47 protein-coding genes and 4 tRNA genes (1 of these 51 cut by a window edge) are annotated in these 57,671 nt (G+C 41.4%); 28 read left to right on the forward strand and 23 right to left on the reverse strand.

Translation table 11 applies throughout. From position 1 onward, the window contains the following. The 4 genes in view from pgaA to pgaD are tightly spaced (at most 4 nt apart) and all read left to right on the forward strand, a layout consistent with a single transcriptional unit that may run on beyond the window. On the forward strand, positions 1-1,925 hold the 3' portion of the coding sequence (pgaA, locus tag FTT78_RS03460) for a poly-beta-1,6 N-acetyl-D-glucosamine export porin PgaA (RefSeq protein WP_180043608.1). The gene continues 478 nt to the left of window position 1, outside the view; 1,925 of the gene's 2,403 nt are visible here — the last part of the coding sequence; the start codon falls outside the window, past its left edge; the stop codon is at positions 1,923-1,925. Continuing rightward, the gene (gene pgaB, locus FTT78_RS03465; protein ID WP_180043615.1) at positions 1,925-3,787 is read left to right on the forward strand and encodes a poly-beta-1,6-N-acetyl-D-glucosamine N-deacetylase PgaB; all 1,863 of its coding nucleotides are present in this window, start codon (positions 1,925-1,927) and stop codon (positions 3,785-3,787) included. The genes pgaA and pgaB (FTT78_RS03465) overlap by 1 nt, the downstream gene beginning before the upstream one ends. 4 nt (positions 3,788-3,791) lie before the next feature. Continuing rightward, on the forward strand, positions 3,792-5,060 hold the full coding sequence (pgaC, locus tag FTT78_RS03470; protein ID WP_180043617.1) for a poly-beta-1,6-N-acetyl-D-glucosamine synthase: 1,269 nt from the start codon (positions 3,792-3,794) through the stop codon (positions 5,058-5,060). After that, positions 5,053-5,586: a poly-beta-1,6-N-acetyl-D-glucosamine biosynthesis protein PgaD gene (gene pgaD, locus FTT78_RS03475; RefSeq protein ID WP_180043619.1), complete on the forward strand. Its 534-nt coding sequence runs from the start codon at positions 5,053-5,055 to the stop codon at positions 5,584-5,586. Before pgaC ends, pgaD begins: the two co-directional genes overlap by 8 nt. Here the strand turns inward: pgaD and pgaB (FTT78_RS03480) are convergent. Beyond that, positions 5,546-6,802 (reverse strand): poly-beta-1,6-N-acetyl-D-glucosamine N-deacetylase PgaB, encoded by a 1,257-nt coding sequence (gene pgaB / locus FTT78_RS03480; protein ID WP_180043621.1) that lies wholly within the window; start codon positions 6,800-6,802, stop codon positions 5,546-5,548. The genes pgaD and pgaB (FTT78_RS03480) overlap by 41 nt on opposite strands. Before the next feature lie 416 nt (positions 6,803-7,218). After that, positions 7,219-8,232 carry a tryptophan--tRNA ligase gene (trpS, locus tag FTT78_RS03485; RefSeq protein ID WP_180043623.1) on the reverse strand — a complete coding sequence of 338 codons (1,014 nt, stop codon included), beginning with the start codon at positions 8,230-8,232 and terminating at the stop codon, positions 7,219-7,221. Positions 8,233-8,438: 206 nt separating this feature from the next. On the opposite strand from trpS, the gene FTT78_RS03490 reads away from it, so the two are divergent. From FTT78_RS03490 to FTT78_RS03500, 3 genes are all read left to right on the forward strand, one after another. Further along, positions 8,439-9,365 (forward strand): DUF808 domain-containing protein, encoded by a 927-nt coding sequence (locus FTT78_RS03490; protein WP_004972181.1) that lies wholly within the window; start codon positions 8,439-8,441, stop codon positions 9,363-9,365. Positions 9,366-9,399: 34 nt separating this feature from the next. Further along, positions 9,400-10,305 carry a neutral zinc metallopeptidase gene (locus tag FTT78_RS03495; protein WP_180043625.1) on the forward strand — a complete coding sequence of 302 codons (906 nt, stop codon included), beginning with the start codon at positions 9,400-9,402 and terminating at the stop codon, positions 10,303-10,305. Positions 10,306-10,389: 84 nt separating this feature from the next. After that, positions 10,390-10,725, forward strand: coding sequence for an MGMT family protein (locus tag FTT78_RS03500; RefSeq protein ID WP_004972177.1), 336 nt, complete (start codon positions 10,390-10,392; stop codon positions 10,723-10,725). A gap of 155 nt (positions 10,726-10,880) precedes the next feature. On the opposite strand, the gene FTT78_RS03505 is transcribed toward FTT78_RS03500, so the two are convergent. The 6 genes from FTT78_RS03505 to carA form a co-directional block, all read right to left on the reverse strand. Then, positions 10,881-11,321, reverse strand: a complete 441-nt coding sequence (locus FTT78_RS03505; protein WP_004972175.1) for a universal stress protein — start codon at positions 11,319-11,321, stop codon at positions 10,881-10,883. 189 nt (positions 11,322-11,510) lie between these two features. Next, the gene (locus FTT78_RS03510; RefSeq protein ID WP_096901002.1) at positions 11,511-12,149 is read right to left on the reverse strand and encodes a CatB-related O-acetyltransferase; all 639 of its coding nucleotides are present in this window, start codon (positions 12,147-12,149) and stop codon (positions 11,511-11,513) included. 135 nt (positions 12,150-12,284) lie between these two features. Further along, positions 12,285-12,560 carry a hypothetical protein gene (locus FTT78_RS03515; RefSeq protein WP_225532530.1) on the reverse strand — a complete coding sequence of 92 codons (276 nt, stop codon included), beginning with the start codon at positions 12,558-12,560 and terminating at the stop codon, positions 12,285-12,287. A 50-nt stretch (positions 12,561-12,610) separates the two neighbouring features. Continuing rightward, on the reverse strand, positions 12,611-13,087 hold the full coding sequence (gene greA / locus FTT78_RS03520; RefSeq protein ID WP_004972169.1) for a transcription elongation factor GreA: 477 nt from the start codon (positions 13,085-13,087) through the stop codon (positions 12,611-12,613). 82 nt (positions 13,088-13,169) lie between these two features. Beyond that, positions 13,170-16,400, reverse strand: coding sequence for a carbamoyl-phosphate synthase large subunit (carB, locus tag FTT78_RS03525; RefSeq protein ID WP_004972166.1), 3,231 nt, complete (start codon positions 16,398-16,400; stop codon positions 13,170-13,172). A gap of 15 nt (positions 16,401-16,415) precedes the next feature. Then, positions 16,416-17,555 carry a glutamine-hydrolyzing carbamoyl-phosphate synthase small subunit gene (carA, locus tag FTT78_RS03530; protein WP_154320968.1) on the reverse strand — a complete coding sequence of 380 codons (1,140 nt, stop codon included), beginning with the start codon at positions 17,553-17,555 and terminating at the stop codon, positions 16,416-16,418. A gap of 323 nt (positions 17,556-17,878) precedes the next feature. On the opposite strand from carA, the gene FTT78_RS03535 reads away from it, so the two are divergent. After that, positions 17,879-18,361 carry a hypothetical protein gene (locus FTT78_RS03535; protein ID WP_004972162.1) on the forward strand — a complete coding sequence of 161 codons (483 nt, stop codon included), beginning with the start codon at positions 17,879-17,881 and terminating at the stop codon, positions 18,359-18,361. A gap of 125 nt (positions 18,362-18,486) precedes the next feature. On the opposite strand, the gene FTT78_RS03540 is transcribed toward FTT78_RS03535, so the two are convergent. Next, entirely contained in the window at positions 18,487-19,026 is a 540-nt protein-coding gene (locus FTT78_RS03540) for a DOMON-like domain-containing protein (RefSeq protein WP_154320967.1), read from the reverse strand. 6 nt (positions 19,027-19,032) lie between these two features. Then, positions 19,033-19,356, reverse strand: a complete 324-nt coding sequence (yhbY, locus tag FTT78_RS03545) for a ribosome assembly RNA-binding protein YhbY (protein WP_004972158.1) — start codon at positions 19,354-19,356, stop codon at positions 19,033-19,035. 297 nt (positions 19,357-19,653) lie between these two features. Between yhbY and rlmE the strand changes: the two genes are divergently transcribed. The 4 genes from rlmE to FTT78_RS03565 all read left to right on the forward strand — a co-directional run bounded on the left by rlmE (position 19,654) and on the right by FTT78_RS03565 (position 23,764). Then, complete coding sequence (rlmE, locus tag FTT78_RS03550; RefSeq protein WP_004972157.1) at positions 19,654-20,304, forward strand: 23S rRNA (uridine(2552)-2'-O)-methyltransferase RlmE; 651 nt, start codon at positions 19,654-19,656, stop codon at positions 20,302-20,304. Between the two features lie 136 nt (positions 20,305-20,440). Continuing rightward, positions 20,441-22,330: an ATP-dependent zinc metalloprotease FtsH gene (gene ftsH / locus FTT78_RS03555; protein WP_004972155.1), complete on the forward strand. Its 1,890-nt coding sequence runs from the start codon at positions 20,441-20,443 to the stop codon at positions 22,328-22,330. A gap of 174 nt (positions 22,331-22,504) precedes the next feature. Continuing rightward, entirely contained in the window at positions 22,505-23,359 is an 855-nt protein-coding gene (gene folP / locus FTT78_RS03560; RefSeq protein WP_218946016.1) for a dihydropteroate synthase, read from the forward strand. 90 nt (positions 23,360-23,449) lie between these two features. Continuing rightward, positions 23,450-23,764, forward strand: a complete 315-nt coding sequence (locus tag FTT78_RS03565) for a DUF5713 family protein (protein WP_131260668.1) — start codon at positions 23,450-23,452, stop codon at positions 23,762-23,764. Between the two features lie 25 nt (positions 23,765-23,789). Here FTT78_RS03565 and FTT78_RS03570 read toward each other — a convergent pair whose 3' ends face one another. Next, positions 23,790-24,215: a hypothetical protein gene (locus tag FTT78_RS03570; RefSeq protein ID WP_167845853.1), complete on the reverse strand. Its 426-nt coding sequence runs from the start codon at positions 24,213-24,215 to the stop codon at positions 23,790-23,792. A gap of 119 nt (positions 24,216-24,334) precedes the next feature. Next, positions 24,335-24,420, reverse strand: a tRNA-Leu gene (locus tag FTT78_RS03575). 209 nt (positions 24,421-24,629) lie between these two features. Here FTT78_RS03575 and FTT78_RS03580 point away from each other — a divergent pair. Beyond that, a complete protein-coding gene (locus FTT78_RS03580) occupies positions 24,630-26,402 on the forward strand; it encodes an alkaline phosphatase (RefSeq protein WP_180043626.1) in 1,773 nt (590 codons plus the stop codon). A gap of 70 nt (positions 26,403-26,472) precedes the next feature. Here FTT78_RS03580 and FTT78_RS03585 read toward each other — a convergent pair whose 3' ends face one another. The 3 genes from FTT78_RS03585 to FTT78_RS03595 all read right to left on the reverse strand — a co-directional run bounded on the left by FTT78_RS03585 (position 26,473) and on the right by FTT78_RS03595 (position 27,488). Beyond that, the gene (locus tag FTT78_RS03585) at positions 26,473-27,204 is read right to left on the reverse strand and encodes a hypothetical protein (protein WP_180043627.1); all 732 of its coding nucleotides are present in this window, start codon (positions 27,202-27,204) and stop codon (positions 26,473-26,475) included. A 109-nt stretch (positions 27,205-27,313) separates the two neighbouring features. After that, positions 27,314-27,399, reverse strand: a tRNA-Leu gene (locus FTT78_RS03590). A 15-nt stretch (positions 27,400-27,414) separates the two neighbouring features. Continuing rightward, positions 27,415-27,488 (reverse strand) — tRNA-Cys (locus FTT78_RS03595). A 152-nt stretch (positions 27,489-27,640) separates the two neighbouring features. Here FTT78_RS03595 and folD point away from each other — a divergent pair. Next, positions 27,641-28,489: a bifunctional methylenetetrahydrofolate dehydrogenase/methenyltetrahydrofolate cyclohydrolase FolD gene (gene folD, locus FTT78_RS03600; RefSeq protein ID WP_004972142.1), complete on the forward strand. Its 849-nt coding sequence runs from the start codon at positions 27,641-27,643 to the stop codon at positions 28,487-28,489. Positions 28,490-28,759: 270 nt separating this feature from the next. Beyond that, positions 28,760-29,428, forward strand: coding sequence for a methyltransferase (locus FTT78_RS03605; protein ID WP_004972140.1), 669 nt, complete (start codon positions 28,760-28,762; stop codon positions 29,426-29,428). A gap of 39 nt (positions 29,429-29,467) precedes the next feature. Here the strand turns inward: FTT78_RS03605 and FTT78_RS03610 are convergent, their stop codons facing one another. Both FTT78_RS03610 and FTT78_RS03615 read right to left on the reverse strand, forming a co-directional pair. Then, positions 29,468-29,902, reverse strand: a complete 435-nt coding sequence (locus FTT78_RS03610) for a hypothetical protein (protein ID WP_131260784.1) — start codon at positions 29,900-29,902, stop codon at positions 29,468-29,470. Positions 29,903-30,195: 293 nt separating this feature from the next. Next, a complete protein-coding gene (locus tag FTT78_RS03615; RefSeq protein WP_004972137.1) occupies positions 30,196-32,025 on the reverse strand; it encodes a phosphoenolpyruvate carboxykinase (GTP) in 1,830 nt (609 codons plus the stop codon). 417 nt (positions 32,026-32,442) lie between these two features. On the opposite strand from FTT78_RS03615, the gene FTT78_RS03620 reads away from it, so the two are divergent. The 5 genes from FTT78_RS03620 to FTT78_RS03640 all read left to right on the forward strand — a co-directional run bounded on the left by FTT78_RS03620 (position 32,443) and on the right by FTT78_RS03640 (position 37,720). Continuing rightward, positions 32,443-33,381 carry a diacylglycerol kinase family protein gene (locus tag FTT78_RS03620; RefSeq protein WP_180043628.1) on the forward strand — a complete coding sequence of 313 codons (939 nt, stop codon included), beginning with the start codon at positions 32,443-32,445 and terminating at the stop codon, positions 33,379-33,381. Then, complete coding sequence (locus tag FTT78_RS03625) at positions 33,362-34,135, forward strand: metallophosphoesterase (protein ID WP_180043629.1); 774 nt, start codon at positions 33,362-33,364, stop codon at positions 34,133-34,135. The genes FTT78_RS03620 and FTT78_RS03625 overlap by 20 nt, the downstream gene beginning before the upstream one ends. 185 nt (positions 34,136-34,320) lie before the next feature. Beyond that, a complete protein-coding gene (groES, locus tag FTT78_RS03630) occupies positions 34,321-34,611 on the forward strand; it encodes a co-chaperone GroES (RefSeq protein ID WP_004972131.1) in 291 nt (96 codons plus the stop codon). Between the two features lie 59 nt (positions 34,612-34,670). Continuing rightward, positions 34,671-36,305, forward strand: coding sequence for a chaperonin GroEL (gene groL / locus FTT78_RS03635; protein ID WP_180008937.1), 1,635 nt, complete (start codon positions 34,671-34,673; stop codon positions 36,303-36,305). A gap of 263 nt (positions 36,306-36,568) precedes the next feature. After that, positions 36,569-37,720 (forward strand): LuxR C-terminal-related transcriptional regulator, encoded by a 1,152-nt coding sequence (locus FTT78_RS03640; protein ID WP_154320957.1) that lies wholly within the window; start codon positions 36,569-36,571, stop codon positions 37,718-37,720. Positions 37,721-37,758: 38 nt separating this feature from the next. Here FTT78_RS03640 and FTT78_RS13435 read toward each other — a convergent pair whose 3' ends face one another. Next, positions 37,759-39,627: a hypothetical protein gene (locus tag FTT78_RS13435; protein WP_257221874.1), complete on the reverse strand. Its 1,869-nt coding sequence runs from the start codon at positions 39,625-39,627 to the stop codon at positions 37,759-37,761. Positions 39,628-39,909: 282 nt separating this feature from the next. Here FTT78_RS13435 and FTT78_RS03650 point away from each other — a divergent pair, with 282 nt between their 5' ends. From FTT78_RS03650 to FTT78_RS03660, 3 genes are all read left to right on the forward strand, one after another. Continuing rightward, positions 39,910-43,014 (forward strand): multidrug efflux RND transporter permease subunit, encoded by a 3,105-nt coding sequence (locus FTT78_RS03650; protein WP_154320956.1) that lies wholly within the window; start codon positions 39,910-39,912, stop codon positions 43,012-43,014. A 163-nt stretch (positions 43,015-43,177) separates the two neighbouring features. Further along, positions 43,178-44,512 carry a magnesium transporter gene (gene mgtE, locus FTT78_RS03655; protein ID WP_154320955.1) on the forward strand — a complete coding sequence of 445 codons (1,335 nt, stop codon included), beginning with the start codon at positions 43,178-43,180 and terminating at the stop codon, positions 44,510-44,512. A 145-nt stretch (positions 44,513-44,657) separates the two neighbouring features. Beyond that, complete coding sequence (locus tag FTT78_RS03660) at positions 44,658-45,248, forward strand: DUF4112 domain-containing protein (protein ID WP_004972119.1); 591 nt, start codon at positions 44,658-44,660, stop codon at positions 45,246-45,248. Positions 45,249-45,359: 111 nt separating this feature from the next. Here FTT78_RS03660 and htpX read toward each other — a convergent pair whose 3' ends face one another. Together htpX and FTT78_RS03670 are read right to left on the reverse strand one after the other, a co-directional pair. Next, positions 45,360-46,265, reverse strand: coding sequence for a protease HtpX (gene htpX, locus FTT78_RS03665; RefSeq protein ID WP_004972117.1), 906 nt, complete (start codon positions 46,263-46,265; stop codon positions 45,360-45,362). Between the two features lie 189 nt (positions 46,266-46,454). Then, positions 46,455-47,342, reverse strand: a complete 888-nt coding sequence (locus FTT78_RS03670; RefSeq protein ID WP_004972115.1) for a lytic transglycosylase domain-containing protein — start codon at positions 47,340-47,342, stop codon at positions 46,455-46,457. Positions 47,343-47,899: 557 nt separating this feature from the next. Between FTT78_RS03670 and ttcA the strand changes: the two genes are divergently transcribed. Together ttcA and FTT78_RS03680 are read left to right on the forward strand one after the other, a co-directional pair. Beyond that, complete coding sequence (gene ttcA / locus FTT78_RS03675) at positions 47,900-48,820, forward strand: tRNA 2-thiocytidine(32) synthetase TtcA (RefSeq protein WP_104853169.1); 921 nt, start codon at positions 47,900-47,902, stop codon at positions 48,818-48,820. A 248-nt stretch (positions 48,821-49,068) separates the two neighbouring features. After that, positions 49,069-49,452, forward strand: a complete 384-nt coding sequence (locus FTT78_RS03680; protein WP_004972111.1) for an SCP2 sterol-binding domain-containing protein — start codon at positions 49,069-49,071, stop codon at positions 49,450-49,452. Between the two features lie 163 nt (positions 49,453-49,615). Here the strand turns inward: FTT78_RS03680 and FTT78_RS03685 are convergent, their stop codons facing one another. Continuing rightward, positions 49,616-50,731 carry a transglycosylase SLT domain-containing protein gene (locus FTT78_RS03685; RefSeq protein WP_004972108.1) on the reverse strand — a complete coding sequence of 372 codons (1,116 nt, stop codon included), beginning with the start codon at positions 50,729-50,731 and terminating at the stop codon, positions 49,616-49,618. A 363-nt stretch (positions 50,732-51,094) separates the two neighbouring features. Here FTT78_RS03685 and greB point away from each other — a divergent pair, with 363 nt between their 5' ends. Beyond that, entirely contained in the window at positions 51,095-51,592 is a 498-nt protein-coding gene (gene greB / locus FTT78_RS03690; protein WP_004972106.1) for a transcription elongation factor GreB, read from the forward strand. Between the two features lie 86 nt (positions 51,593-51,678). Next, positions 51,679-51,768, forward strand: a tRNA-Ser gene (locus FTT78_RS03695). A gap of 104 nt (positions 51,769-51,872) precedes the next feature. On the opposite strand, the gene FTT78_RS03700 is transcribed toward FTT78_RS03695, so the two are convergent. Next, positions 51,873-52,295: a hypothetical protein gene (locus FTT78_RS03700; RefSeq protein WP_179988560.1), complete on the reverse strand. Its 423-nt coding sequence runs from the start codon at positions 52,293-52,295 to the stop codon at positions 51,873-51,875. A 65-nt stretch (positions 52,296-52,360) separates the two neighbouring features. Between FTT78_RS03700 and FTT78_RS03705 the strand changes: the two genes are divergently transcribed. After that, positions 52,361-53,419: a restriction endonuclease gene (locus FTT78_RS03705; RefSeq protein WP_225530189.1), complete on the forward strand. Its 1,059-nt coding sequence runs from the start codon at positions 52,361-52,363 to the stop codon at positions 53,417-53,419. 325 nt (positions 53,420-53,744) lie between these two features. Here FTT78_RS03705 and metH read toward each other — a convergent pair whose 3' ends face one another. Then, positions 53,745-57,434 (reverse strand): methionine synthase, encoded by a 3,690-nt coding sequence (gene metH, locus FTT78_RS03710; protein ID WP_180043630.1) that lies wholly within the window; start codon positions 57,432-57,434, stop codon positions 53,745-53,747. Positions 57,435-57,671: the final 237 nt, after the last annotated feature.

Consider the following 57,671-nt stretch of genomic DNA (forward strand, 5'->3'; position numbering starts at 1 on the left):
TAGAAATGCCAGTCGAAGCCTTGCAAGCAGCTGAGGCATCTTTGGCGAAACAGGTGACCAGCAACGCGCAAGAACAATATGTTTTAGCACTTATGCTGAATGGGGACTCCCCACGTGCTGAAGCTTATATGCAAGAACATCAACTGAATCAAAGTAATTTAGTATTTACTGCAAAATTACAAGAACTTTCACAGAAAATTTTAAATGCAGTGCAGTTCTATAAATCTGCCAGTTATCGGAATGAGGGCGAAAAAGCCTTTTATCCTTTAGATGCTGTATTGGCAGAAATGAAAGCCTTATCTGCGGAACTGCCAGAACAAGCAGATTTACAACGCCGCTTTTATTATGAATATATCTATGCGCTAAATCAGCGTAATCGCTCTAAAGAAGTGTTGCTTGCAGTTCAACAGCTCAACATGAATCCGCAAGAGATGCCAGCTTATGTACGTCATGCCATTGCCGATGCATATTTGAAACTGCAACAACCTGCTAAGGCTGAACCGCTGTATTTGAGTTTGTTTAAAGAAAAGAATTATGTCGATTATTCGGTATACGCAGGTTTGTATTATGCCTATATCGAGCAGGAAAAATTTAAACAGGCCAATCAGCTGATTCAAGAGATGGATAAAACGCTGCCGACCTTTAGTTATAGTGATGCCAAAGGTGTAGAGCGAACCACACATTCAGATCGTTTGGAATATTTGAGTTTGAAAGGTTTGAATTATGCCTATCGAAATCAACATGCCAAAGCTGAGCAGTATTTTCAAGATTTGGTTGAACATGCACCTAGCAATGTCGCTTTCCAAAATAATTTGGCACTCATTCAGCGTTGGCGTGAAAAACCTTTAGATGCCGAACACACGGTTTCTCAATGGAACGGCATGACGCCAATTAGCCAAACCACGCAAATCAATCAGATGCAAAATGCACAGATGTTGGGTGAAATTGAGCGTTGGCGTGCCATTAATCAATATTTATACCAAACCGTACCTGATGATACTGCGGTGCAACGTAGCCGCAAAGAGTTGAATGATCGGGAACATTTTTCGATTCAGCATTCAAGTACTTGGTCGGAAAGTAAGTCTGATCAACAACAACTTTTAAATCAGCTTAAAGGCAGCAATGAACAGAATCATTGGACGCGTCTTAATAGTCCGTGGATGAATGATCATTATCGTCTGTTTGCCGATCATGCTTACCGCTGGTCAAAATACCAAGAAGGGAAAATAGATGATCAGCGAGTTGGTTTAGGTTTAGAGTGGAACAAGCAACGTAAAGCAGCCAGCATTTTGTTGTCAGATAGTGTGGACGATAGCCGTTTTGGCGTTGAACTCGATTGGACGCATGCCTTAAATGATCATTGGCAATATCGTCTTAATTTTAATACGCAGGCAAATATTCCCTTACAAGCTATTCGGGATGGTTACGAGGGCGAGTCGTATTTGGTTGGTTTGAACTGGCAACAAAATGAATCACGCAAAGCAGGCTGGCAATACCAATTGACGGATATTGATGATGGCAATACACGCCATGAAACATCGGCATTTTTTAGCCAGCGAATTTATTCAGCTCCGCATCATTTAACCACAGCAACTGTTGCAGGTTATTACGGTCAAAACGATAACATTGCGACCAATTATTTTAACCCTGAACGAAGCCACAGTCTTGAATTGCGCTTAGCGCACGATTGGATGACGTGGCGTAATTATGAGCATCATTTGAATCAGCGTTTTGAAGCGACTGTCGGTACCTATCAACAAAAAGGTTATTCAAATGATCCGATTTATAACTTTTTTTATGGACATGAATGGCAACTTTCCAGAACTTGGAAGTTGAATTATGGAGTGGGGTGGGGAGTACATCCTTACGATGGTGAGGATGAAGAAAAAACCTATGCAGTTTTAGGTTTTGAGGGACGCTTCTAATGAAAAAACAAATCAGTATTTTAAGTGCAATGTGTCTGGCATTGCTCAGTGGTGGTGCAGCTTCGGCATTTGCTAATAGTGCAACACAGCCTCAACCCAATGCAACTGACGCAGCTGCAACCAATATAGACAACCAACAAGCTTATTCGTTTGTCACCCTGACTTTTCACGATGTCCGTGATGATGTCAAAAAAAGAGGTGATCGTGATGTGTATGCGGTAAGCACCAAAAATTTTGCCCAATTTTTAGCGTGGATTAAGAAAAATGGCTGGCAGCCAATTCGTTTAGAAGATGTATGGCAAGCGCGTCAGTTTAAAAAACCGTTGCCTGAAAAAGCCGTATTAATTACGGTAGATGACGGTGCGCTCAGCAGCTATACCAAAATTTTCCCATTGCTCAAGCTGTACCAAGTGCCTGCGGTTTTTGCCATTCCAACCAGTTGGATTAATGGTAATACCCAAGCTGCCTATGAGGCTTATGGTTCTGGCAACTTAATGAACTGGGATCAGATGCGTGAAATTCAGCGCTCTGGTTTGGTCGAGTTTGTGTCGCACAGTGACAACTTACACTATGGTATTTTGTCGAATCCGCAACAAAATAAGCAGCCTGCGGCAATTGCGCGTTTGTATGATGAAAAAACCCAAAGCTATGAAAGCGACGCAGCATATAAGCAACGTATTCTGGCAGATTTAAAACGCTCTAAACAGGTACTGGAAAAAGAATTAGGTGTAGAAAGCCGAGCAATTTTCTGGCCTTACGGTGCAGCGAGTAAAGAAACCGAAGATATTGCAATAGAAGCTGGTTTTCCAATGTCATTCAGTTTGGGGAGTGTTTTGACCCTCGCTGATGCAGAAAAGACCTATCAACGCGCCTTGATTATGGATAACCCAACGCCAGAAGTGATTCATGAAGGCATGCGTGAATTTTTAACTTATACCCGTGCGCCGTATAAGCAACGCAAAAGTATTTTACGCTATGACTTGGCCGATATGGCTGCTGTAAGTTATGACCAAGCCGATCAAAAACTGGGGCAGCTTTTAAATCAGGTCAATGCACTTAAAACCAATACCTTGTTATTAAAAGTGGTAGCAGACAGCAATGCCGATGGCAAGGTGGATGTTGCGTATTTTCCAAACCGCCAACTGAAAATGCAGCAGGATTTACTCAACCGTACCGTGTGGCAAGCACGCACACGGGTTGGGCATCGCGTATATGCCGAGTTACCGCTCAGTTTGCAAACCCAACAGGGCTATAGCTTGGCAGACTTCACTACAGATTTGGTGAAAAATAATAGCTCGATTGAAGGTTTAATGTTAGATACAGGCTCTAGTCTGAATTGTGCTTTGGCGCAAGAGAAATGGACAGCAGAATGCCAAGCCGCTGTGCAGCAGATTATCGACATTAAAAACCAGACTAAAAAAGCGGCTAAATATTACACCAATATCAGTAACAACTACCAAACAGCTTTAAAAGTAGATGGTAACCAAACCTCATTTAAAGGCTTAAAACAAGTGGTTCAGCTGATTCCAGATCATGCCGATTTTATCTATATCAGCATTGATCCTGTTCAAGCTGCATCGCATTTTTCAGACCTCAAACATGCAATTGCGCATTTGAATGAACAAGAAAGACAGCATTTGATGGTGACTTTTGAAGTGAATCCTCAAGCGACTGCGCATCAATGGCAGCATTATCAAAATGCTTATGCTGCGCTCAGACAGTTGTCTATACAGAAATTAGGAGTAGAAAATTACCATTTGAATATGGGAGAGCAGGTTCATCAACACCTTTATGCGCCGCTCAGTTTAAACGAAAGCCCTTTGGAATATCGCGACCTATTCCAGACCAGAACAGGACGTTGATATTATGATGAACTTTGCACAATTTGATCTGAGTGATTTATATTTTGGCTTTGCATTTTTCTATCCGCTGTTTATGGCGTGGTTATGGATTGCAGGCGGAATCTGGTTTTATTTTAAGCGCGAATATCGTCAAAATGATTTGCCTGAACCTAGTCAGGAAGGCTGTAGTATCATTATTCCTTGTTTTAATGAAGAAGAACAAGTCCGTGCGACTATTCGTTACGCCATGCAGACGCAATATCCACTATTTGAAGTGATTGCAGTCAATGATGGCAGTAGCGATAGAACAGCCGAAATTTTAGATGAACTGGCAGCACAATATCCAAAACTTCGTGTAGTCCATTTGGCTGAAAATCAGGGCAAAGCCTATGCCTTGCGGGCAGGAACGATGGTCAGCCAATATGAGTTTTTGGTGTGTATTGATGGTGATGCCTTACTGCATCCGCATGCAGTATTCTGGATGATGCACCAATTGACCAGTTATCCGCGTGTGGGGGCTGTGACAGGAAATCCACGTATTATTAACCGTTCTAGTATTTTAGGTAAGTTACAAGTTGGTGAGTTTTCATCAATTATTGGTCTAATTAAACGTGCTCAACGTACCTATGGACGTATTTTTACTGTGTCGGGCGTGATCGCAGGTTTTCGTAAAACCGCTTTAGACCGCATTGGCTATTGGCGCGATGACATGATCACTGAAGATATTGATGTATCTTGGCGTTTGCAGTTTGACCACTGGGATTTGCAATACGTGCCGAAAGCTTTGTGCTACATCTATATGCCCGAAACCTTTAAAGGTTTGTGGAAGCAGCGTCTGCGCTGGTCGCAAGGTGGGGTAGAAGTCCTGTTTGCCTATGTGCGTAAGATGTTCAAATGGCGTTTGCGCCGTATGTGGCCGATTGCGATTGAAGCCATAATCAGTATTACTTGGGCATACGTAATTTTCGGGATATTCCTGTTATATCTGTATGGCTTATTTTTTCCTGTACCAACAGAATGGTACATCCAGACTATTTTTCCACAGTGGTATGGTGTAGTTTTGGGTGTGACTTGTTTGATTCAGTTCTTTGTCAGCCTCTGTATTGACCATCAATACGATAAAAGCCGTACATTCAGAACCTACTTTTGGGTCATTTGGTATCCATTATTTTTCTGGATTTTAATGATGCTGACGACAGTGGTGGCATTGCCTAAAACCATTCTGAAAAAGAATAAACGTGCGCGTTGGGTCAGCCCAGACCGTGGTTTTAGAGGAGAAGATGAACATGCCTAAATATGAAATGATTCAGGATGAATCTCAGCTCGAAATTCCTCAATATATTGATGAGCCAAAATATGTGCGCAATAAAAGTGCGGGCTATGGTCTATTCTTTTTAGGATGGCTGGTCTGGATTTGGCTGTTCTTGCCGCTGATTACCTTGCTGTTGTGGTGGTATGAAGGTTATACCGTTTATCACCACTTAATTATTGGCAATGGCCCAGATGGCCCGATCAGTTTGTTGCATATTGCTTTAGCCATCGACATTTTTATTCTGTTCTTGTTGGTGTGGGCAAGTTACAACTGGATTCGCTTTCGTAATAAAGAGCGTCGTCATGCACCGATCCCTGTGACTGCGGAACACATGGCGAAAAGTTTTGCTTTACAAGTTACAGATATTGAAACTTTAAAACAGGCTAAAAATGTGACTTTGCATTATGACGAAGACGGTGTTTTGCAACAGTACGCCATCAACCAAACTTTGCCAGTAGCGTCTGTCGCTACTGGGCTGAATCAGGTTCAGCCTCAAGCTGAAAACTAAGCTGCATGGGTTTGACTTGTGGATGCTGTGCAACAAAGTCATCAGGATAATAACCAATATGTTTCACACCATGCTGCTCTAAAAGTTGGATGCTGTGCTGCAATTCTTGAGTTGAAATTTTCTGCTGGTTGCGCCAATTGACCGTTTGTAATTCAAAAATAGTACGATCCAAATTTGGGTCGTATTTTTTTGCATGCTGAATTAAATCCAAATAGAATTTTTTATGGTTTTTGGCTTGCTCCATATAGGGCATGGCCATGATGGCATTGTAGTCATAATAACGATAGGTACTTGGCATGGACTGTGCAAACCATTGTTCACTTTGGGGTTGCGTGACCACAGGTGCATACATATTACGTGCTACCAATAAATTGGGTTGGTATTGCTTGAGTACTTGAGTAATACCTGCTGCCAATTGATCTAAATAAGCGGTTTTATATTTGGCTAAACGTGCCTGTTTGGGATGTCTGAGGTCTTTAAAAATACGATGTGAAAACCCCCATTGCTGATAATATTTACGTGCCAAAGCCGAAGAATCTTCATAATCTGACAAGGTCACATCATCATGGTACAACACACCATCGACAGGATTGTGTTGAATGAAATCACGGTAAATATCCACAATAATTTCTAGGTTTTTCTGCTCAAAAGGTGAGAGGCGAATATAACCTTTTTGCCCGCCTTGACGATGTTGTACATAATTGAATTGCTGATTTTTCGGCAATTCCCACGCCAAAACAGGCAGCCATGCATAGACGTGCTGCACTTGTGTGTTTTGACGAATTTGCTGCAGTAGCTGTGGAAATAAGTTGTCACGCACAGGCACATAACGGTTTTCGAAATACACCTGATCTGCAGAGCCGTTGGCATCTGGGTCGGCAAAGGCCTGTAAAAAAATCGTATTTGGTCGAATGTTTTGAATGCGTTGAATCAAGGCTTGAATATTACGTTGTTGCTGGGCTTTGTCTGTATCGAAAACATAATCTAAATCAATATGCATAATCCGCATTTGCGCAATAGGCTTAATCTGTTTTGCTTTTTGTTGAGTCTGTTGTGTAGCGGGTTGTTCCAAGTTTTTTAGGACATTTTCAATAGGATGTTGAGTAATCACGGGTAAGCTTTGTGCATGTACCGCCATAGGCAGGGTTAGGCTGAATAGTCCAATTTGACATACTCGGTTCAAGGCTTGGCTAAATTTTTTTGGAAATACAGACATAAGACTTTCATCAAGCAGCACAGAATAGATTTACTCTAATCACAATAGCGGATAGTTCAAGTAATTTTTTGCATCTCGGGAAAATATTTTTATTGTTGTACAAGCTGTATAAACAGCTGATTCAAATAAAAAAATACGCAATGATTGGGGTGATCATTGCGTATGAAAAACGAATCTGCTTTCACAGCTTCGATAACGGAGAAATGTTATGAAATTAGGATTGCTCCTAAAGCATGTAAGTATACTAAACTGAGAATGAATACTATTCCGCAGTATTCAGGTTACGTGATGTTAAATCACGTAAGTAATAAGTGTTTTTTGTGAGTCGAGTCAGCTTGTGTTGATTTTTCACTCAAATAAAAAGTCTCTTATTCATGTGAATAAGAGACTTTAAAATATTTGTATCTACAAAATGCTTAGAAGCGGAATACACCCAAGCCAGCTTTCACTTCATCTAAAGTTTGCTGGGTAATATCACGGCATTTGTCGGTGCCTGTTTTCAAAATATCCATAATGTAGTCAGGATCTTTAGCAAGTTCGATACGACGTTCACGGATCGGCCCAATCAATTCTTTTAGAATGCCTTCCAAACGCTTTTTCACCGTACCATCGCCCAAACCACCACGACGATAATGCGCTTTCAGTTCTTCAAGTTCTTCTTTGTTGGTATCGAAGGCATCTAAATAAGTAAATACTACGTTGCCTTCAACCTGACCTGGGTCTTCGATACGCAGGTGATTTGGGTCGGTGTACATTGCATTGACAGCTTTTTTAATGTCTTTGTCTGTGGCATCTAACACAATGGTATTGCCCAGTGATTTTGACATTTTCGCTTTACCATCAAAACCAGGTAAACGTCCGACATTTGACAACAATGCCTGACATTCAGGTAGCAAGTCATGACCAATTTGACGATTCACCCGACGCACAATTTCATTGGTCTGTTCAATCATTGGAATTTGGTCTTCACCTACAGGAACGACCGTTGCTTTAAATGCAGTAATATCGGCTGCTTGAGCTACAGGGTAGCACAGGAAACCTGCAGGAATATCACGCTCAAAATCACGCATCTGAATTTCAGATTTAATGGTTGGGTTACGCTCCAAACGTGCCACAGTCACGAAGTTTAAATACAGCATGGTGAGTTCGTTTAATGCAGGCAGGCAAGATTGCACGCAAATGGTGGTTTTTGTTGGATCAATCCCCACCGCTAAATAATCGGTTGCTACCTCAATAATATTACGACGGACTTTTTCAAAGTTATCGGCATTGTCAGTTAAGGCTTGAGCATCGGCAAGTAACAGATGTTGATGATGTGAGTCTTGTAAACCTACACGTGAACGTAAAGAACCCACAAAGTGACCTAAATGTAGTTGTCCAGTTGGACGATCGCCTGTCAAAATCACAGGACGATTATCTTGATTACTCATTTTTTATTCCAAGTCGTATCTACGACATCTATGTACCGATGAATTGCTACATTGTAAGGCATAACATTTTTCAATGTCACTTCCTTAAGTGAGTTGAATAGAATTTGTTGTAAAAAATTTTGCTGTAAAAATTAATGAAGTAAATACAGACCCTATATAAATTCAGTTTTAAAATAACTTGAAAATCATATAAGGATAACAACGCAATGGCGAGCAGCTTATTACTTTTATTAGATGACATTGCAACAGTTTTAGATGATGTGGCAGTTATGAGCAAAATGGCTGCAAAAAAAACCGCAGGGGTTTTGGGCGATGATTTGGCGTTGAATGCGCAGCAAGTCAGTGGTGTACGTGCAGAGCGTGAGTTGCCTGTGGTATGGCGTGTGGCTAAAGGTTCATTCATCAATAAGCTAATTTTAGTACCGCTCGCGTTATTAATTAGTGTCGTTGCGCCGTGGTTAATCAATCCTTTATTGGTGGTTGGTGGTCTATTTTTAAGTTATGAAGGTGTGGAAAAAATCATGCACACCTTACAACACAAAAAAGCCCAAACGGCTAAAGAAGCGCAACTTGAGCTAATTCAAACTGAGCAAGACCTTGCGGCTTATGAAACCGAAAAAATTAAAGGTGCTGTGCGTACTGACTTTATTTTATCGGCGGAAATTGTGGTGATTTCTTTGGGGACTGTGGCTGCGGCAGGCTTTCTAACCAAAGTGACAGTATTAAGTTTAATTGCGATTGCCATGACGGTGGGTGTCTATGGGTTCGTTGCGTTAATTGTCAAAATTGATGACATTGGTTTATACCTCACAGAACAAGCTGCCAATTTTAAACAACGTATTGGGAGTGGTTTACTGGCATTTGCTCCAATTTTAATGAAGACTTTATCTGTGGTGGGTACTGCAGCGATGTTCTTGGTTGGTGGAGGAATTATCAATCATGCTATTCCTTTTGTGCACCATTTCACAGAAGATACGGTAGAGTATGTACAAGACATTCCAACGATGGGCAGTATTGTAGGTTCAGTCACGCCAATGTTGATGAACCTTGTCGTGGGTATTTTGGCAGGCATCTTGGTGGTGATTGTGGTCGCACTTGTTCAAAAAGTGTGGTCAAAGTCTAAATCGGCTTAATCTATTATCAGAGTTTAAGAGAAGGATAAGAATAATGCGTTGGAAAGATCGTCGAGTTAGCACGAATGTAGAAGACCGCCGTGGTGGCGGTGGAGCAAAAGCGGGCGGTATCAGTATTTTGGGCTTAGTGGTGGCCTTTGTTGCATGGAAGTTCTTTGGCATCGATCCGCAATCGGCTTATCAAGCGACCAAGCAAGTCACCTCACATGCGCAAAGTGCTGAAACTAAAGGTTTAGATAATCCAAGTCCTGAACAACAAGAGGCGATGGAGTTTGTGGGCACTGTTTTGGCCGATACAGAAGATACGTGGTCACAAGTGTTTCAGCAGCAGTTAAATAGCCAATATATACCACCTAAACTGGTGTTATTTACAGGTGTGGTCAATTCTGGCTGTGGTACGGCACAATCGGCAATGGGGCCATTTTATTGTCCTGCCGATCAAAAAGTATATATTGATACTTCATTCTTCCAAGCCATGCGTCAGCAAATGGGTATTGGTGGTGAACAAAATCAGACTGAATTAAGCCGAAATGATCAGGCGGGCGATTTTGCTCAAGCCTATGTGGTGGCGCATGAAGTTGGGCATCATATTCAGACCATTTTAGGAATTTCAGAGCAAGTGCATAAAGCACGTCAGCAAGTCAGCCAAGTGCAGGGCAATCAGCTTTCGGTGCGTCAGGAATTGCAAGCCGACTGTTTATCGGGAGTGTGGGCGCATCATAACCATCAACGTACTCAATTCCTCGAACAAGGTGATATTGAAGAAGCAATGGATGCGGCACATAAAATTGGCGATGACTATTTACAAAAACGTGCACGTGGGCAAGTCGTGCCTGATAGCTTTACGCATGGTACCAGTGCACAGCGCGTACAATGGTTCCAGACTGGCTTAAAATCAGGCTTGATCAGTGATTGTGATACATTCAATGCCGCAATTTAACTGACTTAAAAATCAAGTTTTATAAACAAAAGGAGTGCTGCCAGTCGCTCCTTTTTTATAGGCTAAATGAATGCGAGTGGATAGATGCAAACAACGTTAAGCCGTAAACCGAGTGATGAATTAGCACACATGATTTTGAACGTGGTGTGTTTGATTCCAGCAGGTCAGGTTGCGACCTATGGGCAAGTGGCACGCCTAGCGGGTCTGCCCAAACATGCACGTTTGGTCGGTTATGTCCTCAGGCATTTATCGGCAGAACATACTGTGCCGTGGCATCGGGTGATTAATGCGCAAGGAAAAATTAGCCTAAGCAAACTAAACGCCCAAGGAGAAAATATACAAACTTTAAAATTACAGGAAGAAGGGATTGTGGTAATTGCAGAAAAGGTGAATTTAAAACAATACCAATGGCAGAATTAAACTGAGCTGCTAAATCGAGCGTTTAATATTGAGATATGGTGATACTGAGAAAATTTGCTGAATAGAGTGCTGCAAATAAAAATTTTAGAACAAACAAAGAAATCTAAATGAGAGGGGAAGTTCCTCACTTCCGTAGAAATGAGGAACACGCAATCTTATTGACGTACAACCAATACAGGTGTTGTACCTTCACTTAGGATGCTTTGCGCAACGCTACCTAAGAATAATTTTTTCAAGCCAGTGCGGCCATGTGAACCAATCACGATAAGGTCAGCATTTAAGTCTTTTGCAGCATTGGTAATTTCGCGTGCAATTACTTGACCTTCAAGTAGTTTAGTTTCAGCTTCAACACCTTGTTCAGTGAATTTTTGCTTTGCTTCTTCTAAAGTTTTTACGATAGAAGCGCGAGCGCGTTCAATCAAGTCATTGGTTTGGTTTGCAGTGATGTATTCTGCAGCAATATACGGGTCAAGTGTAAGTACTTGTACCACAGTGATTTTACTACCAAATGCTTTTGCAAGTTCAGCAGCTTTTGCAACAGCGGCAAAAGAAGTTTCAGAACCGTCCACTGGTACGAGGATGTTTTGGTAAGCCATGAGTGTTTCTCCTTATTGTAATTTCAATACTTTAATAAAATATTCGCTCTGAGTCCTGTCTTATCTTACGCTGAATTCATATAGAATAAAACCCAGTAATTTCATAAAGATAATTGAGTGCTGTAAGTCCTTATTTCACCTTAATTTAGCATGAAATTATGAAGCTGTGCTTTCAATTCAACTAAAGTTTTAGTCATTTTTTGTTTGCGTGTTTGTCAAAAAATCGATCAGTTGATTGACATCATTACTCTGCAATTGTTCGCGGATTTTCAGTAAATATTTTTCATCAAAATCATACAGTTTTAGCGCCAAAAGTTGAGCAATCTCTGTTTCACTAAAGCGGTATTTAATTACTTTGGCAGGCACACCTGCCACAATAGCGTAAGGCGGTACATCTTGCGTAACCACTGCACCTGTCGCCACAATTGCACCTTCGCCTAGTTCAACACCTTGCATAATCATGGCGCGACTGCCAATCCAGCAGCCATCGCCAATTGTGGTATCACCTGCCGCAACAAAACTGCGAGTATCAAACGGAAAAGCCGAAACCCAGTCACTGCGATGCAATTGATTGCCACCCATCATAATCACGCATTCCGCACCAAAACAGACAAAATTGCCAATATGTAATTGATCAATTGGCTTGTCTGCTGTTGCAGGTTTGTCATGTAAATAACGCACCACACAACGTTCAAAACCCTGATCCCAATAGGCTGAATAATAAGAGTAATTGCCTTTGATGTGGATGTTGGGGTTTTTCACAGTTTTGGAGATGAACTCAAATTCGCACCAGTGTTTAACAGGGGAATTAATCAGCGTTTCGGACATCGTTTTTTCGTGTGGAGAGATGATGGGATTATATCTGAAATTTTGAACCTCTCCCTAGCCCTTTCCTAGAAGGAGAGGGAATGTTCAAAATATTAGTTGACCACTACACTTTAGTGATTTGAAAGCTTAAAGTATCTATCTTAAAAAATTCCACAAATACATAAAAACATTTTTAACACTGTTTGGAAATAAGAATCCCCAAATAGCAAAAAAGAGTGATGATGCCAATACGATACTGACAGGACTGGTTTGTGTATTGATAAAGAGTCCCCAGACTGGAATTAAAATCAGTCCTAACACAGCCCCAGAAAGCGCATAAACAAATGCATGAATGATGCGATTTTCCATCTTATTTTCCTCTATTTTTATCGCAGTATAATCTATAAGCTCGGCTGTATGATTTATAGGCAATAAAAAACCCCTCAAAGAGGGGCATCGCGTGTAGTCATCTTTATTAAAACTTAAAGATATTCTACATTCACAATTTCATATTCCACTTCGCCTTGCGGAGTGACAATTTTGGCTTCATCGCCTTCATTTTTGCCCAACAAACCGCGTGCAATAGGCGAATTCACTGAAATTTTATTGATTTTAAAATCAGCTTCATCATCACCTACAATTTTGTAGGTTTTTTGCTCTTCGGTGTCTAGGTTTTCAATGGTCACAGTCACACCAAAAACCACACGTCCGTTTTGTTCCAATTCTTTAACATCAATTACTTGGCAAGCGCCTAATTTACCTTCGATGTCTTGGATACGACCTTCGCAGAAACCTTGCTGTTCACGTGCGGCATGGTATTCAGCATTTTCTTTTAAATCGCCATGTTCACGCGCTTCTGCAATCGCTGCAGTAATACGTGGACGTTCAACCGATTTAAGTTGTTGTAATTCTTGCTCTAAAGCGTGTTTACCTTCAGGCGTCATAGGATAACGTTGCATGTTGTCCCTCTTTAAAAATATTGAAGTCTATAAATGAAAAAAGCCCGCCACCCGAAAGGTGACGGGACTTTATTGAAATGTATTAACCTACAGTAAGATCTTGCAGGCGATATACATCCATTGGTAATTTAATCGCTAAGGCTTGGCATACAGCATCTGCGCCATTCAAGGTCGTGGTGTAATACACTTTACCTTGCAATGCAGAACGACGGATTGAGAATGAATCCTGCTGAGCTTGTTTGCCTTCAGAAGTATTGATGATGAGGTGAATCTCACCATTTTTCAAGCGGTCTACAATGTGTGGGCGACCTTCAGTCACTTTATTCACACGTTCACACTCAATACCTGCATCGGTGATGACTTTATGCGTACCACCCGTTGCAACAAGTTTGAAGCCAAAATCAGCCAATTGTTTTGCAATACGCGCCACATGCGGTTTATCTGACTCACGTACAGATAAGAATGCATGTTTTACTTCGCCTTCAGTTGGGATTCCTGGTAAGCGATCATTCGAGCCTAACACAGCTTTATAGAATGCTTCACCAAAAGTTTTGCCCACACCCATCACTTCACCTGTAGATTTCATCTCAGGCCCAAGCACAGGGTCTACACCAGGGAACTTGTTGAATGGGAACACAGCTTCTTTCACAGAGAAGTGTTGCGGAATAATTTCTTTAGTAAAGCCTTGTGCTTCTAAAGATTGACCTGCCATACAACGTGCTGCAACTTTAGCCAATGATTCGCCAATACACTTAGAAACGAACGGAACAGTACGTGATGCACGTGGGTTCACTTCCAAGATATAAACGTCATTGCCTTTCACTGCAAACTGTACGTTCATTAGACCAATAACGCCCAACTCTTTTGCCATTGCAACAGTTTGACGACGCATTTCGTCCTGTACTTCATCTGACAATGAATAAGGTGGAATTGAACATGCTGAGTCGCCAGAGTGAATACCTGCTTGTTCGATGTGCTGCATAATACCGCCAATCACCACATCTTTACCGTCAGATACGCAGTCTACGTCAACTTCAATCGCATCATCCAAGAAACGGTCTAACAGTACAGGTGCATCGTTAGATGCTTGAACTGCATCACGCAAGTAGCGTTTCAATTCTTCTTCGTTATACACGATTTCCATTGCACGACCACCCAATACATAAGATGGACGAACAACGAGCGGGTAACCCACTTTCGCTGCTTCTGCGATACCTTCTTCAGCAGATTTTACAATGCTGTTGTTAGGCTGACGCAATTGCAGACGTTGAATCATTTGCTGGAAACGCTCACGGTCTTCTGCACGGTCAATTGCATCTGGTGATGTACCAATAATTGGCGCACCTGCCTCTTCTAAAGCGCGTGCCAATTTCAATGGAGTTTGACCACCGTACTGTACGATAATGCCTTTTGGCTTTTCAGTACGTACGATTTCAAGTACATCTTCCAAAGTAATTGGTTCAAAGTACAAACGGTCTGAAGTGTCGTAATCGGTAGATACTGTTTCAGGGTTACAGTTCACCATGATGGTCTCAAAACCATCTTCACGCATTGCAAGCGCAGCGTGTACACAGCAGTAATCGAATTCGATACCTTGACCAATACGGTTTGGACCACCGCCAATCACCATGATCTTGTCTTTCGCTGAAGGATTTGATTCACACTCTTCATCGTAAGTTGAATACATATATGCTGTGTCAGATTCAAACTCTGCAGCACAGGTATCCACACGTTTGTAAACTGGGGTTACGCCCAAGTTCCAACGGTGTTTACGGAATTGCTTTTGTGAAATTCCCATCAAGTTCGCAATACGCAAGTCAGATAAACCTTTACGTTTGAACGAACGGATGTTGTCAGCGTTTAGATCGCCAAAACCTAAAGTTTTGATTTCATTTTCAGTGTTCACGATGTCTTGAATTTGAATTAAGAACCAACGGTCAATTTTGGTCGCTTCAAAAACTTCGTCCAAGCTAAAGCCATGACGGAATGCGTCAGCCACGTACCAAATACGCTCAGGGCCTGGAACTTTTAATTCAACTAAAATTTTGTCGCGTGCGCCTTCAGCACCCACTTCAATTTGTTCGTCAAAACCACACGCACCAGTTTCTAAACCACGAAGCGCTTTATTTACAGACTCTTGGAAATTACGGCCAATTGCCATGACTTCACCTACAGATTTCATCTGTGTGGTTAAAGTCGCGTCTGCTTGCGGGAACTTTTCAAAGTTGAAACGTGGAACTTTAGTGACAACGTAGTCAATTGATGGTTCAAATGCCGCAGGAGTGGTACCGCCTGTGATGTCATTTTTCAGTTCATCAAGGGTATAACCCACAGCCAATTTCGCTGCAACTTTTGCAATTGGGAAACCAGTGGCTTTAGATGCAAGTGCAGATGAACGAGATACACGTGGATTCATCTCAATCACAACCATACGACCAGTATTCGGGCAAATACCGAACTGAACGTTAGAACCACCTGTTTCTACACCAATTTCACGAAGTACCGCTAAAGATGCATTACGCATCAATTGGTATTCTTTGTCCGTCAAAGTTTGCGCAGGAGCAACGGTGATTGAGTCACCAGTGTGCACGCCCATTGGGTCAAAGTTTTCGATTGAACATACGATGATACAGTTGTCGTTTTTATCACGTACAACTTCCATCTCATATTCTTTCCAACCAATAAGTGATTCATCAATCAATAATTGTTTGGTTGGAGAAAGATCGAAACCGCGTTCACAGATTTCAAGGAATTCTTCTTTGTTATATGCGATACCGCCACCAGAACCACCCATGGTGAATGATGGACGAATAATCACAGGGAAGCCAAAGCGAGATTGAATCTCAAGTGCTTCTTCCATAGATTCAGCAATTGCTGCTTTTGGACACTCAAGACCAATTTTGCGCATTGCTTCATCAAACAATTTACGGTCTTCGGCTTTTTCAATCGCGTCTTTGGTTGCACCAATTAATTCAACATTGTATTTGGCTAAAATACCGTTGGCATCTAATGCAAGCGCACAGTTCAATGCAGTTTGACCACCCATGGTCGGAAGTACTGCATCTGGACGTTCTTTTTCAATGATTGCTGCAACAGTCTGCCAAGTGATTGGCTCGATATAAGTTGCATCTGCCATTGCAGGGTCAGTCATGATGGTCGCAGGGTTCGAGTTTACCAAAATAACGCGGTAACCTTCTTCACGCAGCGCTTTACATGCTTGAGCACCAGAATAGTCAAACTCACAAGCCTGACCAATAACAATAGGACCAGCACCAATAATTAAGATGCTTTTAATATCCGTACGTTTAGGCATTATTTCGCTCCTTAATTACTTCTTAGCGGCTTCAATAAGTTCGATGAAATGATCGAACAAGAGTGCGCAGTCATGTGGACCTGAACTTGCTTCTGGGTGACCTTGGAAGCTAAATGCAGGCTTGTCTGTACGATGAATACCTTGGTTTGTGCCATCGAACAATGAACGATGCGTTGAACATACATTGCTTGGTAAGGTGCTTTCATCTACCGCGAAGCCGTGGTTCTGAGAAGTAATCATCACTGTACCAGTTTCTAAGTTCTGTACAGGATGGTTTGCGCCGTGGTGACCGTGTGGCATTTTCATTGTTTTTGCACCTGATGCAAGTGCAAGAATTTGGTGACCTAAACAGATACCAAATACAGGAGTATTCGTGGTTTCTACAATTGTTTTTACAGCTTCAATTGCGTAGTCACATGCAGCAGGATCGCCAGGGCCATTTGACAAGAAAATGCCATCTGGGTTTAACGCAAGGACTTTTTCAGCAGGGGTTTGTGCAGGAACAACGGTTAATTTGCAACCGCGGTCTGCGAGCATACGCAGGATGTTGGTTTTGACACCGTAATCGTATGCAACCACATGATATTTAAGTTCAGGTTGAGTAAAGCCTTTGCCAAGTTCCCATGAACCTTCAGTCCATTCAAAACCTTCAGGGTCGCAGCATACTTTTGCAAGATCTAAGCCGTTTAAGCCGCCAAATGCACGTGCTTTTGCAATTGCTTCTTCTTCAGTGATATTTTCACCAGCAAGAATACAACCGTTTTGCGCACCTTTGGAACGTAAAATACGGGTCAATTTACGGGTATCAATATCGGCAATTGCAACAACATTGTGTTGTTGTAAGTATTCGCCTAAAGATTGAGTAGAACGGAAGTTACTGTGTAATAAAGGCAAATCACGGATAATTAAACCGTTTGCCCATACTTTATGAATTCGACCTGACTCAACATCTTCATCATTGCAACCAGTGTTCCCAATATGTGGGTAAGTTAAAGTCACAAGTTGTTGTGCATAACTCGGGTCGGTCAAAATTTCTTGATAGCCAGTCATGGCAGTGTTAAAAACGACTTCACCAGTCGTGCTTCCCGTTGCACCGATAGACGTACCTTTAAAGATTGTACCGTCGGCGAGGGCTAAAATGGCGGGGGTGCTCAAACCAAAGCTCCTGAACTAAAACCACAAAAATAGGGCTGTAAAAAAGCGAGTAGACGAAAAAAAAGGAAGGTCAATATTTAAACCTACCCTCCTATGTCTGCTCGCTTGAACTTAACATTGCATTATACGCATGAGCTCGCCAAAAGTCCATTGTGAATCTAACGAATATGTAAGATAAAAGACTTGCTTTTTTTGCTAGGTTTATGTTTTAGCGTGTAGTCCAAATGTAAGCAATCTACGATTGTTAGACAATCCAAAACCCATTTGAGTCTAAATTGCCTTATGCTTAATTTATAAACAACAACGACCTTGGGTAAAAGCGAATGACTGAACAAGATAAATCAGCCACTGAACCACAAAACAGTGCAATCAAAGCAGTAAGTGAAGGCGCTGAAAAGCTTGAAAAAGTAACGCATGATGCCAAAGAGCAGGTGCTTGATGTGGTTGCAGAAACGCAAGAAAAACTTCAAGCCGAAGCAAAACAACTCAATGCCAGCGTGCAAGAGCAATTGGGTCAGTTAAAGCAAGATGTGTTGCAAAAAATTGAAGCTTTAAAAGCACAATTTGGCAGTTCACCTAAAGATTTGGGCGAATTAAAAGACTTTGTAAAAACTGAATTTAGCGCAATTATTGAAGATCTTTCTAAACTTGGTAAAGAGTTGAAAGAAGATGTCAGCAGCATTTCAGTAAAACACAAAGATCAATTGGCTGAAACTTTTAAGCGTTCTAAAGAGCACACACTAGAAGCGTGGAAAAAAGTAAATCCATCAAAAACTGAAACTAATGATGAAACTGATCAAGCATAATCCAGTTTAATCTGTTGCTGATTCAGCCATAAAAAAAAGTGAGGTCATGCGCCTCACTTTTTTATTTAAATTTCTTGCTCAAACCAAAAACTAGTTGTTTCAATCTAAACTACTATTAATCACAGTTAGAACTGATGTAGCCAATCGCGCTTATTGTGAAAATCGGCGGCAGGGCTGCTGTGTTGCATGGCATAAAACTGCTCGCCCTGACTGGTTTTTAATACAGCTGTGAGCCCAATAAACAAATCTGTCCATTTCAGTTTATGTTTCAGTATAAATTCGGTTAAATCCAAACTGACATTTAAACCGTAATGCGTACGTTTTAGCTGATTCAACTCAATATCATAAGCGGCCACAGGTGGCATTTGCTCAGGATAACGATATTCTTCAAAGGCATAGGCTTGCCAAGCTTGAGAAGGGGAGAGATTGATTTCACGATAAAAATCTTCGCCCTGAACGCCAATGAAAATTTCAAAGCAGGTCTGTTTCCACAAAAAGTCCTGACGTGGATGTGAAGCTACCAATGCAGGCCATTCGACCCATTGATTCGGATCACGCAGCCAATAACCTACATTTAAGCTAAACGGACTTTGTTGTTCAATTGCACCGACCAAAGAAATCGCTTGAAACTGACGATCAAAGGCGCTGAGTTCGTAACTTGCCATATAAGCTTAGTTAGACAAATGAGCGTGACGAACTAAATTTGACAACTTGGCATTTTGTTTTGCTGCTTTTTTATAAAGTAAAGCAATTTTACCAATTGTTTGTACCACTTCAGAACCTGTTGCTGCAGCAATTTCAGTAATTACAGCTGCACGTACTTCACGGTCTTCACCACCAATTTTAACTTTAATCAATTCGTGATCGTTTAAAGCACGGTTGGTTTCTTCAATTACATTTTCAGTCAAACCTTGACCGCCAACCATCACTACAGGGTTAAGTGCATGACCAATTTGACGTAAACGCTTGCGTTCCTGAATAGAGAGAGCCGCCATAAAGATAACCTAATTTTAAAAACGGCTTAGTATAACAAAAGCCAATTTGAAACGCTGTAAATTCTATGCAAATAATCCGCGATCTTGCAGCAGTACAAAAATATCAAAATTGAACATTTGCTTAGGTTTATCCATTAGTGATGAGTGTGGTTTTTTATGCCACAGTACAGAAATAAGCGATGGATTTAATAGAAAAAACTTGTCAGTTATTGGCATTTAGATACAGATGTCTACTGCAAGCTTGCTAATTTTCACGTACAATCGCAATTTAGATGGCTATTCGTTACTAAGAGAGTTATGGCAACACGCATTACCAACCAAAAGTTATCCAAAAGTAGTCGTGCGTGGATGAGAGAGCACCTAGATGATCCCTTTGTGAAAAGAGCGCAAAAAGAAGGGTATCGTGCACGTGCTGCATACAAACTACTTGAGATTCAAGAAAAATATAAACTGATCAAACCTGGCATGACGGTGGTGGACTTGGGAGCAGCACCAGGCAGTTGGTCGCAAATCGCAGGGAAACTTGTCGGCGACAAAGGTTTGGTGATCGCTTCCGATATTTTGGAAATGGACGCATTACCAGATGTGACCTTTTTACAAGGTGACTTCCGCGAAGAAGAAGTGTTCGAAAAATTGTTAAATATTTTAAACGGACGCACGGTAGACGTTGTAATTTCCGATATGGCCCCCAATACATCAGGTAATAAAGCTGTAGATCAACCGCGTCAAATTTACTTATGCGAGTTGGCGCTCGATTTTGCCAACCGTGTATTGGGACCCAATGGCCAGTTTGTGGTCAAAGTGTTCCAAGGTTCGGGGTTTGACGAATTTCGTAAACAGGTCGTGGACAGTTTTGATGTTCTAAAGACAGCAAAACCCGCTGCTTCACGGGCGCGTTCCAAAGAAGTATTCCTTATTGGACAAGGACGTAAAAAAGCGTCTAAATAAAGTTTACTTGCCAAGCCGTTAAAAATTGTGCATTTTGTACGTTTTTAATGAATTGTCTAGCTGATCTTCAGCTTTTTGAATGAAAGGTCACCCAGTAACGGGCATGATCAAATTAGATTGATATGGGAATAAAGCTTTGAGCGATCTCTTCAAGAATGCCGTATTGTGGCTGATTATACTTGGTGTGCTGATTCTAATTTTCAGCAACATCAATAACAGTGAAAAGCCAACTGCAATGAACTATTCAGAGTTCGTTACAGCGGTGAATGCTGGTCAAATTAAGCAAGTCACAATTGATGGCGAAAGAATTAGTGGCGAAAAAGTCAACGGCTCGTCCTTTGAAAGCATTCGTCCAGCAGTTCAAGATCCTGAACTGATGCCGAATCTGATTAAAAACAACGTTGTTGTTGAAGGTACTGCACCTCAACGTCAAGGTTTGTTAATGCAACTATTGATCGCAAGTTTCCCTGTACTTTTAATCATTTTGTTATTCATGTTCTTTATGCGCAACATGGGTGGCGGTGCAGGTGGTAAAAACGGCCCGATGAGCTTTGGTAAATCTAAAGCCAAAATGTTGTCTGAAGACCAAATTAAAGTCACATTTGCCGATGTAGCAGGTTGTGACGAAGCAAAACAAGAAGTGGTTGAAATTGTAGATTTCTTAAAAGACCCTGCTAAATTCAAGCGTTTAGGTGCAACTATTCCTAAAGGTGTGTTGATGGTAGGTCCACCGGGTACAGGTAAAACCTTATTGGCCAAAGCCATTGCAGGCGAAGCCAAAGTTCCATTCTTCAGCATTTCTGGTTCTGACTTCGTTGAAATGTTCGTGGGTGTAGGTGCTTCTCGTGTTCGTGATATGTTTGAGCAAGCTAAACGCCATGCACCATGTATCATCTTTATTGATGAGATTGATGCGGTAGGTCGTCACCGTGGTTCAGGTACAGGTGGTGGTCACGATGAACGTGAGCAAACACTTAACCAAATGCTTGTTGAAATGGATGGTTTTGAAGGCAATGAAGGCATTATTGTTATCGCTGCGACAAACCGTGCCGATGTACTGGATAAAGCTTTATTGCGTCCAGGTCGTTTTGACCGTCAAGTAATGGTTGGCTTGCCAGACATTAAAGGTCGTGAGCAAATTCTGAATGTTCACTTGAAAAAACTGCCTTCAGTTACAGGTGTAGATGTCAAAGTCTTGGCACGTGGTACACCAGGCTTCTCTGGTGCGCAATTGGCGAACCTTGTGAATGAAGCTGCATTGTTTGCTGCCCGTCGTAATAAAAATACGGTGGATATGCACGACTTTGAAGATGCTAAAGATAAGTTGTATATGGGCCCTGAACGTAAGTCGATGGTGCTGCGTGAAGAAGAACGTCGTGCAACGGCTTATCATGAAGCAGGTCATGCGATTGTTGCTGAAATGCTGCCGGGTACAGACCCTGTGCATAAAGTAACGATTATGCCGCGTGGCTGGGCATTGGGTGTGACATGGCAATTGCCTGAACATGACCAAACTAGCCATTATAAAGACAAAATGCTGAACGACTTGTCTATCTTGTTTGGTGGTCGTATTGCAGAAGAAGTCTTTATTAATCAAATGTCGACAGGTGCATCGAATGACTTTGAGCGTGCGACTAAATTAGCACGTGCGATGGTGACCAAATACGGTATGTCTGACAAGTTAGGCGTAATGGTCTATGAAGATGATACACAACAATCATTCATGGGTAGTTTAGGCAGCCGTACCATTTCTGAAGCCACCCAGCAACAAGTGGATGCTGAAGTTCGTCGTATTATTGATGAGCAATATAAAGTTGCCCGCGATATTTTGGAAAATAACCAAGACATTGCCCACGCAATGGTAAAAGCATTGTTGGAATGGGAAACCATTGATCGTGACCAAATCCGTGACATTATGGAAGGTCGTGAGCCACAGCCACCGAAGGTGTATATTGCAGACAATCCTGTGATTGATGTAACACCAACCGATGGTCCAAGCACACCGCCACCATTACCAGCGAGCTAATCAGTTCACATAATGTTAAAAAGAGTCTTTGTATAAAGGCTCTTTTTTTATTCGTGTGGTTTATGCGCCGTTGCAACAGGAATATTGGTAATGTTGAAGCGCACTGAAAAGAATTCCACATCTTTAAAATTAGCCTTGTTAAAATAAGCTTTTCAAATTGAAAGGAAGACCAGCATGCAGCTAATGCCATTACCCAAACGTGTATTGCAATGTGGACGTTTGCGTTTAGATTTATCTCAGCCGCATGTGATGGGAATTCTAAATGTGACACCAGACTCGTTTAGTGATGGTGGGCGACATAATGAAAAAGATGCTGCTGTGGCGCGTGCTTTGGAAATGATAGCCGAAGGTGCAACCGTGATTGATATTGGCGGTGAGTCTACACGTCCGGGGGCAAGTCCTGTGAGTGTAGAAGAAGAAATTCGTCGTGTGGTTCCTGTGGCGGAAGCCTTATCTGCTTATGATGTGGTACTTTCGATTGATACGTCACAGCCCGAAGTGATTCGTGCTGCCGTAGCTGCGGGGGCGCATATCTGGAATGATGTACGTGCGCTGACCCGTCCAAATGCGTTGCAAACAGCTGCTGAGTTAAATATCCCCGTGATTATTATGCACATGCGTGGTGAACCGACCACCATGAACAATTTAGATCAATATGATGATGTCACTGCAGATGTGATTGCAGAATTGCAGCAACGTGTCGCTGATGCTTTGGCGGTAGGGGTCAAGCCTGAAAATATCATGATTGATCCAGGTTTTGGTTTTGCGAAAAATGCACAACAGAATCTGAAATTGTTAAATGAGTTGCATCAACTTAATGGTATGGGGTATCCAATTTTATCGGCATTGTCCCGTAAACGCTTTATTGGTGAAGCTTTGGGTGGGGCAGAGCCAACACAGCGTGCAGTTGGTTCTGTAGCGGCACATTTACTCAGTATTCAGCAAGGTGCTTGTATGGTGCGTGCGCATGATGTGAAAGCCATGTCTGACGCCATTAAAGTCTGGCAAGCAATGCAGTTGGCAAATTAATCGCAGTATGCAAATTGGGGCGAAGCTAGAATTAAAGCCTTGCTTATGCTATATAGGCACGCTTGAATCTCTGTATTTTTGAGTGCCTGTATGTTTGCAGATTTACTTCTCCCGATGTTTGATGATGAGTTTTATCCTGATATTTTAGTTGCTGAGTTAAAACAACTGATTCAACAGTTTGCAAAACACGTGTCTAAATCCAATTTATCTGAAACCGATATTTATCATTTTGCAGATCAGACCGTGCAAGCCATTAATAAAATGAAACCACAATTTGAAGATCTGGATTCAGATTTGGACGATACCGCAGCAGATTATATTGCTGAGGCGATGATGATGGTGCTGCAAGATCAAGGCTATTTCGAGATTGAAATGGAAGAGTTGATTGCAACGAGAGAGTGGTGATAGGTCACTCTCTTTCAGCTTTAATTTATGGGTGATTCAATAAATCATCTAAAACATCATCCAAATGGCAACTTTGCTGTGTATGTAGTTCTGCAATTTCCCGAACATTCAACGTATATAGCCCATTATGTTCATTCGGCTGTGCAATTAAATTGACCCAAAACTTTGTATTTTGTTGCAGCAAAGTTTTGAGTTGCTTTTCTTCTTCAGGATTTTGGAAATTTAATAAATATAAATTGTTGCCTAAGCTGCAACGACGTAATTGTAATTCTTGATTTTTATATTGCAATGTTCCTGCAAAAACATCATAAAATTCTGCATCAGTTTCAATTGGGTTTACGGATTCGGTTGCTGACTCAAGGCTGGGATTTTGTGCATGGCTTGCAAAACTGAGCAAGCAGCATAAACAGATCACCCATTTGAAAGAGAAGATAAAGCGTTGTAGAGACATTTCAAATCATCGGCACATAAATGTTATTGTTTTCAATATTATATTTTTTAGGCATAAAAAAACCAGCTTAATGCTGGAGTTCTTTATTTGCACCATTTGAATGATTTGATTCATTAGAATGGTGCCCGAGGCCAGACTCGAACTGGCACGCTTTGAGGGCGGGGGATTTTAAATCCCCTGTGTCTACCGATTTCACCACTCGGGCATGTGCGCAATAATAGAGGACGAAATAAAACTTGGCAAGTAAATTTATTTACAATTGCTTTCTTTTCAATCAATTCAACTTATTAGCTTGAAAAAAGTTCGGTTTGAAGCATATTTCTGCTGTTTGTCATCAATATTTCATGAATTTGAGATCAAAGCGAAATCATAAATTTCTATGTTGAGCGCTCAAGAAAAATAAAAGGAATATTCATGAACATTCGCTTAACTCGCCGAGAGCTGATTCAAAAAAGTTTGGCTGGTTTTGGGGCGTTGTCATTGCCAGTCGCATTAACTGCATGTGGTGATGACAATGAAAATACAGCAGAAAATGCATTAAAGGTGCAGTTTTTGCATGGTGTCGCCAGTGGTGATCCGCTGCATGATCGTATTATTTTATGGACACGTGTAACGCCAAGTGACATGGCAGCATGCATTGAAGTGGTTTGGGAAATTGCCAGCGATGAGGCGTTTAAGCAATTGGTAAATACTGGCAAAGTACAAACCAGCGCAGCGCAAGATTTTACTGTTAAAGTGGACGCAGATCGTTTACAGGCAGGGACTAAATATTATTACCGTTTCCGCTTTGGTAATACGGTTTCTGCTATAGGACAGACCAAAACCTTGCCACAACGCAGCGATCAAGTGAAATTTGCGGTCTGTTCTTGCTCGAACTATCCCGCAGGTTATTTTCATGTGTATAAAGAAATGGCACAGGAAAACAATCTGGATGTGATTATTCACTTGGGTGATTATATTTATGAATATGGACAAGGTGGCTACGCGACTGACGATGCAAAACAGTTAGGACGTACCTTTGCTGCAGACAATGATAAAGAAATTATCAAGTTAGATGATTATCGTAAACGTTATGCTTTATATCGTACCGATGCTGATTTGCAGACTGCTCACCAACGCCATCCATTTATTGTCATTTGGGATGACCATGAACTCAGTAATGATACTTGGGAAGCGGGTGCAGATAATCATCAAGAAGGTGAAGGCAGCTTTATAGAACGTAAAATTGCGGCATTACAGGCTTATTTCGAGTGGATGCCAATTCGTCCAGTTGCAGAAAATGATCATTTGAATATTTATCGCCAGTTTGATTTTGGTGGTTTGGTGAATCTGATGATGCTGGATACGCGTATTTTGGCGCGTCATAAGCAATTAGATTATGCTAACTATATGACGGCAGAAGGTATTGATGCTGCTAAATTTCAGGCAGATTTATTTAGTGATCAACGCACATTGATGGGTGGAGTTCAACGAGAATGGTTGCAAAAGCAGTTGGGGCAGTCTAGGGCTACTTGGAATGTTTTGGCTCAACAAGTGTTGATGGCGAAAATACTGATTCCACAAGAACTGTTATTGCCTTTAGCGAAAATCACCAATGGTGATCAGCAACCTGAAACACTTGCACAAATGAAGCAGAAAATTACAGAATTGGTCACGCTGAAATTGCGTTTAAAAGCGAATGATCCAACTTTGACAGCAGTAGATAAGGCACGTTTGTATGCGGTTGCACCTTATAACCTCGATGCTTGGGATGGTTATGCCTACGAGCGAGAAGTTGTGTATGGGACATTGCAGCAACTTGGGAAAAAAGCAGTGGTGTTGGCAGGTGATACTCACAATGCTTGGGCTGCAACCTTGCATACACATGAAACAAATCATGAGGTTGGGTTGGAATTCGCGACCAGCTCGGTATCATCGCCCGGAATTGAGTATTACTTAAATGTGCCTGCAGACGAAATGGCAGCGTTGGAATATGCCTTTCAAGAACTGATTGATGAACTGGATTATTGCAACTTAAATCAACGTGGTTATTTAACGGTGACTTTTGATCGTGCGCAAGTGGTTGCAGATTGGAAGTTTATAGATACGGTTAAGGCACGTGAATACAAACTCGATGATACGCGTGGTCATCAACAGAAGTATGGTGTAGACTTAAAACCAATCATTGATGTCGCTAAAACTACTTAAAATTGGTGTGATATTTACAGAAAACCGAGTCTAAGTTGCTCGGTTTTTTTTGATGATTAAGCGGAGGTTTTTAATCGAGTTTATCTTGAATATAACTGTCTAAATCTATGTATTTAATGCTTTTACATAAATTGTGTTCAACCTGCATCAGTTGTTGGTGTAACTGAATTGCATGTTGATATTGCTGATTCAATTGGGCAAAACGAGGGCTATTTTTATTGGAAAAATACATCCGATATTGAATTTTAGCAGCTTGACGATATGACCAATACGCAGCACGGCGAAATTGCGTTAAGCAATATTTTTGTTCAAGGCTTATGTGGTCACGGAACATATTCTCTTTATAGAAACGTACAAAACCAAAACTGATGCAGAAAAAGAATAAAATCCCTTGCAGAATTTCACTCTGAAAATAGGCGAAATTTACCGCTTGTAGCAGAATCAATACTGCTATTTTTATGGTGGCATGTTGCTGTAGTTGATACCACGATGCCGAACTGTGTTTAATTTGATACAACACATAAGGTAGAAGCAGCATAAAACCTAACATGATGGCTAAAATCGCCAATGCCTTGGCTTGAAAGGCATCGTACTGCGGTGCAAAGTTTTGAATCCCGTGCGCCAGACTGATTGAAATAGGAATAAAAATCAGGCAGGCCAAGACCCATGGAATCATTTCTTTCCAATCATCCAGCATGCCTTTGCTTTGAATAAAACCATAAAACAAAATATTTCTTTTAAATGCAGCAGGGTATTGTTGTTGCAATTGCTGCAAATCAAGAAGCGCTTGTTTAGGGTTCATAGAGGCATCATTGAATATTGAATAAAGAGGGGAAAACCTAAAATTTAGGCATAAAAAAACCAGCTTAATGCTGGGTTCTTTATTTGCACCATTTTAATCTATTTTAAAATGGTGCCCGAGGCCAGACTCGAACTGGCACGCTTTGAGGGCGGGGGATTTTAAATCCCCTGTGTCTACCGATTTCACCACTCGGGCATAGTTTTACAAGATTGGAGGCGGAGGTCGGAATCGAACCGGCGTCCACGGAGTTGCAGTCCGCTGCATGACCACTCTGCCACCCCGCCGCGTCTTGTGATGCGTATATTAGCAAGCTCTGAAAAAAAAACAATACTATTAAATGAGCAGATGCACATTAATTCGACATATAGAATAAAATAGTCTAAATAATCATGTATTATTTGCAAAATTGATTCATATCAACATTTGGAGATGTGCCGTGGCATTAATTTTAGACGGTCGTGCATTGGCAAAACAAATTGAAGCTGATCTGTTAACACGTGTAGAAGCGTTAAAAGCAAAATCAGGTCGTACCCCAATTCTAGCGACTATTTTGGTCGGTGATGACGGTGCATCTGCAACTTATGTACGCATGAAGGGCAATGCTTGCCGTCGTGTGGGCATGGATTCTTTAAAAGTAGAATTGCCAACAGAAACCACCACAGAACAATTATTGGCAGAAATTGAAAAATTGAATGCCAATCCTGATGTGCATGGTATTTTGTTGCAACACCCAGTTCCTGCGCAAATTGATGAGCGTGCTTGTTTTGATGCGATTTCACTTGCAAAAGACGTAGATGGTGTGACCTGTTTAGGTTATGGTCGTATGGCAATGGGCGAAGCTGCATATGGTTCTGCAACACCTGCAGGCATTATGACCATTCTTAAAGAAAAAAACATTGAAATTGCAGGCAAACATGCCGTTGTTGTGGGGCGTTCGGCAATTTTAGGTAAACCAATGGCTGCGATGCTTCTTGAAGCCAATGCAACAGTAACCATTTGCCATTCACGTACCCAAGATCTTGCAAGTTTTGTGAAACAAGCGGACATTATTGTTGGTGCGGTTGGTAAAGCTGAATTGATTCAAAAAGACTGGATCAAACCAGGCGCTGTGGTTGTTGATGCAGGCTTCCATCCACGTGATGGCGGTGGTGTTGGAGATATCCAATTGCAAGGCATTGAAGAGATTGCTTCTGCATATACGCCTGTACCAGGTGGCGTTGGCCCAATGACGATTACAACTTTGATTCGTCAAACGGTTGAAGCGGCTGAGAAAGCGTTAGGTTGATGAAGACCTCTCCCTAACCCTCTCTTGCGCTTCAATTTAAAAGCAGTGCTTTAAATTTTGCTCAGGAGAGGGGAAATTCATTGTGAAAATAATGGATGCTCCTTCTCTTGCGCCGTATACGGCTCAGGGAGAAGGCTGGGATGAGGGCTTAAAAATTCTCTCCCTAACTCTCCTAAAAAAGAGTGGGGAATTCATTGTAAAAATAATGAATGCCCCCTCTCCTTTAAAAAAGCAGAGGGAACTTTTTAAATTAGAACGAATAAAAATCCAATGAGCTGTACCTTTCAATTTCCTAAAGCCCCTGAACATCTTTTAGATGCTTTACATGATGTAATTCCAAATTGTGAATTACTGGCACAGCAATTGCCTGAAACGCCTATTTCACTTTGGCTTATTCCACCAGTATTTCCTACCGACAAGCTAGATGATGAAGTGATTCGTCGTATTTGGAATGATACGCCGTACTGGATTTTCTGTTGGGCTTCAGGACTTGCAATGGCGCAATGGTTATTGGCAGAACCGCAGCAAGTAAAAAATAAAGTCGTTTTAGACTTTGGTGCAGGTTCGGGCGTGGTGGCGATTGCTGCAAAAATGGCAGGTGCCAAACGGGTAATTTGTTGTGATATTGACCCCATTAGCCTTGCAGCCTGTCGAGCCAATGCTGAATTGAATGATGTGGTGCTTGAATATTTAGATGATCTATACAAAGCAGAACAAGTGGATGTATTGTTGGCTGCCGATGTACTTTATGATCAATGCAATCGCTTTTTTTTAGATGAGTTCTTAAAGTTCGCCCCAGAAGTTTGGGTGGCAGACAGCCGAGTGAAAAACTTTAGTCATCCACAATATATAAAAATAGATGAACGCAGCGCGACCACATGGCCAGATTTGGATGAAGCCAAAGAGTTCCGTAATGTGAGTTTTTATAAGACGCGATAACTCATCACGTCTTATAGGAAGCCAGTTTTGTGGCGCGAATTAATTGCAGCTATAACGCACAATGCGCAGTGTGCTTGGGCGAGCATCTAAGGCCTGACGTGTAGCATAGTTTTCACTGCTATGTAGCTCAGGTGTGTTCGATAAGCCAATAGAGGTGCGGCTTTGCCCAAGTTGGCGACCATACGGGTCTTGTTGGTTGGCTGCAGGATTCACCACTTCATTAATACTTAAAATCCGCAATTGATAAGTTTTATGCGCACCAAGTTCTTTTTGGCAGGCACGCTGTAATTTACTTTCATCGCGCTGTTGGTTTTGACGTCCTGCAAGAGTGTAGGCTAATACTGCGTTGCGATCAGTTTTGCTTTCGACTTTATAGCCAATAAAACTATTCTCGTTTTGCTCAGGCAAACTTTGACAAGCGGATAAACCTAACCCAAGTCCCGTCATAGCCAAAATAATCATTGTATTCTTCATGGTTTTATTCATGATCATGTCTCATGTTTTGATGTCATTTCATTCTTGTTTTAAGTATGCCATAGCTGAGTGGACAAAGCATGGCTTTGTTGGTGATGTGGTAGGCTGTCTATATTGGGGGTGATAAGTGTGTTTTGATGATGTCATGTTTTTACCTTGAATCTTCGTATTATTTAGTATTTACACATCAGCGGGGGATGTTGAAGCTGGAATGTTGATGTTTTTAGCAACTAAAATATTAGGGCAATAAAAAAGGTCACCGAAGTGACCTTTTCTTAGCAATCAGCGTTGAATTACGCAGATTTAACCGCTTCAAGTAAAGCAGCTTGACGTGCTTTCAATGCAGCAGGTAGGCGCTCACCAAGTTTGTTGAATAACTCAGTGTGGCTTTCTAACTCTTTGATCCATTGTTCTTTGTCTTGCGCTGTTACAGTTTCAAATTGCTCTTTAGAGAAATCTAAACCAGTCCAGTTCAATTGCTCATACGTTGGAACAAAACCAATTGGAGTTTCAACAGCTTCTGCACGACCTTCGCAACGATCAATGATCCACTCAAGTACACGCATGTTTTGACCAAAACCAGGCCATACGAAGTTGCCTTCTGCATCACGACGGAACCAGTTTACGTTGTAGATACCTGGTAATTTGTTGCCTGCAGCTTTTGCTTTTTCGCCAACTTTCTCACCCATTTCTAACCAGTGAGAGAAGTAGTCTGCCATGTTGTAACCAGCAAATGGAAGCATTGCAAATGGGTCGCGGCGTACAATACCTTGTTGACCAACGGCTGCTGCAGTAGTTTCAGAACCCATAGTTGCAGCTTTATATACGCCATCTACCCAGTCAAATGCTTCTGAAATTAGAGGCACTGTGTCTGCACGACGACCACCGAAGATGAACGCTGAAATTGGAACACCTGCTGGATTTTCCCAGTCAGCATCAATAGAAGGACATTGACCCGCTGCAACAGTGAAGCGCGCATTTGGATGAGCTGCTTTTTCTGCGCCAGTATGTGGTTGACCTTTCCAGTTGGTTAAGTTTGCAGGAACTTCTTTAGATAGACCTTCCCACCATACTTCGCCGTTGTCAGTCACAGCAACGTTGGTATAAATCACGTCTTTGTGCAGAGTTGCCATACAGTTCGGGTTAGTCTTGGTGTTTGTACCAGGAGCAACACCGAAGAAACCAGCTTCAGGGTTAATTGCATATAAGCGACCATCTTCACCTGGTTTGATCCAAGCAATATCGTCACCTACAGTTTCAATTTTCCAGCCTTCATAACCTGCAGGTGGAATTAACATCGCAAAGTTGGTTTTACCACATGCAGAAGGGAATGCTGCTGCGATGTAGTGTTTTTCGCCTTGTGGATTGGTCACGCCTAAAATAAGCATGTGTTCTGCTAACCAGCCTTGTTCACGGCCCATTGCAGAAGCAATACGAAGCGCTAAGCATTTTTTACCCAATAATGCGTTACCGCCGTAACCAGAACCATACGACCAGATTTCACGAGTTTCTGGATAATGTACGATGTATTTTTCTTTGTTACATGGCCAAGCAACGTCTTTCTCGCCTTCAGCCAATGGTGCGCCCACAGTGTGTACGCAAGGAACAAATTCGCCATCTGTGCCCAATACGTCATAAACAGCTTTACCCATACGAGCCATTTTAGACATGCTGACAGCAACATAAGGAGAGTCAGTTAATTCAATACCGATGTGAGCAATGTGGCTACCTAATGGGCCCATAGAGAATGGAACCACATACATGGTACGACCAGCCATTGAACCGTCGAATAAACCGTTTAATTTAGCGCGCATTTCAGCTGGCGCTTCCCAGTTGTTCGTCGCACCAGCATCTTCTTTGTTTTCAGAGCAGATGTAAGTACGGTCTTCAACACGAGCAACGTCAGAAGGATCTGAATTTGCAAGGTACGAACCAGGGTGTTTTTCTTGGTTTAATGCTTGCATGGTGCCGTTAGCGATCATCAAGTCGATTAGACGTTGATATTCTTCTGCGCTACCGTCACACCATTCAATTTTTGCTGGTTTCGTTAACTTTGCAATTTCTTCAACCCATGCAATAAGCTTAGGGTGACGAACGAATTCTGGTGCGTTCACTTGGGTCATGGTGAGGCCTATCTTAAATGTGTACAAATCGTGTACAAAGTACAATCTGAACGATGGGGTACATGGTTCAGATGAAATATGAAAAAAAAGTGGCTGTATTAAAGCACAAAAACATAAAAAAAATAAGACATAGGCTTGATTTAGCTTTATGTGAAAAATACCCATATAAATAATGAATAACATATATGAAACATGGGCTTACAACTTTTTTGTGTTCCATTTATCATTATTTAAAAAAATTATGGGCATTATTTATTTTAATTATTTTTAATTAAAACATGTACTTATATCTTAAATTTTATAAAGAATGATTATTGATTTAATGAATGGTCGTCATTCGATTTTTACATAAAGCTGCTTTTCATTCTGCATCAATTGGTCGAAATTAGAGCAAAAGCTTTAAAATGATTGAAGAAAATGTCGACAACATTACAGCCTTTATCTCTTATTTATAATCAAAAATCAGGATTTCATGCCACACAGCAAGAAGGTGTATATGAAGAACTGTTGCATGTTTTGTCACAGCATGGTTTTGAAATCCAATTGTTTGAAATGGGTGAAATCGCCAATTTTGATCAACTGATGCAACAGGTGTTAGCACGGCATCAAGCAGCGCAGTTAAGCGGTGTTGTGGTTGCAGCGGGTGGAGATGGTACTTTAAATGCGGTTGCTGCAAAGTTAAAAGGGACATCTATCCCCATGGGTATTTTGCCTTTGGGCACGTTTAATTATGTGGCGCGCTTACTGAATATTCCACTGGATTTAATTGAAGCCGCACAGGTCATTGCCACAGGCACGACGCGAGCTGTGCATGTGGCACAAATCAATCAACATATTTATTTAAACAATGCCAGTTTGGGTTTGTATCCTTTATTCATTCAAAAGCGCGAGCATTATAACCAATATTTAGGACGTTTACCTTTGCATGCCTATACTTCAGGTTTGGATGTGCTGATTCGTGACCGTAAAGAGTTAAAATTAAAAATTGCAATCGATGGCACACTTTATCCCTTAAAAACCCCGTTGATTTTCTTTGGCAATAATCAATTGCAATTATCTGAAATGAATTTACGTATTGCGCAAGCGGCAGAACAGGGCAAAGTTGCGGGTGTCGTGGTTGCCAAAAGCGATAAGCTGACTTTATTTAAAATTTTATGGCAAATGATTCAGGGCAAACTAGATCAAGCCAGTGATGTTTATAGTTTTGCTGCAGATCAGGTGGTAATTCACAGTACACAGACGCAGCTGACCGTGGCGATAGATGGGGAAATTGTCAAAATGCGTCCGCCATTACATATTTCGGTGCAGAAGAATGCACTCAACATTAAGGTGCCGCATGCTGCTGCATCTGTCTGATTTGCACTTTGGCACTGAAAATGTGGCTTGTATGCAGGCAGTACAACAACTGTGTGCAAGTATGCGACCGGAAGCGGTTGTGGTCAGTGGTGATTTAACCCAACGTGCACGCTATGCACAGTTTTATGCTTGTAAGCATTTTTTAGACAGTTTAGATGTGCCGTATTTGGTAGTACCAGGTAATCACGATATTCCGCTGTATCATCTCTGGAAAAGGTTTTTGAGTCCATTCGCCCGTTATCAGTTGTTTTTTGGGCGCATGGAAAGTGTGTTGGAAACGCAACATTTTTATCTGATAGGCGTAAATAGTATTCGACGCCGTTTTCATACTCGCGGGCATATTTCTTTAAGTCAAATTCAGGAAGTTGAAGCTTTGCTACAAGTTGCGCCAAGTAATAAGTTTAAAATTTTGGTGGCGCATCAACCATTTTATACACCACCAGATGATCGCCACAGCATTAAAGATTGCCCAGTGTTGGGGCGAATTGCCTTAGAGCAGTGGAGTAAAAATGGTTTATATGCCTTGCTGCATGGGCATTTACATCAACCCGCAGTATATGACTTAAATCAAATTTATGCCTTAGGCGCAGCGCATCCTGTGCTGGATATTCATGCAGGTACTGCAATTTCATATCGTTTGCATCAAGGTATGCCGAATAGCTTAAATGTATTGTGTAACAATGGTGATGTGCAGCATTACATTTTTGATGCTGAAAAAAAGCAATTTGTGTTGTGGCAACAAAATGCAGAATAAAACACCGACCTAGCCAATTTGTCTAAAAAAACAACAAAAACTGAAATATTTTTATCTTTCCCCCTTGAAGCGTTTATTTCCATCCCCACAACAGTGTCATCTAAAATTTATTTTGATGATGACCAAAGGAATAATTAAGTCGTCATCAGGAATCTATACATTGACTTAGTCTAATGGAGTTATTTATGAGCAACATTCGTCCATTACATGACCGCGTAGTTATTCGTCGTGTTGAAGAAGAAACAAAAACAGCTGGCGGTATCTTGCTTCCAGGTTCTGCTGCAGAAAAACCAGCCCAAGGTGAAGTGATTGCAGTAGGTAATGGTCAAATTACAGACAATGGCGTACGCGCTTTAGACGTAAAAGTGGGTGACAAAGTCTTGTTTGGTACTTATGCAGGCACCACAGTTAAAGTAGACGGTGAAGAACTTCTAATTATGAAAGAGTCTGATATTTTAGCGGTACTTGAAGGCTAATTTCAGAACTCATATTCAAAGCAAATTTGAACATTATTTAAAAATATTTGGAGTTAGACATGTCAGCTAAAGACGTAAAATTTGGTGATTCAGCTCGCACAAAAATGATTGCAGGTGTAAACATCCTTGCAGATGCAGTTAAAGTAACTTTAGGCCCTAAAGGTCGTAACGTAGTGATTGACCGTTCTTTCGGTGCGCCGCACATCACTAAAGATGGTGTATCTGTTGCGAAAGAAATCACCTTGAAAGACAAGTTTGAGAACATGGGTGCTCAGCTTGTACGTGAAGTGTCTAGCAAAACCAATGATATCGCAGGTGACGGTACGACCACTGCAACAGTACTTGCACAAGCCATTTTAAATGAAGGCATCAAATCTGTAACTGCGGGCATGAACCCAATGGATTTGAAACGTGGTATCGACCTTGCTGTTAAGGCAGTCGTTGCAGACATTAAAGCAACGGCTAAACCAGCATCTGATACTAAAGCGATTGAGCAAGTGGGTTCGATCTCTGCAAACTCTGATGAAACAGTAGGTAAACTCATTGCACAAGCAATGGAACGCGTTGGTAAAGAAGGCGTAATCACTGTTGAAGAAGGTTCAGGCTTTGAAGACGCGCTTGACGTTGTAGAAGGTATGCAGTTTGACCGCGGTTATATCTCGCCATACTTTGCGAACAAACAAGATACTTTGACTGCAGAACTTGAAAATCCGTTCATTCTTCTAGTTGATAAAAAAATCAGCAACATTCGTGAACTGATTGCTGTCCTAGAAGCGGTTGCAAAAACAGGTAAGCCATTATTGATTATCGCTGAAGATGTAGAAGGCGAAGCGCTGGCAACGCTTGTTGTGAACAACATGCGTGGCATCATCAAAGTATGTGCGGTGAAAGCGCCTGGTTTTGGTGATCGTCGTAAAGCAATGCTTCAAGATATTGCAATCTTGACAGGCGGTACGGTTATTTCTGAAGAAATTGGTATGTCTTTGGAGCAAACATCACTAGAGCATTTGGGTAGCGCGCACAAAGTTACAGTCTCTAAAGAAAACACCGTGATTGTGGATGGTGCTGGTGATGCAAATCAGATTTCTGAGCGTGTTCAGCAAATCCGTGCGCAAATCGAAGAATCTACTTCAGAATACGACAAAGAAAAACTTCAAGAACGCGTTGCTAAATTAGCAGGCGGTGTTGCAGTCATCAAAATTGGTGCTGCAACTGAAGTTGAAATGAAAGAGAAGAAAGACCGTGTGGATGATGCGCTTCACGCAACTCGCGCTGCGGTTGAAGAAGGTGTTGTTGCAGGTGGTGGTGTTGCACTGGTGCGTGCTGCATCTGCACTTGATGGTCTGACTGGTGCTAACGATGACCAAAACGTAGGTATCAACATTCTTCGTCGTGCAATCGAAGCTCCGCTTCGTCAAATCGTAGCCAATGCTGGTGATGAGCCATCTGTAGTAATCAATGCTGTGAAGAACGGTGAAGGTAACTATGGTTATAACGCTGCGACTGGTGAATATGGCGACATGTTGGAAATGGGTATTCTTGACCCTGCAAAAGTAACTCGTTCTGCACTTGAGCATGCAGCGTCTGTTGCTGGCCTGATGTTAACAACAGAATGTATGATTACTGAAATTCCAGAAGACAAGCCAGCAATGCCAGATATGGGTGGCATGGGTGGTATGGGCGGCATGATGTAATTATCAGCGGACCCAAACTTCAAAAACCTCGTATCGTCAGATACGGGGTTTTTTTATGGCGTGGTTTTTATAATTCAGAGTTTGCACGCATGAAAAAGCAAAACTGCCTAGCCATTTTCCATTTATTTATTTATTAAATGCGTGATATGTATTTAAACTGCTTTTTTTTGTGAATAAAACCCACTATGCTACTTGGAATAATAAGAAAAACAAATGATTAAATAAGTGTAATGCAGGCTGGAGTAGGCATAAAGGGGATAAAAATGGATAACCGAGAACACGAAATTATAGGCAGTATTTATGATGCCGCTGTAGATGTGAATTTATGGCCGCAAGTAATTGAAAAAATTGTTCAATATACAGACAGTAAAACCGCCATTTTTACTGCCTTAGATCAATTTAGCCCAAGTTACGATTTTTTATTTAGTCACAATATTCCAGATGAAGCTTTGCATGCCTATCGTGATGAGCGGATTCGCGTGATTGACATGCAGTTACACCGAGTATTGTGGGAAAATTTAGGTGTGGGGCAAGTAGCGAGCTCGGATTTATCGCATTATGGGGAAAACCCTGAAAGTGATGAATATATCTTTTATGAACGGTGTTTGAATCCGACGGGAATTAGTTATATCTCGGCTGTTTTGCTCGATCAGGGTTCACATCGTTGGGCAGTTTTAGGATTACATCGTGCGCCAGATGTAGCGCCGTATCAACAAAAAGAGTTGGATTTTTTAAAGCATTTGGGTGTGCATTTGCGCCGTGCCTTACAAATCCATCGTCAATTTAGTTTGGTTAAACAAGAAAATTTAAGTTTGTATAGTGTGCTCGATCATTTAAAAACAGGTGTAATTTTGCTTGATCATCAGCTGAGTTTGATTTATTCAAACCCTTTAGCTCAAAGCATGCTGGAACACGATTCATGTTTAGATTTGGACTTGTATAATCGTTTAAAAACCCATGCTTATGATCAAAGTCGTTTAGATCAATTATTACATTCAGCGTTGTTGGGACAGTCGGCATTAAACGCAGATGTAGGCGGTGTATTGTCTTTGTCAGATGCGAAAGGACAACAATTAATGCTGACTATCGTACCTTGTTCTAAATTAAAAAATATGCAGCATCAAAATGCAAGACAACATCAAATTGCGGTATTTCTGACCGATATGCATCAGCACTATGCCTTGTCACAAGCCTATTTGCAGCAAGCTTATCAATTGTCTAAACGCGAGTTTGAGCTGTGTGAGTTGTTGTTGAATGGTTATAAGTTAGAAGAAATTGCGGAACATTGCGGGATTACCCTCAGTTCCGTGCGCACTTATTTTAAAAATATTTATGAAAAAACCCAATGCAACTCGCAAATTGAACTCATGCATTTATTAATGAGCTGTACCATTCATTTTGAGCATATTGGTTAAAGCTGCCTAAATTTTGCTTAGGCAGCTTTAAAATATGTTTAGTTACTACGTTGTAGGGTAATAGTGTCTTCGCCTTGTGGATGCAAGGTTAGACTTGTTCCGGAGATGCTATAAGTTGCATTAACTTTAGCGCTATCCGAAGTGTCATGTAATCCACCGCAACCGTTGGTGTCATATAACACTTCTGTTACGGCAAGTGTATTGGATGTTATTGAATATTTACCATATTCAATTCCTGGGTTATCGCAATCACCTTCGGTGTCTAACAAGAAATAGAATCCTGTGTCAAAGAAAGCAAACAAGTGAGTTTGATTAAATTGCCAAGTGCCAACTAGACCTGATGATTGTTTTACTTTAGTTAAAATATAGGTGCTATTACTTCCTACATCAGTCAGCACTAGATCTGTGCCATTATAACTTAGGCGGTGGTGACCATCATTGTCAGGATGTGAAAGCCCGTAGTCACCGTTTGTATCTATGGAAATTACAGGGTTCAGCGCTGAGGTTAAAGCATTCCAATTTAATTGTCCGATTTCAATACCAGGCTTCCCTGTTTCATCAGCTACATCTGCTTCACCCAGAGCATAACGTCCATCGGGTAAAATATGTAATAAAACAGCAGATGCATTGGTACGTCCAATTTCCCAAGTTCCAGCAATATCTTTATAGAATTGGCTTGCGCTACTTGTGGTAGTACCTTCTGTATTGGGTCTTGTGAGTATAAATGTACCTTCATTTGGTTCGTGGAGTGTAAGTGATGTCGAATTAACCGTGACTGGTAGACCTGAGCTTGAGTTTGCACTATTGTCAGATAAGCCTGCACAGCCATTTGTATCGATCAGGATATTATCTACGAATAACTTTCCATCTTGAACACGATATTTACCATATTCGATACCTGGTCCACCACAAGGCATTTCTCCAACTTCCACTTGATCGTCCCCAACAGCATCAACCATGATATAGGTATTATTATCCGGATTGAAAACAAATAGTTGCTTGCCTGAACTTGAGTTCCAAGCACCGGCAATGCTCGAATTGTTTTGAGGGACTTTAGTAAATGTTGCACTTTCATTAGGGTTTTGAGCTTCAGAAATTTTTAACTGCGTACCATCAAATGATATTTTCATATCACGTGTTTTTCCAGAATCAGTTAAGCCCCAATCTTCATTTGTATCAATTGAAGATTGCGCCCATAAATCTCCAGCAACAGCATTTACCGATAATTCACCATACTCCATGCCATTTGCACTATCAGATGGTGAGCTAACAATAGGTTCGCCAATCAGGTATTTCCCGTCTGAGGTTACTTGAAGTACGATTTCTGAGTCAGCATTTTTCGCATACCAAACCCCAACGATATCTTTGAGTAGTGTTTGGTTAAAGTTAGCTTGTGCTTCTGTTGCGCTAACTACGACTTTATCTTTAAAATCTTCTATTGTTTGTAGAACAGGTTGAAAGCTTGTAATAAATTCAGTTGTTGGTTTAGAGAGGTCAATTGAGTTTGCAGGGAGTTGACTCACTGAGTCAGGGATTTGAATACCATCGTCATGCCCCCCCTGAGAATCTAAAGATTGTAAAAAAATAAGTAAATTTGTTCGTGTTGTTACATCATCAGCTAACTCCACAGGGGTAATACGATCAGCACCAATCACTGTGCCAATTTCAATATTTCCGATGGAGAAAGTGATTTCATCACCCTCTTGATATTCAAACTCCCCTTGAGCATTTGTACGTTTAGAGACACCATTAATTGTATAAGTTGCACCACTCACAGGCCCATCGGTCAGTACGCCAGTTTTTGTGGTGTTTGATGGTGGGGGAGCAGAACTACCAGAATCATTGTCTGAACCACCACATGCACTGAGTAAGCCTGCTAAAGTTAAGCATAATAAGGTTTTTTTCATCATGAATTCCTTGTCATCCAAATTGTTATGTCAGAAGTATAGAAATAAGATGAATCTAGGAGCTATCCCAAAATTGGGAGGTCAAATACTAAATCTGTGAGAAAAAATGAAGACCAATCAATATTTTTGTGACAAAACTAGATTTTTTGATATGCAGTCATCGAAGTTCTATTTTGCTGTGTTAATTTGAAAAACGGTTTCAAGTTTTTTTGATGATCTTCATCCACTTGATTCATTTCATATTTAAATATCAACATTGCCATCTATAAGTGATCCAGTTTTATGTTGTCTAAATTTTTTATTGAACGTCCTATTTTTGCAGGTGTGCTCGCCATTGTGGTGATGGCACTTGGGATTTTTTCAGTATTAAATTTACCTGTAGAACGCTACCCAGACATTGCACCACCGCGTATCACTGTCAGCGCAACCTATACTGGAGCTTCGGCAGAAACGGTTGAAGAAAGCGTCACACAGGTTTTAGAACAGCAAATTAAAGGCTTAGATCACTTACTGTATTTTAGTTCTAGCAGCGATTCTTCAGGACGAAGTAGAATCAGCATTAGCTTTGAAAATGGTACCAACCCCGATACCGCACAAGTCCAGGTACAAAATGCGATTAATGGCGCAATTAACCGCTTACCTGAAGATGTGCAACGTCAGGGGGTAAATGTCTTTAAATCATTGGGTGATACCCACATGGTCATTGGGCTGTACGATGCCACAGCCAAAAGCAGCAATATTGCCTTGTCTGACTATATGATGAGTCATTTAGAGCAAGAGTTGGCACGCATTGAAGGTGTGGGTGAGGTCGATGTTTTTGGTGCACAATATGCAATGCGGATTTGGCTGAATCCGTTAAAGTTAAAACAATACGCACTCATGCCAAGTGATGTACGTGCTGCAGTATTGGCACAAAATACCCAAGTCGCAGCAGGCGCAATTGGTGAATTACCCACAGCACAAGAACAATATCTCAATGCCAAAGTCACCTCAGGTTCACGCTTAAAAACGGTAGAAGAATTTGAAAATATTATTTTAAAAGCAGATCAGGCAGGTGGCTTTGTTTATTTAAAAGATGTGGCACGTATTGAACTTGGTGCAGAAAATTATCAAAGCTTTAATACCATTAATGGTTTTCCATCGGCAGGGATGGGGATTTCATTATCTTCTGGTGCCAATGCGTTACAAACTTCAGCCTTAATTCAAAAACAAATTGAGCATTTAAAACAACAATTGCCCGAAGGTTACCAAATTGTCTATCCACGAGATAACACGCCTTTCGTGCAGGAATCAATTAATGAAGTGGTGAAAACTTTAATTGAAGCGGTGATTTTAGTTGTCATCGTGATGTTCTTGTTTTTACAAAACTGGCGCGCGACGCTCATTCCTACCGTAACCGTGCCTGTGGTGATTTTAGGCACTATGGCCGTGTTGCAACTCTTTGGCCTAAGTATTAACACGCTGACCTTATTCGCTTTGGTTTTAGCGATTGGTTTGTTGGTGGATGATGCGATTGTCGTGGTCGAAAACGTCGAGCGTTTAATGCACGAACAGCAGCTCTCGGCTAAACAGGCATCTATCGCATCTATGCAGGAAATTAGCGGTGCTTTGGTCGGCATTACCTTAGTTTTGACCGCAGTATTTATTCCTATGGCATTTTTTGGTGGTTCGACTGGGGTGATTTATCGCCAGTTTTCCATCACCTTAGTCACTGCGATGGTGCTGTCTTTAGGTGTGGCCTTAATTTTAACGCCTGCCTTGTGTGCCTTGATTTTAAAACCCAATCCACAACCAGCCCAATGGGCCATCTGGTTTAATCAAAAACTGGAACGCTTAAAACAACACTATCTCAAATTATCAGGCTGGACGATTCAGCATAAAGCGGTGTGTCTGGTTATTTTTGCAGGTTTATTGACGGTGTTTGCCTTGTTTTACCGTGCCTTACCTACCAGTTTTATCCCGAATGAAGATCAGGGCATGTTGTCGGTGCAATTTAAATTACAGGAAGGTGCGCCGTTGTCTAAAAGTCGTGAAGTGGGCGAAAGCATACGTGAATACTTTATGCAGCATGAAGCCCACAATGTTGATTTGGTGATGATTCGTTATGGACGTAATTTTTCGGGAACAGGGCAGAATTTAGGGCAGGGTTTTATTGCGCTAAAACATTGGGATGAGCGTCAAGGGCAACAGCATACCGCACAAGCTATTCGTGAACGTGCCATGCAGCATTTTCGACAGCATCCCAATGCACAAATTACCATTGGCATGCCCGCAGCAGTTCGTGGTTTGGGGCAAACCGATGGCTTAGAGTTCTGGATGCGCGATGTGAATGGTACAGGACGCGATTTTTTAATTCAGCAATTTCAAAATTTACAGCAGCAAGCCGCTCAATATCAAAGCTTTAAAAATTTAGATCAACGTGCCAATCCTGAAAAAGCGGAGTTAAACGTCACGATTGATCAGAAACAGGCGATGGCAGCAGGTTTAAATCAAACGGCTATTAACAGTACCTTAGCGGCAGCTTGGGGCGGTAGTTATATCAACGACTTTATTGACCGTGGTCGAATTAAACGTGTGATTATGCAGGGTGATGCCGAATTTCGTGGTAAACCTGAAGATTTGAATCAATGGTCGGTACGCAGTCAGCAAAATCAAATGGTACCTTTCAGCCAGTTTGCTCAACTCAGTTGGAGCGGTGGGCCAGAAGTCGTCAATCGTTTTATGGGGTATAGCGCCGTGCAAATGGAAGCCGATACTGCCGAAGGATATAGCTCAGGGCAGGCGATGCGTGATTTAGAACAGATGGTGGCACAGCAGCAGGGCATTGACTTGGCATGGAGTGGGTTGTCTTTTGAAGAAAATCAGTCTAGCAATCAGGCTTTGTTACTGTATTTGGTTTCCATCGGGTTTATTTTCTTGTGCCTTGCGGCCTTGTATGAAAGTTGGAGTATTCCAACAGCGGTCATGAGTGCCATTCCTTTAGGGATTGGTGGAAATATTATTTTCAGCTATTTGGCAGGTTTCCCGAACGATATTTATTTCCAAATTGCCTTGCTCACCACCATTGGTTTGTCCTGTAAAAATGCCATCTTAATTGTGGAGTTTGCTTCGGCTGCGCAGCAACAAGGCAAACAGGTGATTCAAGCCGCTTTAGAAGGTGCAAGCTTACGGCTCAGACCTATTTTAATGACCTCATTGGCATTTGGTGCAGGTATTTTGCCGCTAGTATTTGCCTTTGGTGCAGGTGCAGCAAGCCGTCAGGAAATTGGGGTGAGTGTTTTAGGTGGAGTTATTTTTGGCACAATTTTAGTGCTTGTTTTTATTCCGTTTATGTATGTGCTGGTTCGTTCTATATTTCAAGTGAATCGTTCATCACCCATAAACTAAAGATGTTTTTATTAGGCACTTAGCAAAATTATAGGCTATGATATGAAACGCTAAAAATCTTGTATAAATCTACAGATTTTCGGGTTTTTAAGGGTTGGTTTGGGCTGAGAAACTTTGCCCATTCTTCATTTTACGTTTTGGAATGATGGAGTGGGTGAGATTAATGACCAATCTGCACGCTGAACAGTTAGAACAAGCCTTGCAATTACATCAGTCAAGTACAGTGCGCAGCTTGATCGATGGTATCAACCCTGCCGATTTAGCCGACTTAATGCAGCACTTGAGTCTGAAAGCACAGCTGAGTTTAATTGAACAAATTGACAGTGCTGCCTTGGTGATGGAGTTTTTACCACTGCATTCGCAACATCAAATTGCAGAGGCGATGGCACCGCAGCAATTGGTCAAACTGATTTCAGCCATGCCTTCAGATGACCGCACCGACTTATTTAAGTTACTTTCTCCGCATTTACAGCGTTTTGTCAGCTTACACATTACGGAAGAAAAACGCGCACAGATTCAGACTTTAGCGCGATATCCTGAAGAATCTGCGGGCGCGATTATGAGTTCGGATTTCGTGGTGCTCTCACCAGAACTGAACATGCAGCAAGCCATAGATGAATTACGCAGAATGACCACAGATCGGGAAACTTTGTACCTGATTTATATTGTCGATGAACTGATGAAACTATTGGGGGTGATTTCTTTAAGAGAAATAATTCAAAACCCGCCTGAACAGAAAATTAAAAATGTGATGCGCACAGATTTAGTCACTGGTTTAGTGACAGAAGATCAGGAAAGTATCGCGCAAAAACTCAGCCATTATGATTTTTTGGCCTTACCGATTGTAGATGATGCACAGCATTTACTGGGGATTGTCACCTATGATGATGCGATGGACGTGGTACAGGCAGAAACTACAGAAGACTTTTTAAAATCAAGTGCGGTAGCGTCTTCACCTGGCATGAGTATAAAAACTGCGCCAATTTTACTTTTATATCGCAAACGTGTGTTTTGGTTGGTGATTTTGGTATTTGGCAGTTTATTGTCTGGAATTGGCATTGCGCATTATGAAGACACTATTGCAGCACATATTGTACTGGTTTTTTTCTTGCCGCTTTTGGTCGGTAGTGGTGGTAATGCGGGCTCTCAGTCTGCAACTTTAATGGTACGGGCACTGGCTACAGGTGATGTGCAATTTAAAGATTGGCTGCATTTACTCGGACGTGAAAGTTTGGTGGCGCTATGTTTGGGTGGAACTATGGCTTTTGCGGTTTCAATTTTAGGCTATTACCGTGGCGATATGATGGTGTCTGTGGTATTGGCACTGAGTATGCTGGGCATTGTGCTGATGGGCTGTTTAATTGGCATGAGTTTGCCTTTTATTTTGCATCGCCTGAAACTAGACCCTGCCAGTGCCTCTGCGCCTTTGGTAACCTCGATTTGTGATGCAACGGGCGTGGTGGTGTACTTATTTATTGCTTCACAGTTGTTACTTTAAACACTGTCGGTGATGATGACTTATTCAAGACCTCATCTTAAACTTTTTGCATTGATCAAAATTCTGTTTATAAAATCATAACAGACCTGAGTAAAAAACTGCTTTATTCTCAAGTAGATTGCATTTACCCAACGATACGTTTTCTATGCCAGAACCTGCATCTTCAAAAAAACTTAGCCAGCAAGAGGTGATTCGCTTAGAGCGCGATTTAGCCAAGTTTGCCAATATGATGGATTCTGTGGTGCGTATTCCATTTACCAAGCAGGGCGTGGGAGCAGATGCCGCATTAGGCACTGTACCTGTCGCGGGGGATGTCGCAGGTTTTGCACTGACCTGTTATGCGATTTATAAAGCCAAACAAATTGGTGTACCACAAACCAAACTCACTCCCGTGATTAAACTTGCTGTGATGGATGCAGTAGTTGGTTTTGTGCCAATTGTCGGCACAGTATTTGATGTATTTATTCGTCCAAGCCGTAAAGCTTTAGATGTAGTGCATACGCATATCCGTGAAGAATATCAGATTCACAGTGAGCATCATGTGGTACATCCTTTTTTACATGAGCGATTGGAACGTAAACAGCAGCAGTCAGCATTTTGGCGTAATCCTGTAGTGGCATGGCTGTGGCTACATTTGCCTGATTTGCTTGGTGTGATTTTTCTTATTTTCTTTATTTGGGCAGCATGGCTCGGTGCAAGTTGGTTGTGGCACTGGTCACAAAGTTTTGCTGTTTAAATGAACCTGTTTAAAGTACAAAACCATCTGGCAGATCTAATTTACAGACATGAAAAAAGCTTCCCTGAGGAAGCTTTTTGGTGCCGCTGTTACAATATCTTGCTAGCAGTATTAAGGTAAATTTAATTGCTGTAAAGCTGCAACACGTTGTTCAATGCTTGGGTGAGTTTGGAATAACGCTGCCAAGCTAAAACCTTCTTCTTTACCTGCAGAAATCGCAAAAGCTTTCATTTCTTTTGGCATTGCATCAGGCATTTCAGATTCTGCCTGTAAACGTAATAATGCAGAAATCATGGCTTGCTTACCTGCCAAACGTGCACCTGCTTCATCGGCACGGTATTCACGTTGACGCGAGAACCACATCACGATTGAAGAGGCCAAAATACCAAATACGATATCCAGTACAATGGTAATTGCAAAATAAGCCAAGCCTGGTGCTTCGCCATCTTCACGACCAAATACGTTACGGTCAATGAAGTCACCTGCAACACGGGCAAAGAACATGACGAATGCGTTGACCACACCTTGAATGAGTGCCAAGGTCACCATGTCACCATTGGCAACGTGACCAATTTCGTGTGCCAAAACTGCACGTAATTCATCTTTGTTCATACGCTCAAGCAGCCCTGTAGATACAGCGACTAAAGCATCGTTTTTATTCCAACCTGTTGCAAAAGCATTCGATTGGTAAGAAGGGAAAATACCCACTTCTGGCATTTTGATACCAGCACGTTGCGACAACTGCGCAACTTCATTTAATAACCACGCTTCAGCTTGGTTACGAGGTGCATTCGGGTCAATTAATTCAGTCCCAGTTGTTTTTTTCGCCATCCATTTAGACATGAATAGTGAAATTAAAGAGCCAACCATACCAAAGACAAAACAGATGACCAACAGGTTGCCTAGGTTTAAGCCACCCGCGCCATGGTAACTACCGACACCGAAGAGTGACAAAATTATGCCAGCTACAACCAGTACCGCGAGGTTGGTTAGCAAGAACAAACCAATCCGCATCATTGAGTAAATCCTCTTATATTAAAAATGTAATCTGATTTATTAATAAACCATGCCGTAAATATGCGGTGTATGTATTAAAAATTCAAGAAAAAATAATAAAACTGTACTAAAAATATTTTGCGCTGATACTGCAATTGGCATTTCAAAAAGGCTTGCGTTGCCGCAAGCTCAAATGAAGTGCTGCAGCTTTTATTCTGAAATAAAAATACGTGCCGAAGCCGTGGCATTCCCTGTCGCGTATGAACCTGCAGGTGCATCGGTAAAGCGACCATCGGCAGCCATAATAATTTGACGTTGTGGACGTTTGTTTGCCGCCACTTGATGATTACTGGCAGTGTAATTGTCTGACTGCGCAATCACTTGTGCATTTTGACTCTGAGTATTGCTATTGTTATTTGCCGTAATCGCGTTACTGCCAGAACTTGCACTAACGCCGCTAGCATATAGGTTGCTATAGCGACTGGTCACACGACGTACATAATCCTGTGTTTCACGAAAAGGCGGTACGCCGCCGTATTTTGCAACATTGCCTTCGCCTGCGTTATAACCCGCCAAAGCTAAAGTGGTGTTGCCATTAAAGCGTTTGAGTAACCAAGCCAAGTATTTTGCACCCGCCATAATGTTTTCATGCGGGTCATAAGCGTTGCTGACATTAAAACGTCGTGCTGTCGCAGGCATGAGCTGCATTAGACCTTGTGCACCGACAGGCGAGCGGGCGTTGACATTAAAACCTGATTCGGTATGCATCACTGCTTTAATTAGACCTTCTGAAACACCGTGTTGTTGTGCTGCTTGCTGAATAATGTGGTCAAAGGCGTTTTTATTGCGGCTATAACTTGGCAATACCGACGCTTCGGAATTGCCCCAGTTGCGATAACTGTGAATATTGCTGTCTGGATAATAGGTGACTTTTACTTTTGTCAGTGAACGATCTGCACTTTTACGGTTGGTCAGCAAGGTACTGCCATTGCTGTCCTTATACATATAAATTTGACCTGCGTGCGTTGTCGTTGCCAAAGGCATGATGCTGGCAGTCCCCAAAATATACAGTAAAAAGGCATTAATTTTATTGTTCATGCTGTGAATACACTAAAAGCTGTCCCCAAACAGTTATGAGGAGTTTAACAAAAATCTCACAGATGAAAAGGCTTTGTACAAATTCATTTACAGTAGTGTCGAAAAAAATCAAGCTTAATTGCTGACAGAGTAATCAAAAAAAATATTTATTTTTTTTTAATTGGATCAGCTTGACACACTTAAGTGTTTGATTTTAAATTAAAATAAAATCGATCAAAAAGTAATCAATTTAAAGAGAAGCCTTAGAATAACGGCAAGAGGCGTTGTCAAGTTGTTTTAAATCCACAAAGTTATCCACAGCTTTTGTGGAAAACTGTGGAAAAGTCCAAAAGATAAGCATCTTGGCGAAAAAGTGAACCTGAGGGTTCAAACTTGCCACAGAAAAAAACGATCTGCGCAGATAGAAATAAAGTGTGTAAACAGAAATGAACGCGCAGTCAGAAATTAAGTTCTTTGACGAAAAGGAAGATTGCGATGAAATTACATTCTTTTGATGCGGGATTGGTCTGAATCGGCTAAAATTGCGCGGTAATTTTTTTCATGGGTTAATCGCGTCTATGTTCTCACCAGTTGAGTCCGATCAAGGCTTTAATTTCAAACCAGAACTTCCAACCAGCTCTGCGTATTATCGTTTGTTGAAAAAGCTGCGTCGTCAAGTCGGGCATGCGATTCGTGACTTCAACATGATTGAAGATGGCGATAAAGTCATGGTGTGTATTTCTGGTGGTAAAGACAGTTATACCTTGTTGGACATTATGTTGCAGTTCAAGCGCATCGCACCCATCAATTTTGATGTGGTGGCTGTGAACTTAGACCAAAAGCAACCAGGCTTCCCTGAAGATGTATTGCCGCGTTATTTAGAAGAAAATAACATCCCATATTACATATTAGAAAAAGACACCTATAGCATCACCAAGCGTTTAACGCCTGAAGGTAAAACTTACTGTGCAGTGTGTTCGCGTTTGCGTCGTGGTTCTTTGTATGGCTTTGCGCAGGAAATAGGGGCAACCAAAGTGGCGCTTGGGCATCACCGTGATGATATTTTGGCGACTTTTTTCTTAAACTTGTTCCATGGCGGTAGCTTAAAAGCCATGCCACCGAAGTTGTTGTCATCAGACAAGAAAAATATGCTGATTCGTCCACTGGCTTATGTGGAAGAAAAAGACATCATTAAATATGCAGAAATGCGTAAATTCCCAATTATTCCGTGTAACTTGTGTGGTTCACAGGAAAACTTACAGCGTGCCATTATTAACGACATGTTACGTGAGTGGGATAAAGCACATCCTAAGCGTTTGCACAGTATTTTTGGCGCATTACAGAATGTATCGCCATCGCAGTTGGCAGACCGTGAATTATTCGACTTTGAAGCGTTAGACAGCCAGCGCGTATTTGATTTTGCCGATCAGGCCGAACAAAACGCAGCAGAGCAAAACAAACGCATCAATATGGTCAATTTAGGCTACGCTGCAGACTAAGCGATAACAGCCTGTCAATCCCTTTAAAATGTAATCAACACCAAGCCAGAGCTTGGTGTTTTTTTATGAATTTGATTTATTTGAGAAAGTCGTCATTTCGACTAAAAATACAAAAACTGAACGTCCCGTACAAAATTTCTTAGCCTTTCACGAAAGGTTCATGCTATAACAATCAGCAAGCAAAACAGCTTAATAATGATGGTGTCTGGATAGACAACACACATGCACAAATATATTGAGGAAAAATCATGCCTGCTTTTTTAACTGATGATTGGTTTGCAACTGTAGAAAATTTAACGGCTCAAGCTGGTGATTTAAACCTACCTCCAGCACTTGCAAATCTGGCAATTAACTTAGTGGTGACTGATGCTGCAGGCAACACAGAATTGTCTTTAGATGGCGGTAAAATCCAAAAAGGTTTGGCGGACAACGCAAAAACAACATTAAATATGGATGCGGAAACTTTACGTAAAGTATTCCTAGAGTTTGACATGGCGGCTGCTATGCAAGCCTTTATGACAGGTAAAATCAAAGTACAGGGCGATATGTCACAATTAATGGCATTACAAACTGCAAAACCAAGCCAAGAACAAAAAGACTTATTTAAGAAGATTCTTGAGCAATCTGCTTAATTCAAGCGATTTACGCTGTAGCAGGCGAATTTCCCGCTATAGTACAAAAAAGCCTAGCTGAAGTATCAACTAGGCTTTTTTATGCACTGCAGCTTTAACAGCGCATTATTCATGTTTGAATTGCAGCTGATATACACTGCAACTCAATCACGCGAGGTAAATTTTAGATATTCACCAATTGCGGTGTGGTCTTAATATGCTCAAGGTAGGCGCGAATACGAGTCACATATTGCACTGCTTGACGATAACGACCGTTGCTCGCTTTGTTACGGTCTAAATACGCATATAGGTTAACCCAATTGTTCGGGTTTTTGCCTTGTGAGCGAATACGCTTCTGAATTTGACTGACTGCACCAGGACCCATGTTATAAGCGACTAGGGCATACCAGTTACGATCAGGAAATGGAATATGCTCATAACGGCTCAGCATTTGGTCATAATACTTAGCACCACCCTGAATACTTTGTGCAGGATCGGTACGGTTGCTTACGCCCATCGCTTTGGCTGTATTATTGGTCAGCATCATAATACCGCGCACACCTGTTGGCGAAACCGAGTTGGGTTTGAGGTAAGATTCCTGATAACCAATTGCCGCCAAAAGATGCCAGTCTAAATCGTACTGCGTGGCAGTCTTTTTAAAGTTGGCCTTATATAAAGGTAAACGATTACGCAAATCCCGCTGGATCACATCCCACGATTCTTGTTTGACCACATTACGATTATAAAATGAAGCCAATTGGGTAATTGAGCCGTTTTGCTTGCCACGACAAACAAAGTTGCTTGCGGTTTGGCTAAGAGGATCATCTGCGTGTTTAAACACCCAGTTCAGCTCACTATTTAAACCATTACGCTTTAAAGTATTTAAATCGCCACAACTGGCAGAAAATGCCGTGAGTTGCTGCTTTTCGATGCTTTGGATACTCGACGTGGTCATGGCAAAGTTCGCTTTACCAGAAGACACCCATTTTAAAGCGGTCGCATTGTCGCTTACCGTTTTAAATTCGAGTTTCACATTCATGCTGTCGGCATAGTTACGCACAAGGTCATAACCAAAGCCATGTAAATGTTGTCCATCTTTAAACACTGTGGTTGGATTTTCCACAGACACAACGGTCAATTTGTTCTGATTGACGACGCTGTCAAATTGATGAACGGCTTTGCCTGCGTTAATACTGTGGAATGGGAGAAGAACAGTACTGAAAGCGAGGACTTTGAATGGGAGGCGATTAAAAAATGAGTGAAGGCTAAGCCTAGACCCAGACGTTGAACTACTGTGCATGTTGGCTCCGCTACAAGTAATTTATGCCCTAAAAAGCAAAGGCAACACACCTTAAACTTTTTCAAGTTTGATAAATTCAATAAGGGTTGGGCAGTCATGACGTCATTCAAAATGACTTGGGATTAAAGGGAAAATGTGTAAAATTTATACACAGGTTAAAAAGTGATCAAAACTAAAAGATGTGCGAATAATAAAGATGAAAATTTTGGATGTCAAATTTTGTACATAAATTTTTTGAAAAATGTAACATAAGATATTCATTTCATTGAGAAATAAATTTTATAAATTTTTATTGTGTATAAAAATGCAATAAAATATAGGATTGATGTTAACCAAATGTAAAAAACCGGCTGCAAAAACACCATGAAATCTAACTTAATTACACGTTCTGGACACGATAAACTCGTGGCAGAGTTACAGCATTTGTGGCATGAAGAACGCCCTGAAATCACCAAAAAAGTAAACTGGGCGGCAAGTCTCGGCGATCGCTCTGAAAACGCAGATTACCAATATAACAAACAGCTTTTGCGTAAAATTGACCGTCGGGTACGTTATTTGGGCAAGCGTTTAGAAGAGCTGCGTATTGTCGATTTTGCACCAGAACAAGAGGGTAAAGTATATTTTGGCGCATGGGTCGAAATTGAAAATGAACAAGGCGAGCAAAAGACCTTGAGAATTGTGGGCGTGGATGAAATTTATGATCATCATCCACAACATATTTCGATTGATTCACCTATGGCTAGAGCTTTGTTGTCTAAACAGGTAGATGATGAGGTGGAAGTGCAGACGCCGTTAGGCAAAAAGAGCTGGTTTATTAATTCGATACGCTATGAAAAGCCTGAAATTGCAGAAAATGACTGATTTTTGATTTTATTTTGAACATTTGGATCATAATTTTTAGAAAATATTTGCCAAGCTGAATTTTTCTTTATATGATAGCCGCCATTGGAAGCGTGGCAGAGCGGTTTAATGCACCGGTCTTGAAAACCGACGAGGGTGTGAGTCCTCCGTGAGTTCGAATCTCACCGCTTCCGCCAAATATCAATGACTTAGCCCTGACATACTCAGGGCTTTGTTGTATTTAGGGTTTATGCAAGGTAAGCCTGTAGTAAGCATAATAAAAACTTGGTTTGAGTTTAAATTATTGTTCAAGACTAAATACAATCTCAAATTGGATACCATCCCAAATAGTTAATTCACCGATCCAATTGGTTTTTGCATTAAATCTTTTAGGGTATTGGCTGCCATCTTTGCCATCTAAAATATTTTGAAAATCCGAGCTTTTATCGAGCATAGCTATAATAGGTCTAATTTTTAATTTTTCTTCTAATGCTAGATCAAGGTTTTTCTTAAATTCATTACGTCCATTACCAGACCATCTATCAATACGGTCACGATAAACCTGTTTTCTTTCAGTTGGATGTTTAGATAATAAAGGTTTATGACCCCATAAACTAACAATTAGCTCATTATTAGAGCTAATTGAAGATACTGACCAGTTCGGATTTTTAAGATCAGCATCAAATTTTTTAAACTCAGAAACGATACCCACAATAATACTCATATTCAAATTAATCCTTATTTAAGATATGCTGAACGGCATAAATTACAAGTATTTAAGGTCAATAAATGTCTGATACTCCGACTGTTTGGGGTGTACACATGGGCGTACATGTTGGAACTGAGCCAGTTGAAAAAAATTACATTGGAATTGGCTGGTCAGAGTTAGGTGATTTAAGTCAGATTGATGCTGATAGGGAAGCCTTTAAATTTGCTTTGCAAGCAAAGCAACCTGATTCTTCAATGCCTTCTATCCGAACTCAGGTAGCCACAATTTACAGATTTATGCATGTGGTAAAAACAGGAGATTATGTGGTATACCCATGCAAATCGGATAGATTGGTCTATATTGGTATTATTAGTGGAGATTATGAGAGAGCTAATTCTGAAGACGAAGATGCTTATTTAAATCGTCGTCCTGTAACATGGCTAACACCTAATGGAGTCCCACGTAACAATTTTTCTCAAGTAGCGTTATATGAAATTGGTGCTTACATTACGTTGTTTGAAATTAAGAAAACAGCAGGTGATTTTTTAAATGCTGTAGGTATTGAATACCAAGCTACAATAAATAAAGACCCAATAGTTGAGTTACAAGAGCAAGAATTAGAACAAGAAGAAATACCCGATGATGAAACAGTAACTAAAGTAATTAATGAAACAGCAAAATATTCAACTGAAGATTTTATTATTCGCAGATTACATCAACATTTAAACGGTTATCAGTTTGAAGAATTTGTCGCTCATTTGCTTGAATGCATGGGGTATGTTGCTAGGGTTACTCAGAGGTCGGGTGATGGCGGTGTTGATGTTATTGCTCACAAGGATACACTTGGCTTCGAACCCCCTATTATTAAGGTTCAATGTAAAAAAACTTTAACATCTAATGGCTTACCTGAAATAAATCAACTTTTAGGTACTCTTGAAGATGGCGAATATGCTTTATTTGTTAATCTTGGAAGTTATAGTAATCAAGCAAAGAGTAAAGCTACGAATAAATCACGGTTAAGACTTATTGATGGTAAAGAGATTGTAGAGTTAATTTATCGTTATTATGAAGATTTTAAACCACAATATAGAGCTTTAATCCCTTTAAAGCAGGTTTTTATTCCTGATATTGGTGACTAATTCCTAGTATCGTCAGGATTTGTTGCCTAAACATTCAGAAGCCGAATTTTCCGAAATCCATTCAAATTTAAGTAACAACTCGGATATGTGGCCTGTCTAAGTCCGTAAATTTATTTAATGTAGTCATACGTACATGAATCTTAAAAGAAAATTCTACTTTTAGATTATTTTATTTTAGGGGGATTACGATCTTCCAATAATTTGATGCAATTTAGCTAAAACTTCCTTTTAACAAAAAACCAGTGAATTTTACAATTCACTGGTTTTTGAAATGACATTATGTAGAGCGCATGGGCCGATGTACTACCCAAGCGGCATAAAGCAATTAATTAATCGAATCATCCAAGTTTGGAGCTAACCAACGCTTCGCTTCATCTAAACTCCAGCCTTTACGCTGTGCGTAATCTTCAAGCTGATCTAACGAGATTTTACCCGCGTTAAAGTACTCAGAAGCAGGGTTGGCATAGTAGAAGCCGCTCACAGATGAAGGCGGCCACATCGCAAAGCTGCTGGTCAGCTGTGTGCCAATCTTTTCAGTCGAACCTAACCAGTTAAACAGTGTGGCTTTTTCAGAGTGCTCAGGGCACGCAGGATAGCCCGGTGCAGGACGAATCCCTACATATTTCTCTTTAATCAGCTCTTCATTGCTTAGCTGCTCATTCGGCTGATAGCCCCAGAATTCTTTACGAATACGCTCATGCAAATGCTCTGCAAATGCTTCTGCAAAACGGTCACCCAAAGACTGCACCAAAATGGCAGAATAATCATCCCCTTTGGCTTTAAACTCATTGGCCATTTCCTCCGCACCAAAAATCGACACGGTAAAGCCGCCCAAGTAATCTTGCCCTTGCTCTGCAGTTGCAACAAAGTCTGCCAAAGACAAGTTTGGTTTGCCTGTGACTTTGTCAGACTGTTGGCGAATATGATGGAAGGTGTGCGTTACTTGATTACGTGCTGCATCATATACTTGTACTGAATCTGCCGCAGAACGGTTGGCAGGGTAAATCCCAAAGACTGCACGTGCATCAAAGCGATTATTTGCAATAATATCTTTGAGCATGGCTTGCGCTTGGTTATATAAGTCGGTTGCAGCTTCGCCCACCACTTCATCTTCCAGAATTTTCGGGAATTTGCCCGCCAAACTCCAAGAAATAAAGAATGGTGTCCAGTCAAAGTATGGCAACAAGGTTTCAAGCGGGTAATTGGTCAGCACTTGTGTACCAATTAATTTTGGTACTGCAGGCGTGTAGTTGTCCCAATCAATTTTTAAACCATTGTCGATGGCTTCTGCATACGACAATTTCGCAGCTTTTGGTTGCTTATTGGCAATACGTTCACGAATTTTAGCGTATTCCGCACGATGCTCTGCAACAAAAGCAGGTTTCATTTCAGGGGAGAGTAAGGTTGTCGCAACACCAACGGCACGCGAAGCATCGGCAACATAAATCACTGCATCATTTGAGAACTGTGGATCAATTTTAACTGCAGTATGTGCTTTAGATGTGGTTGCGCCACCAATCAACAATGGAATGTTAAAGCCTTTACGCTGCATTTCTTTGGCAACAAAAACCATTTCATCTAAAGATGGGGTAATCAGACCAGACAAGCCAATGATATCGACTTTTTCGTCAATGGCAGTTTGCAGGATTTTTTCTGCAGGTACCATCACACCGAGATCGACAATATCGTATCCATTACAGCCCAAGACTACGCCCACAATATTTTTACCAATGTCGTGAACGTCGCCTTTTACCGTTGCCATCAAAACTTTACCTTTAGACTGACCTTCGGTTTTTTCAGCTTCGATGTACGGGTTGAGCCATGCAACGGCTTGTTTCATCACACGTGCAGACTTCACCACTTGTGGCAGGAACATTTTACCTGCACCAAACAAGTCACCAACTACGTTCATGCCATCCATCAACGGGCCTTCAATTACATCTAATGGACGTTTGGCTTTCAGGCGCGCTTCTTCGGTGTCTTCATTAATAAAGGTGGTGATGCCTTTAACTAAAGCGTACTCAAGACGTTTTTCGACAGATTCACTACGCCATTCTAAGTTTTCTTCGGCTTTTTGTGCGCCTGATTGACCACGATATTTTTCTGCCACTTCTAGCAGTTTTTCTGTGGCATCCTGACCGCTTTCACCTTGGTTCTGGTTCAGAATAACGGCTTCAACTGCTTCTTTCAGTTCTTTCGGGATGTCATCGTAAATTGCCAACTGACCTGCGTTGACAATCCCCATGGTCATGCCTTGCTGAATAGCGTGATATAGGAATACCGCGTGAATGGCTTCACGTACAGGTTCGTTACCACGGAATGAGAAAGATACGTTCGATACACCGCCTGAAATCATGGCATGCGGCAGGTTTTGTTTAATCCAGCCTGTGGCTTCAATAAAATCGACTGCGTAGTTGTTGTGTTCTTCAATACCTGTCGCAACTGCAAACACGTTCGGGTCAAAAATAATGTCTTCGGCAGGGAAGCCAACATCATTGACCAAAACGTCATAAGAGCGTTTACAAATTTCGCGCTTACGTGCCACAGTATCGGCTTGTCCGACTTCGTCAAAGGCCATAACAATGACAGCTGCGCCGTATTGGCGGCAGAGGCGGGCTTTTTCGACAAACTCGTCATAACCTTCTTTTAAGGAAATAGAGTTGACAATGGCTTTACCTTGTACGCATTTCAAGCCTGCTTCAATGATTTCCCATTTAGAGGAGTCAATCATGATAGGTACGCGAGAAATATCAGGCTCAGATGCCACCAAGTTCAGGAAGTGCACCATCGCACCTTCTGAATCGAGCATGCCTTCATCCATGTTGATGTCGATGATTTGCGCACCGCTTTCTACCTGTTGACGAGCAACATCTAAGGCTTCGGCAAAGTTTTCTTCACGAATTAAACGCAGGAATTTTTTAGAACCTGTGACGTTGGTACGTTCGCCCACGTTTACAAATAAAGAGTCATCATAAATGTTAAATGGTTCTAAACCACTTAAACGGCATGCAGGTTTAATCTCTGGAATTTTACGCGGTGGAATGTCTTTTACCGCATTGTAAATCGCGCGGATATGATCAGGCGTTGTACCACAGCAACCGCCTGTAATATTGATCAAGCCGCTTTCAGCAAATTCTTTGAGGAAAGCTGCGGTTTCTTCAGGCGTTTCATCATAACCACCAAATGCGTTGGGTAAGCCCGCGTTCGGGTGTGCAGAAACAAACACATCGGCAACGTCTGAAACGGTTTTAACGTGTGGACGCATGGCATCTGCGCCCAAAGCACAGTTAAAACCAATTGAAAGTAAATCGCCATGACGTACCGAGTTCCAGAAAGCTTCTGCAGTTTGACCCGTTAAGGTACGTCCTGAAGCATCGGTAATGGTACCTGAAATCATCAACGGCAATTCACGCCCGAGCTGTTTAAACACTTCTTTGACCGCAAAAATCGCAGCTTTACAGTTTAAGGTGTCAAATACAGTTTCAATGAGCAGGATATCTGCACCACCTTCAATTAAGGCATGCGCAGCTTCAATATAGTTTTCTTTGAGTGCATCAAAGCTAATGTTACGAAATGCAGGGTCGTTTACATTTGGTGAAATTGAACAGGTACGCGATGTTGGCCCAAGTACACCTGCCACAAAACGTGGTTTGTCTGGTGTTGAATATTTTTCACAGGCAGCTTTGGCTAAACGCGCTGCTTCGCGGTTAATTTCTGGAACCAAATCTTCCATGTGATAGTCAGACATAGAAACGCGTGTGCCGTTAAAGCTGTTGGTTTCAATAATGTCTGCACCCGCATCTAAGTAGGCTTCGTGAATACCCTGAATAATGTGCGGTTGGGTCAGTACCAATAAATCATTGTTGCCTTTGAGGTCATGTGCCCAATCTGCAAAACGCTCACCACGATAATCGGCTTCTTCCAATTGATGGCGTTGAATCATAGTACCCATAGCACCATCGATAATTAAAATTCTTTGGGCAAGAAGCGCTTTCAGGGTGGTAAGCGTGGACATAAAAAACCCTTTATGACTGAATCCGAAATGAGCGCTATTTTAGCAGAGTTCGCACGGCTTTCGTGCACTTGAAGCGACTAGAGAGAGTGGAAGTCGTAAAAATAGTGCATAAAGCAGTATTTTTAGGATTTTGCTGTAGCTTTTGAACCTAAATAAAAGTTGTGATGAGGAACATTCTAATTTTGATTTTACTTTGATGCGTCATCGCTTTGTCATATTGCTCAGGCAAAATTGGCT

The sequence above is a fragment of the Acinetobacter sp. YH01011 genome, assembly GCF_013420785.1.
Classification (GTDB): Bacteria; Pseudomonadota; Gammaproteobacteria; order Pseudomonadales; family Moraxellaceae; genus Acinetobacter; species Acinetobacter towneri.

Coding starts and splice junctions, on each gene's coding strand:
- pgaB (WP_180043615.1), top strand. CDS start 1,925: ATGAAAAAACAAATCAGTATTTTAAGTGCAATGTGTCTGGCATTGCTC.
- pgaC (WP_180043617.1), top strand. CDS start 3,792: ATGATGAACTTTGCACAATTTGATCTGAGTGATTTATATTTTGGCTTT.
- pgaD (WP_180043619.1), top strand. CDS start 5,053: ATGCCTAAATATGAAATGATTCAGGATGAATCTCAGCTCGAAATTCCT.
- pgaB (WP_180043621.1), bottom strand. CDS start 6,802: ATGTCTGTATTTCCAAAAAAATTTAGCCAAGCCTTGAACCGAGTATGT.
- trpS (WP_180043623.1), bottom strand. CDS start 8,232: ATGAGTAATCAAGATAATCGTCCTGTGATTTTGACAGGCGATCGTCCA.
- FTT78_RS03490 (WP_004972181.1), top strand. CDS start 8,439: ATGGCGAGCAGCTTATTACTTTTATTAGATGACATTGCAACAGTTTTA.
- FTT78_RS03495 (WP_180043625.1), top strand. CDS start 9,400: ATGCGTTGGAAAGATCGTCGAGTTAGCACGAATGTAGAAGACCGCCGT.
- FTT78_RS03500 (WP_004972177.1), top strand. CDS start 10,390: ATGCAAACAACGTTAAGCCGTAAACCGAGTGATGAATTAGCACACATG.
- FTT78_RS03505 (WP_004972175.1), bottom strand. CDS start 11,321: ATGGCTTACCAAAACATCCTCGTACCAGTGGACGGTTCTGAAACTTCT.
- FTT78_RS03510 (WP_096901002.1), bottom strand. CDS start 12,149: ATGTCCGAAACGCTGATTAATTCCCCTGTTAAACACTGGTGCGAATTT.
- greA (WP_004972169.1), bottom strand. CDS start 13,087: ATGCAACGTTATCCTATGACGCCTGAAGGTAAACACGCTTTAGAGCAA.
- carB (WP_004972166.1), bottom strand. CDS start 16,400: ATGCCTAAACGTACGGATATTAAAAGCATCTTAATTATTGGTGCTGGT.
- FTT78_RS03535 (WP_004972162.1), top strand. CDS start 17,879: ATGACTGAACAAGATAAATCAGCCACTGAACCACAAAACAGTGCAATC.
- FTT78_RS03540 (WP_154320967.1), bottom strand. CDS start 19,026: ATGGCAAGTTACGAACTCAGCGCCTTTGATCGTCAGTTTCAAGCGATT.
- yhbY (WP_004972158.1), bottom strand. CDS start 19,356: ATGGCGGCTCTCTCTATTCAGGAACGCAAGCGTTTACGTCAAATTGGT.
- rlmE (WP_004972157.1), top strand. CDS start 19,654: ATGGCAACACGCATTACCAACCAAAAGTTATCCAAAAGTAGTCGTGCG.
- folP (WP_218946016.1), top strand. CDS start 22,505: ATGCAGCTAATGCCATTACCCAAACGTGTATTGCAATGTGGACGTTTG.
- FTT78_RS03565 (WP_131260668.1), top strand. CDS start 23,450: ATGTTTGCAGATTTACTTCTCCCGATGTTTGATGATGAGTTTTATCCT.
- FTT78_RS03570 (WP_167845853.1), bottom strand. CDS start 24,215: ATGTCTCTACAACGCTTTATCTTCTCTTTCAAATGGGTGATCTGTTTA.
- FTT78_RS03580 (WP_180043626.1), top strand. CDS start 24,630: ATGAACATTCGCTTAACTCGCCGAGAGCTGATTCAAAAAAGTTTGGCT.
- FTT78_RS03585 (WP_180043627.1), bottom strand. CDS start 27,204: ATGAACCCTAAACAAGCGCTTCTTGATTTGCAGCAATTGCAACAACAA.
- FTT78_RS03605 (WP_004972140.1), top strand. CDS start 28,760: ATGAGCTGTACCTTTCAATTTCCTAAAGCCCCTGAACATCTTTTAGAT.
- FTT78_RS03610 (WP_131260784.1), bottom strand. CDS start 29,902: ATGAAGAATACAATGATTATTTTGGCTATGACGGGACTTGGGTTAGGT.
- FTT78_RS03615 (WP_004972137.1), bottom strand. CDS start 32,025: ATGACCCAAGTGAACGCACCAGAATTCGTTCGTCACCCTAAGCTTATT.
- FTT78_RS03620 (WP_180043628.1), top strand. CDS start 32,443: ATGTCGACAACATTACAGCCTTTATCTCTTATTTATAATCAAAAATCA.
- FTT78_RS03625 (WP_180043629.1), top strand. CDS start 33,362: ATGCTGCTGCATCTGTCTGATTTGCACTTTGGCACTGAAAATGTGGCT.
- groES (WP_004972131.1), top strand. CDS start 34,321: ATGAGCAACATTCGTCCATTACATGACCGCGTAGTTATTCGTCGTGTT.
- groL (WP_180008937.1), top strand. CDS start 34,671: ATGTCAGCTAAAGACGTAAAATTTGGTGATTCAGCTCGCACAAAAATG.
- FTT78_RS03640 (WP_154320957.1), top strand. CDS start 36,569: ATGGATAACCGAGAACACGAAATTATAGGCAGTATTTATGATGCCGCT.
- FTT78_RS13435 (WP_257221874.1), bottom strand. CDS start 39,627: ATGAAAAAAACCTTATTATGCTTAACTTTAGCAGGCTTACTCAGTGCA.
- FTT78_RS03650 (WP_154320956.1), top strand. CDS start 39,910: ATGTTGTCTAAATTTTTTATTGAACGTCCTATTTTTGCAGGTGTGCTC.
- mgtE (WP_154320955.1), top strand. CDS start 43,178: ATGACCAATCTGCACGCTGAACAGTTAGAACAAGCCTTGCAATTACAT.
- FTT78_RS03660 (WP_004972119.1), top strand. CDS start 44,658: ATGCCAGAACCTGCATCTTCAAAAAAACTTAGCCAGCAAGAGGTGATT.
- htpX (WP_004972117.1), bottom strand. CDS start 46,265: ATGATGCGGATTGGTTTGTTCTTGCTAACCAACCTCGCGGTACTGGTT.
- FTT78_RS03670 (WP_004972115.1), bottom strand. CDS start 47,342: ATGAACAATAAAATTAATGCCTTTTTACTGTATATTTTGGGGACTGCC.
- ttcA (WP_104853169.1), top strand. CDS start 47,900: ATGTTCTCACCAGTTGAGTCCGATCAAGGCTTTAATTTCAAACCAGAA.
- FTT78_RS03680 (WP_004972111.1), top strand. CDS start 49,069: ATGCCTGCTTTTTTAACTGATGATTGGTTTGCAACTGTAGAAAATTTA.
- FTT78_RS03685 (WP_004972108.1), bottom strand. CDS start 50,731: ATGCACAGTAGTTCAACGTCTGGGTCTAGGCTTAGCCTTCACTCATTT.
- greB (WP_004972106.1), top strand. CDS start 51,095: ATGAAATCTAACTTAATTACACGTTCTGGACACGATAAACTCGTGGCA.
- FTT78_RS03700 (WP_179988560.1), bottom strand. CDS start 52,295: ATGAGTATTATTGTGGGTATCGTTTCTGAGTTTAAAAAATTTGATGCT.
- FTT78_RS03705 (WP_225530189.1), top strand. CDS start 52,361: ATGTCTGATACTCCGACTGTTTGGGGTGTACACATGGGCGTACATGTT.
- metH (WP_180043630.1), bottom strand. CDS start 57,434: ATGTCCACGCTTACCACCCTGAAAGCGCTTCTTGCCCAAAGAATTTTA.